The organism is Nitrospirillum bahiense, assembly GCF_007828025.1.
Classification (GTDB): domain Bacteria; phylum Pseudomonadota; class Alphaproteobacteria; order Azospirillales; family Azospirillaceae; genus Nitrospirillum; species Nitrospirillum amazonense.
In genome coordinates this window covers 1-56,508 of the sequence record NZ_VITO01000029.1, presented here as the reverse complement: position 1 = coordinate 56,508, position 56,508 = coordinate 1, and the positions used below count along the sequence as shown (strand labels likewise).

The following is a 56,508-nucleotide window of genomic DNA, read 5'->3' as shown; positions in this document are numbered from 1 at the left end:
CCCCAACATGGCCTGCGACGGCGTCTACACCCCCGATGGCGGCGCCCCGGTGGCGGTGCGCGTCGTGTGGGCGCAGCCGGACAGGGATTTCTCATCCTCCAACGGCGGCGGCGTCACGGCGCGGGCCACAATCGCCCGCATCCGTACGTCCGAGCTGCCCGCCGCCGCCCGGGGCGCCGCCCTGGTGGTCGATGGCGTCCCCTACCAGGTGGACAAGCCGACGCAGCCTGGAAAGCGGCGCCGTGAATGGCATCTGGAGCTGTCGCCGCTGTGAGCGCGCCTGATGTCCCCAGCTGCCGCGAACAGCTAATCCGCTACGTCTTGGGCACGCTGCTGCCCCGTGTCCGCCCCCGCAATATGGCGGACACCCTCGCCCTCTACCGCGCCCGCGCCACCACCATCCTGGAAGCGGAGATGGAGATACAGGGCCAGCCCCTGGAAAACGCCGCCGCCCTGAACCTGGTGGTGCTGAAGGGGCCGCCGGGCAGTGACGACACGTTCGGCGTCCGCCGCAATTTCCTGGTGCTGGCGGTGCTGGGCACCGTGCGCCGCACCGGCAAGACCGCAGATGCCGACATTGACGCCGCCTTGGCGGACCTTGGCCCCGCCATACAGCAGGAATTCGAGGCGGACCCCACCCTGGGCGGCCTGGCCGTGTGGGTGGAGGAAACCGAGGTGGACCAGGACCCGCCCATCACCGGCGCCGCCCGCGTGGCCGAGGTCTTTGTGACCGTCCAAATCGAGTACTGGACCGTGCCGGGCGACCAGTACGCGTTCTTCTACGCCGTCCCGGCCCCCTGAACCGGAGCAATCCCCCATGACCACCGACCAGCCCGCCGTCCTCGCGACGGCCCGGGACGCCGCGACCTATTACCTGAGCGGCGACGGCTATTCCCTGACCCCGCCGGATGGTGCCCCCGAGGCCGCCGAAGCGCCCGCGAACGCCGTTCGCGCCCCCGATCCCGACCCCACCCCCACCGAAACGCCCCCGCCGGCCGATGCCCCGGCCCCGGACAGCACTGAGGAGTAAGCCGCCATGGCCGGTACCCCCACGATCATCCGTTCGCGCAACGCCTGTTTCCTGGCCAAGGCGCAGCCCACGCCCCTGACCGACGCCCTGCCGGTGCCCGCGACGGACGCGGTGTTGGGCGAGAACATCGCCATCAGCTACAACCCCAACATCATCCAGACGAACGAGTACACGGGCTCGCTGGACAGCGCGGATGACATCGTGGGCGGCATGACCGCGCAGGTCACCATTGACGTCTGGCTGAAAGGGTCCGGCACCGCCGGCACCCCGCCGGAATGGGGCAAGCTGCACAAGGCCTGCATGCATTCGGAGGTGATCACCAACGCCGCCATCGGCGCGCCCACGGCCGTCACCGCCGGCACCACCACCAGCGTCACCCTGGGGGCGCCGTTCAGCAACACGGCGCAGATCTACCGCGGCATGCCGCTGCAAATCTCCGGCACCCCCGCCAACCTGAACACCTTCATCAGCGACTACACCGGCGGCGTCGCCACATTGACCGACACTCAGTCGGTCGCCCTGACCACCTCCGCACTGGCCACCATCCCGGCCAACGTCCTGTACCTCCCCACCAGCGGGGCGCAGGCGCCCCTGACGATCTACGTCTACATTGACGGCCTGTTGTGGATATTCACCGACTGCGTCGGCACCGTGAAATACGACTTCACCAGCGGCGGGGCGGTGAAGATGAGCTACACCTTCAACGGCCTGTTCAAGAGCAAGACGGCCGCCGCCCTGCCGTCGTCGTCCAGCCTGGTCTATCAGACCACCAGCAAGCCCATCTGGATCGCCCGTGCCGGCGGCGCCTTCCTGTTGGGCGGCAACCTGATCAGCGGCAAGCAAATGACGCTGGATTGGGGCGCTTCTGCCAACTTCCCCGACGATCCGAACGGCCAGGAAGGCTACGGCGCCCCGCTCGTCACCGCCCGCCGCGTCACAGGCCAGCTGAGCGTCAACGAAACCCTCATCGCCAGCCGCGACCTGATGAGCGACTTCCGCAGCGGCACCAAGCGGGTGATACATGCCCGCGCAGGCACCGTGGCGGGCAATCGCTGGGCTATGACGATCCCGTCGGCGCAGTTCCAGAACGACACGCCCGGTAACAGCAACAATATCCAGACGGCCCAAAACCCCTTCAAGGCCACCGGCATCGACGGCGGCTGCGCCCTCTGCCTGTGGTGATCCTGTTCAGTGCCGGCTCGGCCCCCGCCCGGCCGGCCTGATCGGCGGGCGGCGTTTATCGGGAGCGCCGCCCGCCACCCTCCGCCATCCCGATGCCCCATCCCGACAATCCCGAGGACACGCCATGTCGCTACGCGTTCGCGCCGCCGGCCCCCTGCCGGCCTCCGCCGCCATCCCCTTCCGCTGGTGCCCCGACCAGGTCCGCTTGGACCAGGCCAAGGCGCAGTTGAGCCTGCGGGAAAAGGAACTGGAAACCCTGACCGCGCCCCAGGATGCCCGCAGCGCGGATGACCCCGGCCCCAGCAAGAAAGAGCGCGACGCCGCCAAGGCGGCCATTACCGCCGCTGAACAGGCCGTGGCCGACGCCCGCACCCTGGTGGACACGCTGGAGGCCAAGTTGCCCAGCGCCCCCGCCTACCTCATCCGCGTGGGTACGGTGCGGGAGCGGCCGCTGTACCGCAAGCGCCTGGCGCAGGATAACGCCCTGGCCCCGCCGGATGCCGACTTCGCCGCCGCCCTGCGCCACGTGGTGGACACCGTCATTCTGGCGGCGGATCGCCCGGCCTGGCATGAACTGTTGGCGCGCGTGTCCGACCCCGCCGCCGCGCCCCATGATGACGCGCCGGACATCGAAAAAGCCCGGTGGCAGGAAGATCTGAACAGCCTTGCGGACCTGCGCGCCCTGGCCACGGACCACAGCGACCGCTACCGCCGCCTGGTGGCGCAGAAGGAATATTCGAACGGCGTCTGGCCCGTGATCGCCGCCCGCATGTTCCTGGTGGGCGTGGAAAACCAGCCGGAAGTCCCCTTCACCCTGGATGACAATGGCGAGGTGTCGGACGCCACCCTGCGCGCCCTGGGGGACATGGTCGTGGGCATCGGTATCCAGGCCTTCGCCCTGCTGCACCTGGACAAGGTGGCGGAAAAAAACTGACCTTGGCCGTCACCGTGGCGGAAGACCCCCAGGCCTATGACTGTGGAGAACTTCCGCCCGATGGCGGCCCGGGATGGATCATCGATGGGGAGGTCTACCCCACCAACCCCAAGCACCAGGTGCCCGATGAACTTTGGGACATGGTGCGCATCTGGCGGGCCTGCCGCCCCCGGCCAGGCCGCATCTGCGGCATGGCGGCGGGGATCATCCCCACCGCTACCCACCTGCCCGAAGCCGGCGGCGTCATGGACCAGGCCGCCATCATGATGGACGCCCTGGACGTGATGGACCGCGCTTGGTGGGGATTGCAGAAAGAAGAATGAACGGCGGTATGGGGCATGTTCAGCGCCCGGTGGCCTCGCGGCTGCCGGGCGCTACTGCATTTAGGGCATCGCTACTGAAATGGGGGCAACCTCTTGACTGCGGGGGCACCTTCAGGCACTGTTCAGGCACAGTTCGAGACAAGCGCCCGGGGCCGAAAGGTGTCCGGGCGTTGTCATGTGTGGGGTCAGGTCTTGGGCGGGATGTAGTCCCTGTTTTCCTTATGACCGCATGCGGGATTGTCGCATTCCATCTCCCTCACTTGGCGTCCGGCGAAGTGAAAGGTGGGGTGTGGCCTCACCGCCTTCACCTTCAAGCCTCCGCTTTCACACACAGGGCATGGGATGGGCGCCGGCCGGGCCTTTAGATCTGCCTCAAGCGCCGCCACTCGCTCCTGCAGGGACTTGATCTCCTTCGGAATGGCTATGAGCTGTTTCCAGATTGGGATCTGGTCGAGGATTTTGACGATATCTGTGACGGAGATGATCATGCCCCACCCTCAAGGTTGTCACATTGAAACGAAAGACAACCTCGTATCAGCAATCCAGCCGGTTTACGAGAGTGCGACGGTGCAGTTCTGCCGTGGCATCGATGGCGCCTTCTGCATATTGGCGACGAAGGGCGATACAGAAATCAGGCTGTTGCTAAGCGGCGACGATTTCCGTTCCTTGATGGCGCAGGGCGTGGCCCTAGCGTCCGCCTGACCGCCGTTTTCAGCCTGGTGGTAGAGATCCTGTTAGTTTCTCTCTCCATCCGCGCTTCAAATAGGCTTTTGGTATTTCGTCGCCGAAACAATATGGCGTTATCGCCCACCAGAACAGTATTACGATAGCACCGGCTCCGATCTTTTCCGTCGTTCCGATGATATAAAGGGCGAAGAATATCACGGATACCGATGTGATTAGACACAAGAGTGCAGCTATCCAGGCTCTTTTATAGGCTAAATACATCGGACCTAGTAGAAATATTAACACTGCGTCCTTTTGGTCTACCGTCTCTGAATATCCATTCCCGGATGGGTGCTCGAAGGTTCGCACGGGTTTCCTCCCATATCAGCCCGTTCACTTAGCAACTCCTGCGGGTATCGAGTCAACAGGGTCGCCCTCTGGCGGCCTTTTTTGTTGCAGAAATGGAGGGCCGCGCATGATCACGGCCACGGTGGACGGTACGCTGTCCGACGCCATCACCCCCCAAGTCGAAAGCCTTGCTGCGCGTGCGCGAACGGCCGTTCGCGACGTCGCCACGGCGTTGCAAGCCGATTTGCGCGGCCAGGTGCAGGCGGCGGGCCTGGGTGAGGGGCTGACCAAGGCCTGGCGCCTGAACCTGTACGGTATGCGTCGCAGCGACAAGCCGGCGGGCTTCGTCTATTCCAAGGCCACAAACCTACATGCCGCGTTCACCCAATCCGGCATCGTCACCGCGCGTAATGCCCAATGGCTGGCCATACCCCTGCCCGCTGCGCTTGATCGCGGGTTTCAGCTGAGCCCCAGCCGTCGCGGCGGCAAGACAGGGCCGCTGCCCGCCAAGTGGTCCAATATCGACCGTGCGGAAGACAAGTTCAGCGACCTGACGTTCATCCCCCTGAACGGCGGGGCCCGCGCCCTGCTGGTTGCCAATGCCGACAGCGCCGGCCGGCGCGTCCGTAACGGCGGCCGGGCGTCACAGTCCATTCCCCTGTTCCTATTGGTCCGCAAGACGCGGTTCCGCGCCCGCCTGGACTTCGACGGTGCGGTTTCCCGCGCCCGCGACGCCCTGGGGGCCGCCGTCGTCGCTGCGGTGGAGGGCGAATAATGGCAGCGTCATCCACCGCCCGCACCATCTCTGTCCGTCTTTCCCTCGATGACCTGGACAAAGTCAAGGCCGGCCTGAAAGGCCTGGGGGATGATGCCGAAGGCGCCTTCAACCGCGTGACGGCGGCGGCGGATGGCACCGGCCGCTCTACTGCGACCCTGGTCGCGCGCCTGGATCCCGCCGTCAAGGCCACCACACAGCTATCGGATGCCGCCGGCAAGCTGGCGGCGGCTGAGGCGTACCTGACGCAGCAGATGGCCAAGGGTGGTGAGGCGGCGGACAAGGCCGCAGCCAGCCTGAAGTTGGTCCAGGCGGCATCGGCGCAGGTTACGGATATCCAGGGCAAGCTGACGGCTGGCACCGTCAGCGGCGCCGCCGCGTCCGCGCAGTTGCAGAAAGTGATGTCCGGTCATACCGACCTGTTGGACAAGAACACGGCCGCCACCAAGCTGAACTTCACCCAGCTGGAAATCCTGCGAAGCGGCGTGGTCAACACGGTGCAGTCCATCGCCGCCGGCTTGCCAGTCGGGCAGACCCTGCTGACGCAGACGGTACAGACGGCGCCGGCACTGGCGGGAATGGGCACGGCGGCCCTGGCGGCGGCGGCCCCGTTCGCCATCTTGGCCGCCGGCATTGGCGTGCTGGTTGTCGCGCACGTCCAGGCCAACGCGGAACTGAAGGAGACCAACCGCGTCCTGACCCTGGCGGGTGGCGCGGCCGGTGTCACGTCGTCGCAGTTCTATGACTTGGCGGACCAAGCGGCCAAGGCGGGTGGCATCACGCGGGCGTCAGCTTTGGCGTTGCAGCAGAGCTATGCCGCAACCGGCAAGATCGGCGGCGACATGCTGTCGAAACTGGCGGGCGAAACCAAGGCGTGGGCCACCCTGACGGCCCAAAGCACGGATGAGGCGGCCGGTGAGCTGGCCCGGTATTTCAGTGACCCAAGCGCGGCGGCGCAGCAGCTGGCGAAGTCCCTGAACCTGCTCAGCCTGCAACAGGTTCAGACGATCCAGAGCATGGACCGGACGGGCAACAGCGCGGGCGCGCAGGTTGCCCTGTTCAACGCCATCAAGGATCGGGCGGACCAGGCCAAGGACAGCCTGGGCTATTTCGGCAATGCCCTGAACAACATCGCTGATATCTGGGAACGCCTTAAACGGGTGGGCGCCCCCGATGCCTTGCCGCCGGTTCAGCGCCTGGCGGCAGTGACGGCTGAATACGATGCCGTGCTGAAACAGTTGCGTGCGGACCAGGACAAGGCCGCCAACGACGACGACTACGTCAGTGCCGTGGCGGCGGATCAGCAAAAGCTGACGGCCCTGGCGCGGCAAGCGGAGGATCTGCGCCGCAGCATCGCCAGCCAGGCCAACCAGGAGGTGATCAACGGCAATAAAGCCGCCGCCAATGACCTGGGCGTCAAGGTCGCGCCCGTCATCAACGCCCTGCCCACGGAACAGGTCAAGGCGCTGCGGGATGAGGTGTCCCTGCTGGACAAGGCCGTGGCGGCTGGGGTCATCACCGATGATCAGAGGGCGCAGGCGCTACAGGCCGTCTCGGCGCAAATCCAGGGGCTGGAGCCCGTCTACCAGAAATGGACGGATCAGCAGCGAATTGAACAGCAGGTGCTGGCGGCAGACCCTGCCCTGCGCGACCAGGTGCGCGCCAAGCTGGAAGCGCAACTGGCGGCCAAGACGCAGAACGCATCGGCGGATGAGAAGAACGCCATGGCGGCCGGCGCCGAACAGGCGGTGGTGCGCACGCGCAATGACGCCTATCAGCAGGGTGTGGACGCCCTGACAAAGTCCACCGCCGCCACCCTGAAGGTTGCCGATGCCTATGGCATCTCCGCCGAAGCGGGCTTGCGCGAAGCGGAAGTGGCCAAGGTCCAGGACCAGGCCCGCACGAACCTGACCATCCGCGCCAACCAACAGGCGGTGGTGGAACGCAACCTTGCCGCGGCGTCCGCCGCCTCCTATGCCGCGCTGGTGCAGCAGGTCCAGCAACTGGATGTCACGACGCAGCAGCAGGATGCGCTGGCGGCGGCCTCCGCGCTCGGCACCAAGGCGCTGTCGGACCAGACCATTGCCAACCAGGCGGCGGTGATGGTGCAGAAGGCGCTGAACGACGCCAAGGCCGCCCACATCACCCTGACGCAGCAGGATATTGAGGTTAAGCGGCAGGAAATCGAGGCTGACCTGAAACAACAGGCGCTGGATCAGCAGCGCGTCCAGGCCGATGCCTCCTTGCGCTCCGCCAACGACAACAACGCCTACCTGCGGGTGGAAATCGATACCTTGGGGCAGGACGCGGCGGCCCGTGCCGTGGTGCTGGCCCGCATGAAGGAAGAGTTGGAGCTGCGGGAGCAACAGCCCGGCCTGTTCGCCTCGCAGAATGCCGAGGATCAGCAACGCATCCGCAATCTGATCGACGCCGCCGGGTATACGGCGCAGTTGACGGCGGAGAACGAACGCCTGGGGCAGGCCTACCAGGATCTGTCCGGCCTTGGCGACACGACGTTCGACGCCATCATCCAGAAAGTGGTCCAGGCGGGTGACGCCACCACGTCGTGGAAAGACGTGCTGCACGGCGTGGTCGCGGAAATCGAGACCATGGGCCTGAAAATGGCCCTGATCAATCCGTTGAAGAACGCGGCGTTTGGCACCAATCTGCCCACCCTGGATGATCTATCGAAGGTGACCGGTAGCGCGTCCAGTTCCGGCGGGTTGGGTCAGGGGCTTCTGTCGTTTCTGGGGATCAGCGGCGGCGCAAACGACAACCAGCAATCGGCCTTTGATGCCGTTCTGAACAAATACAGCAGCGCCGGCTCCGATGCAGCGGGCTCTGGTTCCATCCTGGCGGGCCTCAGCCCATTCCTGGGGGTGGCAGGGCAGGCGATCGGCTTGGCGGGTCTGGGTTCCGCTGGCGGTAGCCTAATTGGGTCGATAACGGGCGGCAACCAGTCGGGGGCGTCCATTGGCGGCTTGGTTGGGGCCTTGGGCGGATTGGCGCTGGGGGCTGGCCCTGTTGGGTTGGTTGCCGACGTCGCGCTTGGCGGCCTGTTCGGCAGCCTCTTCCCCGAGGACAAGCAATACCCGTGGGCGCAGGCGTCTTCCGTTGGCGGTAAGCAGGACGCCATCAGCAGCCTGGATGGCCAGGGCACCAGCGAATTCGGCAAGGCGCTTACCGCCGCCATGTCCAGCCTGAACGGCCTGGCCACCAGCCTGGGGATTGACCCCAGCAGCCTGCCGTTGGGCGGCTTCGGCTACAACACGGCCGGCCGGCCCGGGGATAACCTCCCCGACGGGTATTACTCGTTCATCGGTGCCGGCGGGTTCGGCGCCACGGACGCCAAGGCGGCGGGCAGCGCGGATGAAGCGGTATTCGACTTCATCAAGCGGTCGCTCCAGGCTGTCAGCGGCACGCTGGACGCGGATGTGCGTACCGCCCTGGCGAACAGCGGCGCGTCCACTGTCCAGGACCTGCAAAGCGACTTGGCCTTCGCCAAGGGCTTCAAGGACAGCGTCGCCGCCTACACCAAGGGCCTGACCAGCCAGACGGATGCCCAAACGGCGGCCAAGACGTCGATGGAAAGCACCATCGCGTCGCTGCTGGACTTCCGCAAACAGACGGCGGCCCTGGGGCTGGACACCGCCGCGGCAACGGCCGGCACCAACGCCTATATCCGCTCCATCCTCGGCATTACAGCCGCCGCGCCCGTGCTGGACGACGCGCAGCAGAAGGTGGCGGCGATCAACGGTGCCGTCGCCGCCGTCATCCCCAATTTGGGCGATTTCGGCCTGACCCTGGATGAGGTGAACAAGGCCGCATCCGCCGCCAAGGCGCAGCTGCTGTCCGGCACGCTGGACCAGGTCACCGCCCTATGGCTGCAAGCGGGCGATGCGGCGGAACAGGCGGCCTATCAGGCGCAGCAGCTGCTGGCGCAACAGGCGCAGTACATCACCGACGTCCAGGCGGAGGGCGGCGGCCAGGATGCCGTGGACCAGGTAAACCGGACGTTCAACCGCCTGATCCAGAACGTGGTGAACCAGACGGGCCTGACCGGCGCCGCCTTCACCGAATTCCTGACGTACTTCCCCCAGCTGACGGGCCAGCTGAAAGAGGCGTCCGCCGCCACCACCGATGCCACGGACGCGACCGTGGCCGCCGCCAAGGCGCAGGCCCTGGCGCAGGGCAAATCCGCCTACCTGGATGCCCTGGGCATCACGCCCACGGGCGTCCAGGCCCTGACGGCGGCGCTGTCGGGGTCCAGCGGGCTGGATGCCATCATCACCGCCGTGGCGGGCGATATCGATGCCCTGAACGCCGCCGCCAGCACCGGCGCCGATGCCACCAGTACGTTCAGTGACGCGTTCAACGCGATGACGGGGCTGTTGAACGCCGGCAAGATCAGCGCGTCGGACTATACGTCCGCGCTCGGCGTCGTCACCAACGCCTACAAATCCTCGGCCTCCGCCGCCAGCCAGGCCGCGTCGCAGCTTTACAGCGCGGGCGCCAATATCCAGGCCTATATCGATAAGACCAAGAGCGGCGGCGTCGCCAGCTACCTGTCGCCCACGGACCAGCTGGCCAATGCCAAGTCCGCCTATCAGACGCAGTTGGGCCTTGCCCAGGGCGGCAACAGTACGGCGCTGGGGAACATCACCCAATACGCCGATACCTACATCCAGGACCTGGTCAAGACAATGGGCAGTGGCACGGACACCACGGCCACCATCAACGCCGTCCTGGCCCAGCTATCGGCCCTGCCGGCGACCAAGAGCTACAATGACCAAAGCCTGGCCCTGCTGGGCCAGATCGCGGCCAACACCAACGACGCCGCGGCCTACCTGGCGGCGGCGGACGCCAATGGCGACAAGCAAATCACCTGGGCTGAATTCCAGTCCTGGGGCACCGCCAACAACAGCCAGTTGCTGGCCATCGGCCGGCTGCTGAACCTCCCGGGTGGCGGTGACCTGGCGTCGATTTTCAAGGCCATCGATACCAACGGCGACGGGATCATTTCAGCCTCGGAACAGGCGCGCATCTCCCTGCTGTCGGCGCTGCAAGCCCTGCCCAGCCCCACGGCGCTGCAAGTCGGCAACGCCCTGGCGCCGTTCTTCAGCAGCCTGGATGCCAACACCGACGGACTGCTGTCCAAGGACGAATTCATGGCGGGCCTGCAGGGCAAGGCGGACAACGCCACCCTGGCCAGTTGGTTCAGTCAGCTGGACGCCAACGGCGACGGCGTCATCAATTCGCTGGAGGTGACGCGCGCCCAACTGCTGACCAGCCTGCAGAACATCGCCGCCCCCACCGGTGCCCAGGTGGCGCAGCAGCTGGGGCCCTATTTCAGTACGCTGACGGCCAGCACCAATGGCCTGCTGACGCGCGACGTGTTCAGCCAGGTGCTGGCGGGCAAGGCGGACAACGCCACCTTGGGCGCCTGGTTCGCGCAGTTGGACGCCAACGGCGACGGCCTGCTCAGTGCCCTTGAGGGCGCCAGGGGCGCCATCGTGGCGGGCTTGGCTGGCATCGCCACCCCCACGGCGCAACAGGTCGGGGGTGCCCTGGCGCCCTACTTCGGCGCCCTGACCGCCAGCACCAACGGCCTGCTGAGCCGCGACGTGTTCAACCAGGTGCTGTCTGGCAAGGCGTCGGACAGCACCCTGGACAAGTGGTTCAAGGAACTGGACACCAACGGCGATGGACAGCTTTCGAAACTGGAAACCCTGAACACATCGACCAAGAGCGTCGATAGCAGTGTTGGCGATCTGAGTGGCAGCAGCAGCAACGGCAACACGCTGGGGGACATGATCACTCAGGTGTACCGGGGCAACGTTGACAGGTTGAACATCTACAGCCTGATCCGGCCCATCCTGGACGATCTCAACCGCTGGTCGCTGAAAATCACCTACAACACCGCCGGTGCCAGTGAGGCGCTGGGGGGTGCCCATGCCTATGCCGGCGGCACGGACTACCACCCCGGCGGGTGGGCCATCGTGGGTGAGCGCGGTCCGGAAATTGCGTGGATGCCCACCGGCACCAAGGTGTGGCCCAACGGGGTGGCGCCTAGCGTTTCCAGCATCGGCGCCGCTGGTGGCGGCACGGCCGGGATCGAGGCCCGTCTTGACCGGGTGGTCGCGGCCTTGGAACGGCTGGTGGACCAGACGGGCCAGGGCAACGACGACAACACCCGCGCCCTGTCCGCTGTGGCGGGTGAGGTCCGGGCCGTCGCGAACGCCGTTCGCAGCCCCGGCGGAGTGGCCCGCATGGCCACCATCGGGCGGGGGTGAGCCATGCCCTACCTGTTGGAGGTCCAGCCCTATGACCCAGCCATCGGGGGCACTCGCACGCTGTATTTCAGCGACACGGGCTTCGTAACCGAACCGGGGGATGCGCCCGCGAACACGTACTATCGCCGCTTCCTGGACATTCCCCTGGCGGAAAGTCGCAGCCTGGGCACCGGCACGTCCATTGGCGGCTATTCCACCCCCGCCAGCGGCACCATCACCCTGGCCAATGACAATGGGCAGCTGGACGGCCTGGCGGCCTACAGCTGGGAAGGCCGCCCCTATCGCCTGCTGTGGAGCACCAAGGCCAAGCCGGCCCTGGCGGATTTCACACAGCTGCGCGCCGGGGTCATTGACCAGGTAGTGGTGGGCAATGACTGCCAGATACAGACGCTGGACCGGTCCGCCCTGTTCGACGTCTCCGCCCTGCCCTACACGTTCGCCGGAACGGGCGGGGTGGAGGGTACGGCGGATATGAAGGGGCGGTACAAGCCCCGCTGTTTGGGCCAGCCGCCGCAGTTCACCCCCATCCTGGTGGATGCCGCCAACCTGACCTATCTGATCGACCCTGACGGCTATTCGTCCGTGTTCGACCTGCGCGACGGCGGCAAGCCGCTGCCGTCCAGCAAAGGCGACTTCGCCACCTATGCCGCGCTGATCGCGGCGGACCTGACGGGGTACGACTACGCGACCTGCAAGGCGCTGGGGCTGGTCCGCCTGCGTGTGGCCACGTCCAGCGACTTCACCCTGTCCTGCAAGGGCGTCGCCCCCGGCGGCACCTGGATCAGCAGCTTTGCCGACTTGGTGAAGTTCCTCCTGACCACCTCCGCCGGCCTCACCACGGCGGACCTGGACTTGGCCAGATTCGCTGCCTTCAACACCCTGCAACCGGCACCCCTGGAGTATTGGGCGGACGGCGGCAGCCAGGTCACGGTCCGGTCCATCATTGATGAGCTGGCGGACACGGTGGGGGCGTTCTGGGGCTTCGGCCTGAACAATCTGATGCAGTTGGGGCGGTATGACCCACCGAAGACGGTGGCGGATTACAGCTTTACCGAGCGGCAGATTGTGGAGCTGACGCCCCAGCCCGCGGCGCGGCGCCTGCGCAACATCCGGCTGAGCTATGAGCATCACTATACCCGCCTGACCACGGCCACGCTGATCGCGGCGGCGACCCCGGCGGCGGACCAGCCCCGGCTGCTGGCGGACATGCTGTGGACCGACCCGAAAACCAACGCGTCTGTCGCCGCCGCCTGCCTCCTGTACTACGACGCGGACGTGCAGACGCATTTCGTCAACAAGACGGATGCGGAGGCGGAGCGGGACCGCCGGTCCGCCCTCTACGGCAACGCCGCCATGCCCTTCACCGTCACCGTGCCCCTGACGCAGGGGCTGGACGTGGGCTGCACCGTCCGCCTCACCAGTCCTCGCTACATGCTGTCGGGCGGCCGCAACTTCACCGTCATCACCGTGGACGGCGGCGGCAATGACGAAACCATGAAACTGACGGTAAGGGGCTGATCTTGGGCAACGCTGTCCTGCTGCTGAACGACCTGTCCCGGGTCGGAACCCTGACCAGTGCCGGCACGGCGACGTCTGTCGAGGGTGGCGGCCTGTCGGTGCAAAACCTGCTGACGCAGGACCCGACGGAAATCGCCCGCTTCACCGGCATCGGCGGGTCCGCCTATGTGCGCCTGAAATGGGACCTTTTGGCCCTGCAGGCCGTCAGTTGCCTCGCCATCATCAACCATACCGCCACCACGGCCGGCACCTACCAAGTCGGCATGAGCAACAACGTGGACCTGTCATCACCCGTCCTGGTGCCGGTGCAAGCCAAGTTCTGGCTGCCCACCGTGCCCTGGGGGTCGCGTCCCTGGGGTGCGTTCCCCTGGGATGGCGTGGACAAGACAGCCTATCCCACCATGCCCATCACGTTCCTGCTGTTCGATGCGCCGGTGTTCGGCCGGTACCTGTGGGTAGACGTCATGGACCCGACCAATCCGGCCGGCTATTGGCAGGCCGGCCGCGTCATGTTCGGCGCCGCCTATCGGCCCACCGTCAATTTCGCCTACGGCAACGGCATACGGATCATCGACCCGTCGCAGGACCGGACGACCCGGGCCAGTGCCCGCCAGGTGGACGTCCGCCCCCGCTATCGCGAGCTGACGCTGCCGATGCAGTACCAGACGCAAGAGGCCGCGATGGGCGTCTATCACGACTTCATGATGCGGGGCATCGGGCAAGAGGTGTTCGTGGTGATGGACCCGGACGCCCCACCATGGGTGCTGGCCCGTCAGATGTTCTATTGCGCGCTGTCCAGCATGCCGGGCGATGGCGTCGCCAATACCAGCTTCAAGCGCTGGACCTGGTCCCCAACATTCCGGGAGTTGATCTGATGCCCGTTTTCAACGGCCGCACCTATACCGCCGCCATGTTCAGCGGCGCCGATGGCTACCAGTACGCCGCGCTGTGGGACCAGTTCTTTTCCGACGTCCTCGTTGAAATCGGCAATAGCGCCCCCAGCCTGGTGATGCAGGCGGTCAACGCCCTGGTGGCCACCGTCCAGGCCTACGCCGCGCAGGCCCTGGCGGCGCAACAGGCGGCCGTGGCGGTCAGCGGGCTATCCAACCTCAACAGCTTCCAAGGGCTGCTGCAAAGCGGCGCGCCGTTGGCGGTGTTCGATTACGACACCACCCGCGACTGGGATGAGGGCGCGTGGCGCAAGCGCTGCACCTGGCAGAGCTGGGTATCCGAGGCCGCGAGTACCACGCGGGGTAGTCGTTCTGACCATCCCGCCCACATTCGCATGGTCGCAGTGTCCGGCTTCGTCGCCCTGTTCGATTGTGACCAGGCGACACCATCCATGTGGATGGTGTTCAACTTTGGCGGGGCGGCGCTGGGCAGCTACAACATGGCGCAGGCGCCCCAGGCCATTTTCGCCCGGGATGGCAAGCTGTGGATCGCTGCGGGTGGCTATGGGGTGATCGAAATTGATTTCGTCGCCGACACGGCCATCCTGACCAATGCCACCGTCTCGGTACGGTACAACGGCGGCATCGCCGCGCGAAACGCGGGGGCCGGGTTCGGCGGCGCGACAGGCCGCGCCGTGCTGACCAACACGGTTGCGAGTGCGGTTGCCGCCACGGTGTTTCCTGGCTCCCCAATCGACCGCGCCACCGGCCTGCCCCGCCCAACCGTGGCGGTGGGGACGGGCTTTTACCTGGACATCATCCATCCGTCTGGGGCGGTCACCTATCCATCAACCTCGGCTGCTGTCACCTCGGTGGCATTCGACGCGGACGGTTTTCTGCACGCCTGTGACGGTACCACGGTGCGGGTCTACCACCCCGCGACGCTGGCGGTCACCGGGTTCTCGCCCATTCGGTCGGAAACCGCCAGCGGCACCCCCGCGCTGCTTGGCGCCCCGACTGGTGTCAATGGTCATGCGGCCCGGTCTGCCATCGGCTTGACGCTGCGGGCACCGGACCCGATCAATCCAGCCGCGGGCATGGTCGCCTACATTACGGCCAGCGGGAACCCGGGCGCCGGTGGCGGCGCGTTCAACACGGGGTGGATGCCGGGGGACTGCCGCCTGGCCATCGCATCGACCAACACCGGGAGTGTGTCGGCGGCGAATATCGCCAACTGGTCTGGCGGCGCCACCACCGGATGGAGCACGACGGACGGCAATCTGACGCTGTCAACGTCCGGGTCGGATCTGCAAATCGCGGAAACGGCCTCCACCACTTCCGCCAGCAAGGCCATCTATCAGCTGAGCGGCTGCGTCGTGGGGCTGGTTTACCTGCTGGTTATCAACATGCGGCGCGGCACCGTTGCGACGATCATGCGTTTTGACGTCACGGATAACGGCCAGACGGTCCAGTTGGCTAATGGTTCGACGTCCAGCACCTCCGCATCAACGATAGTGGTTCAGTTCCGCGCCACCGACACGTCGCCCAAGGTGCGCATAAATTTCGACAGCCCCTATACCGCCGGCCAGACGGGGTTCGTCACCAGCCTGTCGGTTGATCTGGCCGAGCCGGACCGCAGCGCCTATGCCGCCGGCATGCGGATCTTTGGGCAGCAGACGCGCGCCCTAATCGCGCCCGGCTCGGACGTGACCTATACCGGGTATATCTACGGCGGCTATGATGAACGGCCCGGCGATCTTTCGGTTGGTACCGGGGACGTCTGTTTCATTCAGCCGGTTATCACCTTCCAAACCGCGCCATCCTCACGATCGACATTGCTGGATCTGTCGGCCCCCAGCGGAACCGGTGCGTATATTCGCTTGGAAATCAATTCCTCCGGTATCCCACAATTTGCTGTATCGGACGGTACCAACAGCGCGGTGGCGGTGGACACAGCCCCCCTGCGGAACAGTGCCGTCACCCATTTTATGGGGCTGAAACGCGGGGCCACCCTGGAGCTGTGGCGCGATGGCGTTCGCGTCGCCACGGCCAATGCGGCGGCTGTCGGGTCCCTCAGCAACAGCGCGGCAGTGGTGCGCCGCGCTGCCCGCGCTAACGAGACCGGCAATTTGGATGGCGGCCATATAGGTCTGGTAAACCTGACCCGGGCTTCCGACTATGCGCCCACGCCGGAGCAAATCGCCAAGATCGTCGCGCATGACCTGAAACGCATGCGCGGCGCATCGGGCATTCTGCCCGGCACGCTATCCGCCGTCCAGGCGCTGTCCCATGACCCGGACACTGACACCGTCTACGCCAGCAAGGGGGATGGCACCGCTCTCCTGCAGGATGGGATTGTCACGGGCTGGCTGTCGGCACTCTCCGGCAGCACCAGCAACAACCACATCGCCGTATCGGCGCGTCAGGGCGGCTACGTCATCGCCACGGCCAACCAGGCGGTCGCCAGCCAGCCGGCCATCACCTTCCGCGACGCCATCCTGGATAACCGCGACAAGGTGGCGCCCATCGATCCCAACCGCATTGTCTTCCCCGCTATGGCCACCACCGACGCCACGCCCACGGTGATCGCCCGGTTGCCCATGGCGGAGGGGGATGAGGTGCAACTGATGGTGGATGTGGAGGCGGTGGAGTATGGCGCTGCCCCCACCGAACGCATGGGCTATCAGCGCCGCGCCCGCGTCTATCGCCTGCCCAACGGCAACGTCACGGTGGCCTCCGTCCAGACGCTGGGCACCGACTATGAGAGCGCCACCACCACCTGTGACGTCACCGTGGTGGCCGATACCACGTCGCAGACGGTGTGCGTCCAGGCGACGGGCGTGGCGGCGAAGCGGCTGGCCTGGTCCACTCTCATCCACATCAACCGCGCGGGCGCCACCCGCTACGCCGCCTGAAGGAGGGCGCGACGATGATCCGTGCAAGCGACATGATCGACGCCTACCGGGGCGGCAGGCTGCTGTACTGCTGGACCCTGGTGGACGGACACCCCCGGTGCGTCTGCGCCCCGCTGGACGTTGCAGGGGCCACCCACGCGGACCTGGCCCGCCACCTGGCCCTGAACGCCGCGGCGCGGGCCCTGGCGACGGCGGCAGAGGCCTATGAGGCGGCGGCGTTCCTGAGCGGTGCACCCTGCCCCACAGCCACCCTGCCGATAGGGCAGGATGGTGACCCGGTGCCCAATCCTGCCTACGCGGCGTGGGCGAACGCGGGCGCCCTGGTGGCGGGGGCATCGCAAGAATTGCTGAGCCTTGTGGCCACGCGGGCCGGTACCCTGCCCGTGGACGGGTTGGGCGCCCCGGTGGGCGCGTTCGTGTTCGACCCGCCGGACCCGCCGGCATTCGCCCCCGGCACGGAAACGGCGGATTGGGATGGGACCGCCTGGACCGTCCGGCCGGTGACGGCGGATGAGGCCTCGGCCTGGGCTGCCCTGATGGCGGTGAAATACCCGCGCCGCATGTCCGCCAGTGACCTGGTGGTGCGGCTGCTGACGCCGGCCGAATGGATGGCCATCGTGGCGGATGCCCACCCCACGGCCGGCGGCCCGGCCCTGGGCAACCTGCTGGTGGGGGCGGGTACCCAATACGTGGACCTGGACAGCGCCCGCACCGCCGGGCAGCTGCAGGATTGGGTGGACCGGGGGTTGATCACAGCCGACCGCATGGCCTGGATCCTGACCGGCATGCCGCCGGCCGCCTGACCGCAAAAAACGGGGTGCGAACGCCGTTCGCGACGACAACCGCCCGCCCTTTCGGCGGGCTTTTTCATGCCTGAAGATTGGGGGTTTTGAATGATGGGCAATTGGGTACGTGAGGCCGTGGCCGGCCTCAAGCTGGACGTGGCCGTAGTGGCGGGGGGCCTCACGGCGCAGTGGTGGACCGTCGATTTCGAGACGGCGACCAACGGCATTATCCATGCGGGCGCCGCCTGCCTGGTGGTGGTCCGCGTTGCCTTGGGCATCCAAGCCTTGATCCGCAATCGTCGCCGTCGCCGCCCATGACCGCCCCCGTCATCCACACCACCACCGACGCCGCCGGCATCCGCCGCGTGGTGGAGGGCACGCTGTGCCGCCTGGAATGGGTCCGCCTGGTCGATGCCGACCGGGTGGAGCTGTGGGCCGGCGGCAAGCTCCTGCTGATCCTGACCGTCTCCGGCGCCTGCGAGGCCTACGCGGCCCTGGGGCGCGTCCTGTCCCAACCCCATCATGAAAGGTGAAACGATGATGACCCTGGATACCAAAGCCCTGGCGGATGACCTGCGCCGGGACGAGGGCACGCGCCTGAAGCCCTACACGGACACGGTGGGCAAGCTGTCCATCGGCGTGGGCCGCAACCTGACGGACGTGGGGATCACTCAGGAAGAGGCGGACACCATGCTGGCGGGGGACATCGCCCGCACCATGGCGGCGCTGGACCAGGGCATCCCCTGGTGGCGCAATCTGCCGGCCGGGGTTCAGCGGGCCGTGGCCAACATGGGCTTCAACATGGGTGTGCCCACCCTGCTGACGTTCCGGACCACGCTGGGGCACCTGCAGGCCGGGCGCTTTGCCCAGGCGGCGGACGCGGCCCTGGCCTCGAAATGGGCCAGCCAGGTGGGCGCCCGCGCCACCCGCATCGCCGCGCTGATCCGCGCCGGCTGATCGGCCCTCACACCACCTGACCGCAATCCGGGGCGCCTTGGGCGCCCTTTTTCATGGGGGTAACCATGGCATTCGGCATTGATGACGCGATCACCGCCGCGTCCAGCCTGATCAAGGATGGCATCGACAAGATCTGGCCCAATCCATCGGATGAGGCGGCGGCCAAGGTGGCGCTGATGAAGGCGCAGGCGGATGCCGCGATTGCCCAGCTGGACGCGGCCAACCGCGCGGCCAACGCGGAAGCGGCATCGTCCGACCCGTGGACCAGTCGCGCCCGGCCGTCCTTCCTGTACCTCATGTATTTGATGGTGCTGATCAGCGTGCCCATGGGCGTCCTGTCGGCATTCGCTCCCGACGTGGCGGCGCGCGTGACGGTGGGGATGAAGGCTTTCCTGGCCTCGATCCCCACCGACCTGTGGAACGTATTCCTGGGCTGCTTCGCCGTCTACAGCGGCGGCCGGACCTGGGAAAAGGTCAGAGGGGTGGCGAAATGACCCTGACCGACCCCCTGATTTCCCGCATCGCTGCCGGCCTGGTGGCCACCGGCGGCTATCTGACCGCGCTGGCCCACCGGCTGTGCGCACCCAAGGCCGCCGCCCCATCCCAACCCGCTGAAAGGAACGTCATCATGATCGATCCCACCCCGCCGGCCGTGCCGGCATCCCCCGCGCCCACCGCTGATCCCGTCGCCTATGCCGACGGTGGCGCGGTTGCCTCGGGCGTAGCCCTTGTGGGCGAGCAGGGCCCCGAACTGATCGCGCCGCTGCCGCTGGCCAGCACCCCCACCTCGCCCACCCTGGGTGACCTGGCGGCGCAGCTGCGCGCCGCGACGGAGGAATTCCGCGACGCCCGTAGCGCCGCGGCGCAGGCCCGCCTAGCTCTGACGGCGGCCGAGGAAGGCAAGGCCGACGCCTTGGCCACCCTGACGGCGGCGCAGGACGCCTTTGGCAAGGCCTCCGCCGCCCTGATGGGCGACGCGTCCGGCGCCCTGGCGCTGGACGCCGCCCCGGTGGAGGGCTGAACCATGGAAAGGTTTACGGGCAAATATGCGGTTGGCCGGTTGCAGTATCAGGACCCTTGGTGGGTGGTCGCCGGCACGCTCGGGGCGGCCGTCGTCGTGCTGATCCTGGGGGCCTTGGCTATCGGGTAGGCCCCCTCCCCCTTCATTCCCCTGATCCAAAGGCGGCGGATCCCACCCCGGGGCCGCCGCCTTTGTTTTTGGCGCCTTCAGTCCGCGTCTCGCTTCAAAATCCCGGGCGACGCGAACTGGCTGCCATAGGGGCAGTCGCTGGCTGCCTGGACATTCCCCCACTTGCGCGTGAACTCAAAGCTGCGCACCAGGTCTTGCGCCATGGCGTCGGCCATAGGCATGTAGTCTGGGGCCGCCAGCGTGAAAGGTGGCGTCTTCGGCGGGGGTAGCTTATCGACGTGATGGAGAAGCGCCATAGCGATGGATCTGGCAAGCTCGTACATCTGGGGGCTCCCGGCTGGTTTGTCCATGAACGAAAACAGAACATCGCATGCAGAGTCAATGGCCCTTGCGTGGCGGACCCAGCTTGGGCGACCAGCCGAACTGGTGTAGCCTCCCCAGTAAGGGAGGCACCGCATGTGCAATCACTACAGGGCTGACGTCAAAAAGCTGGGCCTCGAAATCGAGGTCTACGGCTATGAGGAAATCAACGACTTGCCCCGGGACATCTACCCGGATCGGCTGGGGCCGGTGATCGTCCGCCGCGACGATGGCGCCCTGGCATGGCAGCCGATGCGTTGGGGTTTCCCGCCGCCGCCCAACGCTCCAAACCCCCGGCCCGTCACCAACATACGCAACCTGGCGTCGCCCTACTGGCGAACCTGGCTAAAGCCTGAAGCGCGGTGCCTGGTGCCGTTCACCGCCTTTGCGGAATACGACACCAGCACCAAGCCGGCGGTAGAAAAGTGGTTCGAAGTGACCGACGGCCGGCCGGCTGCCTTCGCCGGCATCTGGCGCCGCTGGACCGGCGCCCGGGGCACAAAGGCCAACCCCATCGAAGGGGAGCATCAGCTGTACGGGTTCCTGACGTGCGAACCCAACGGGATCGTGGCGCCGATACACCCCAAGGCCATGCCTGTGATCCTGATCGGCGCCGAAGCGCAACGCGCATGGCTGGACGCGCCAGCCTCAGCCGTCCCCACCATCGCGCAGCCCCTTCCGGACGCGGACCTGGCGGTGACGGACTGAGGCTTACATTCGGGGCGAATTAAAAGGGCTGATCAAGGGGTACCCTGGTCCCGTCTAACAGGATAGCCTCGACCGCCGTATAGGCGCCATGACCGCAGGGCGACGCCGCGTCTTCGGCTTCGCCTCCGGCGCGCTGAAATTCCCAGCGCCGATTACAGTCACAACCGAAGTTCCCGTCGGTCCACCAGTAGACGGAATGCTCCCCCCAATCGATATCATCCAGCAGACACAGGCGGGTTTCACCAGTCTGGTTTTCCCGCATTACGACGGTATAGGGCATGGCTTCACCTTGTGGTCTGGTCCTCGTCGTCGGCGCCGATGTCATCAACCGCCCCCGACTTGAAAACATCCTGATATTTTATGTACGTAGACCTGGGGATGCCGGTCTTCTTGCACGCATCAACAACGGTCATGCCGGCAGCCCGTGCGGCCTGGAATTCAGCAATCTTCTCAGTCGAGTAAAGTGCGGAAAATGGCTTCCGTCCGAACTTCTTGCCCTGCGCCTTGGCGATGGCCTGTCCCGCACGCGTCCGTTCCGCGATCTGGTCGCTCTCGAACTGCGCCAAGGCGGAGAAGATATTGAAGATCAGCGCTCCAGTCGCCGTGCGCATATTTTCGGTATTGATTTCACTCTGGGTTACGGAGCGGAAGTTAACACCTCGCTCATGTAGGCGGTCTACAGTCTTGATCAGTTCGGACGTGTTGCGACCAAGGCGGTCAAGTTTCCACACCAACAGTGTGCCACCGGCCCGGCACGCCTTAAGTGCAAGCATCAACTTTGGGCGTTTCGCAGTCCTGCCGCTCTCCACCTCAACGAAGATCAATTCATCCGGCACCCCGGCGCGCTTCAGGGCCTCCACCTGTAGGTCCGCGTTCTGTTCGTCTGTCGAAACGCGGGCGTAGCCAACCAGGCGGGGCGGAACATCGGGCAACGGTCACCTTCTGAAGCGGCAAATCCCTTTGTGGTCGGACATTATAGTCATCCCGGAAGGGGTGGCAAGCCGATGACGCCAGGGTCTGTGACCAAGCGAATGCCCCTGGACCGCAGGTATTCTTCGACGCGGTCCATGCTCGACCGCTTCGGGTCGCCTGTGCCGCGCTCGATGTCGACAAGCGTCTTCCGCGAGATGCCGGCAGCCGCCGCAAGCTCGTCCTGGCTCAAACCCAGCAGCGCACGCGCCGCAATGACCTGCTGTCCCCTCATGGGCGCAAAGTGCACGGCGGGGTCCGGATTTGCAAGCCCGCTACACAAATTGTTTATTGCATTGCTCATACGCTCATGATACACAATTTGTGTAGCAGGGCAATCTTGTTGAGTAGCAAGGCGGCCTTTATGACCAGAGAAAGGGCCAATCCATGGGCGATACGGTTTGCATCTATCACGGGAATTGCGCTGACGGTTTCGGCGCTGCGTGGGCTGTTCGTAAGGCGTTAGGGGATGGGTGTGAATACATCCCGGCCCTCTATGGCGCTCCGGCGCCTGACGTGACGGCCAAGCACGTCATCCTGGTGGACTTCAGTTTCAAGCGACCAGTCTTGATGGAGATGGCAAAGGTCGCCCTTTCTATTCTGGTACTGGACCATCACAAGACCGCAGCGGAAGACCTTGCCGGCTTCATGCCACCAGAGGTCGTGTGTGGCGGTTATCATGGAATGCGCGATCTCGCGTTCCATATGCGTGATGAGGTCTGGCCCATTCGCGCTATTTTCGACATGGAGCGTTCCGGCGCGATGATCGCCTGGGACTATTTCCATCCCGGAGAAACGGCGCCGAAGCTCATCCAGCACATCCAGGATCGCGACCTGTGGCGATTTGCGCTGCCCCACACTCGAGAGATCCAGGCCGCCGTCTTTTCCTATCCCTATAACTTTGAAGTCTGGGACGGCTTGGTGGAGCAGGCGGAATTTCGGCCCGAGTTCTTGGCCGCCGAAGGCATGGCGATCGAGCGCAAGCACTTCAAGGACATTGATGAGCTGCTGAAAGTCAGTCGGCGCACCATGCGGATCGGTGGAGAATTGGTGCCTGTCGCCAACCTGCCATACACTCTGGCGTCCGACGCCGCGAACCAGCTGGCCGATGGCTGGCCCTTCGCCGCAACCTATTCTGACGGCGGCGACAAGCGGGTGTTCAGCCTTAGGTCACGGCCTGGGGGCGCTGACGTGTCGGTGATCGCGAAGGCCTACGGAGGTGGCGGTCATCGGAACGCCGCTGGCTTCCAGATGCCTATCGGCTGGGAAGGCGATGACATGACATCAGTCATTGATGCGGCTGACGCCGTCTACAACTGTTGGGCCGGTGGTGAGCCGGTGGATACCGAAATGCTCGATCTCGGGGTCGCCCTCGGGAAAACGATCAGCGTCCCCTAACCCAGGACCACAAGAGGAGCGGCGGAGTGACTGACGCCTTGGCCATCATCGCAGCGGCCTGCGACTACATGCGTGAAACCGGCTTCTCTCACACACCGCGCATCGTCAACGAGGCCGATTTCGACCTGTCGAATTTCGACCGTCAAGACAGCAGCGTCGCCGGTGCTTCGGTCGAGTACGTCGACCAGCGCGGCCCCGGAATGGCGGGAGATGATTTCCACGGAACGGTGGTGTGGCCCATCGGGGATGGAAAGCTCTTCGTCCTGGAATTCAACACCTGACACAGAAGGAGCGCCCGGAGATGTCCGACACGCTGGTGATCAGTTTCGACCCGCAAGGAACACCGTCCGGCCTTATGGGCGAATTTCCGTCCAGCCGCGCCTACATGGAGGGTCTGGGCTACACCTATCGGGAGATGCCGCGGGCGGAAGCCGAAGCCCTCTACTACCCCGATCCGGAACCGACGACGTGCAGCGTCTGTGGCGCCGCCCCGTTCACCCTCGTGCATTGCGACCAGGATGACGGCGCCTGGTGCACCGACTGCTTTGACGGTACGCCCTGCGGAAAGGGGCATCACGGTGAGGGCTGTCCCACGATGGTGCATGGCATCAACTCGCCGGCCGATCCGGCCTGAACACAGAAGGAGCGCGCCATGGATCATACGCCCTGTTCACGATGCGGCGGCGCGGGGACAATCCGCGTGGTTCGTGTTCCCGAGATGTGCGGCAACCCGCCTGTCTATGGCAGTCATGACTGCCCCTGTTGCGAGGGCGCGGATATGACCATCAGCGACTTCATCGCCTACTGTGAGACGCATTCCGAAACGCCGCGGTGTGGCTTTGTGCCGGCTCACATTGGCAGGCTCATGACGCTTGCGGGGGAGCCTGCGCGTGCGGAGGCCTGGTTCCGCATGCCGCCATCCGTCGTCAGCGTGCCAGCTGAAGAAATTCGCGACCTGGTGGGGAAGGCTCGGGCCCGCATCGCCTGCATTCGACGGTCCGGGTTTTCCCTCGTCCCGGCACCATGAGGCCCGCAGAAGGAGCGTCCCTGTCCCTAAAGGCGGTGGGACCTTTTGCCGTGAAATCGCTTGTAGCGCAGTGGAAAATTTGCGGGTCCCACCACCATCCAACCAATTGATTAGATTGACTTATTCCAGTCCCCTAGGGGACGCCATACTTCCAGCGTTTAGGCTGGATTTTGCGGGACAGTTACGGGACAGTTTACCTCGCGCAGCACTGCGAGGAGCCCGCCCGCCATGGCCACCATCATCCCCAGAGAGAATCGCGAAGGCCAGGTCATCGGCTACCAGGCCAAGGTCCGCCGCGTCGGCCACAAGCCCGTCTCCAAGACCTTCGAGAAGAAGAAGGACGCCGAACGCTGGGCATCGAGGTCGAGGCGTGCTACCGCCACCCCCGACAACCTCCGCGTCGTTTGGCTATAGGCACCTGCAACGCTGAAGTCGCGGGCCAGCGCCAGGCTGGCGCCACCCTATTTCCGGTTCTTTTTGACGATGGCCGCCGTGGTCGTCTCGACGTTGCGAGGCTTGGGCGTCGGCATCTGCTGGATGCGGCGGACGTTGCGGCCGTGGCCCTTCGCCTCCGTCACCAAGGCGCCATCCCGCATCACAAAGCGGCCGCGAACCAAGGTGTGCACCGGCGCCCCTTTGGCCGCGTGGCCGTGGAAGGGTGTGCTTGAGCCCTTGGACTTCAGCTTGGCCGAATCCACCTGGGTCTCCCGCTCCATGTCGATGATCACCAAGTCGGCATCCGATCCCGGCAGCAGGGCGCCCTTGCGCGGGTAGAGGCCAAAGGCCTTGGCCGGGGCGAGCGAGGTCATGCGCACATAATCGGTCAGCGACAGGCGGCCGGCACCCACTTGCGTCAGCATCAGCGGCATCTGCGTCTGCACGCCAGTGAAACCACAATCCGTCGTCCAGATGTCGTCGCGATGCTTTTCCTCATGTGAATGGGGGGCGTGGTCGGTCGCGATCATGTCGATGGTGCCGTCCTGCACCGCGCGCCACAGCTGGTCCTGATGGGTCTTCTCCCGAACCGGCGGGTTCACGCGGATCAGCGACTTCTTCTCGGTGTAGGCGCGCTCATCCAGCAGCAGGTAATGCGGGCAAGTTTCCGCCGTGATGTCCACGCCGCGCGCCTTGGCCTCCCGCAGGGGGCGCAATTCGTCGCCTGAGGAGACGTGCAGGATGTGGATGCGGGCGCCGGTCCATTCCGCCAGGATGGCGGCGCGGGACACGGCCTCCGTCGCCACCACCGGCGGCCGGGCGTCCAGGTGGGCCAGCGGATCACAGCGGCCGGCCTCCCGCAGCTTCTTGGATCGGCGCGCCATGATGGAGGCGTTTTCGGCATGCAGGGCGATGCGGTAGCCGTGCTTGGCCACGATCTCGAAGCCCTCCAGGATGGCGCCGGTGGGCGGCGACGGCAGGTTGCCGAAGGTGTTGCCCATGAAGCACTTGAACCCGGCCACGCCGCCCTCGATCAAGGCCTCCAACTCCGTAAGGTTGTCTTCCCCCAACAGGCCATAAATGCCAAAGTCAACATAGGCTTGCTCGGCAGACTTCAATTTCAGGTTCAACGCCTCCACCGTGCCGGTAGGCGGATTGGTGTTGGGCATCTCGAACACGGTGGTGACGCCGCCCATGGCGGCGCTGGCCGTCCCCGTCTCCCACGTCTCCTTGTGGGTATAGCCAGGGTCGCGGAAATGCACATGGGCGTCGATGGCGCCGGGCAGGATGTATTTGCCCCGGGCGTCCACCACCTCCGCCGCCTCAGGCATGGACTCAGCGGCGCCGATGGACAGGATGGCGCCGTCCTTGATGGCGATGGAGGCCTGGAACTGGGCGCTGTCGGTGACCAGGGTGGCGCCGTTGATGACGATGTCTGCCTTCATGATGCTTTTCCCGCAAGAATGCCTAAATCGGATGCCAAATTGGATCGAGGGGTCAGAGGGCGGCCCAGCCGCCGTCGACCGGCAGGTCGACACCGGTGATCTGCTTGGAGACGTCGGACGCCAGGAACAGGCAGGCGGCGGCCACGTCCCGGGCAGTGCTGATGCGGCGCAGCGCGTACTCGGCCGCGTGCTCGGCGATCACCTCCTCCTCCGTCAGACCGCGGGCCTTGGCCACGGCGGGCATCACCTTGGTGCGGAAGCGCGGACCGTCCACCATGCCGGGCGCGACGATGTTGACGTTGATGTTATGCGGCCCCGCCTCGATGGCGGTGGATTTGGTGATGCCGCGCAGGCCCCACTTGGAAGCCGAATAAGCCATGCGGCCGGCGCGGCCGCGCAAGCCGAAGGTGCCGCCGACATTGACGATCTTGCCATAGCGGCGCGCGATCATGCCCGGCAGCACGGCGCGCATGGTGTTGAAACAGCCGGTCATGTTCAGACGCACGATCTCGTCAAAGGCCTCCGACGTGGTGTCCCATGCCGTGGTTCCCACCGGGCCAGTGCCGCCCGCCACGTTGACCAGCACGTCCACCTGGCCGAATGCTTCGACCGTTGCCGAAACGGCGGCCTCACACTGCGCTGCGTCCAGCACATCGCACGACAGCACCAGCGCGCGCACGCCCAACCCTTCTATTTTTGCCGCCAGTTCGTTCAGCGGCGCCATATCTCTCCCTAAAATTGCAATATCCGCACCCTCTTCCGCAAAACAAAGGCAAATCTCCGGGCCCATTCCCTTGCCAGCACCGGTGACAAGAATCTTCTTTCCTGCAAGGAACAGATCCATTTCTTTTCCTCTATATTGCTTCAGGCAACTATGGATATTTGGACAGATTTAGATCAATCTGGAATGCAAGGTCGGATGGTTAGCGCCCCACCCCGTTGACATTAAAGATATGCCGTTGCCACAGTTGTGCTAAAGCTGGGGTGGGGCGTAGCCAAAAACGAACAGGGACCCGTCATGGCTCTGCGTAATCAGCGAATTTGGATCTACATAAACGAGGTCGCCCGCATCGGATCGGTACGCCAGGCGGCGGAACGCCTGAACGTCACCCCGTCCGCCTTGCTGCGACGTATCCAGGATGTGGAACACGACCTGGGCGCCCCCATCTTCGAACGCCATTCCTCCGGCGTCCGCCTGACCGCGGCCGGTGAGGTGCTGATCCGCTGGATCCGCTCGCAATCGGCGGACCTGCGCCGGGTCTATTCGGAGATCGAGGAACTGTCCGGCCTGCAGCGGGGCGAGGTGCGGCTGGCCTGCAGCCAGGCGGTGGCGCGCGGCTTCGTGCTGCGGCAGGTCGCCGCCTTCCGCAAGAAGCACCCCAACGTGCGCTTCAAGATCACGGTCACCGACCATTCCACGGCCATGCGGCAGCTGACCGCGTTCGACATCGACCTGGTACTGATCTTCCGCCCGCTACGTCACCCGGAACTGCACCCGATCATGTCGATCGGCCAGGGCCTGGTCGCCATCATGAGCGCCGACCATCCGCTGGCGGCCAAGGACATCCTGCGCCTGCGCGAGTGCGCGGAGTATGAAACCGCCATGCCGGAATCATCGTTCGGCGGGCGTGAGATCATCGAGAACCGCCTGGCGGCCAGCTCGGCCAAGCTGTCCATCGGCGTGGAGTCCAACAGCTTCGACCTGCTGGGCGACCTGGTGGCGGTGTCCAACCTGATCGCCTTCCAGATCGACATCGGCGCCGACCTGTGGCGCAACGACCCGCGCTACGCCGTGCGCCGCATCAGCGACCTGGACCGCACCTATGGGCCGCTGGTCCTGGGCCAGCTGAAGGGGCGCCCCCTACCCCTGGCCGCCGCCAAGTTCGCCGAGCAGATGGCCCGGGAACTCAACGACTGCCGGTCGCTGCCCACGCTGGGCGACTATTACCCGGAGGAGGAGCAGGTGCCCTTCGAGGGTCAGCCGACGCCGCTTCCGTAAAGGCGGGCGGCCGCTTCGGCGGAGACGAAGCCCTCCTCCACATCGCGCGCCACCAGGTCCGCGGCGCGCGATGTGGCCGTCCCCAGGCCGGCGCCGCCGGGAATGTCCAGCACCAGCCGGTCGCCGGCCGGGATTTGCTGAAGGCCCTTGGCCTGCATCGCCTTGCCCGACGCCAGGCGTACCGACCCTTGCGAACCGTCTCCGCCGCCATCCCGGCCCTGGGCGGGATGGTCCACACGCTCGAACATAGCCAGCACCTCGAAGGCGCTGCCATCGCGCATGGCCACCTCCACCCGCTGGCCCAGGCCGCCGCGCCGTTCGCCGATGCCGCCGCTGTCCGTCAGCAGCTCCTTGCGCCAGATGACGATGGGGGCGCTGTTCTCGGTGATCTCCACCGGCATGGCGCGCACACCGCTGGGGAAGGCGGTGCCGGACAGGCCGTCCTGGCTGGGACGCGCGCCCGAACCGCCGCTATTGAAGAAGATGGCGTCGAAGCTCTCACCGGCCTGGGGCTCGCCCGCCGGCTGGCGGCCACGCAACTGCACGCTCCACAGGCAGGAACTGCCCTCCGCCGGCACCCGGTCCGGGATGGCCTGAGACAGGCAGCCGAACACCAGGTCGGGCAGCATCTGGCCGATGACGTGGCGGGCGGCCACCGGCCAGGGCCGCTGGACATTGACGATGCTGCCCTCCGGCGCCACCACCTCGAACGGCAGCAGGGCGCCGTAGTTGTTCGGCACCTCCGGCGAGATGACGCAGCGCAGGCCGAAGATGGTATAGGCCCGGCAATAGTTGAGCACCACGTTGATGCCGCGCGGCACGCAGGCGTCGGTGCCCTCGTAATCCACCAGGATACGCTCACCCTCGATGGTCAGGCGGGCGCGCAGGGTGATGGGATGGCCATAGCCGTCGATGGTCAGGCTGCTGGTCCAGCTGCCCTGGGGCAGCCTGGCGATCTCCGCCCGCGTGGCGGCCAACGAGCGATCGACGATGTAGTCGGCGACACCGGCCAAGTCGTCCAGCCGGAATTCCGCCAGCATGGCGCTGAGCCGCCGCGCCGCTGACTCGTTGCTGGAGATGTAGGACAGCACATCGCCCCGCACCTGCAGCGGCGTGCGCACGTTCAGGCATAGGATGTCCAGCAGATCCTGGTTCAGCACGCCCCGGCTGGCCAGCTTCATCAGCGGGATCTGCAACCCCTCCTCGAAAACCGACCGGCCGTCCGGCCCCTGGCCCAGGCCGCCGATGTCCACCTGGTGGCAGCAGACGCCGAACAACCCGACGATGCGCCCCTGGTGGAAGGCCGGCGACAGCACGGTGACGTCATGCAGGTGGCCGGCCGTCAGCCAGGGGTCGTTGGTGATGAAGTGATCCCCCTCCGCCATCGTCGGCACGGGGAACTTGGCCAGAAAATGCCGCACGCCGGCCGCCATGGAGTTCACATGGCCGGGGGTGCCGGTCACGGCCTCCGCGATCAACCGGCCTTCCAGGTCGAACAGGGCGGCCGACAGGTCGCCGGCGTCGCGCACGGTGGTGGAAAAGGCCGTGCGCATCAGGGTCTGGGCCTGTTCCTCCACGATGGAGATCAGGCGGGTCCAGATCACCTGGGTGCGCAGTTCATTCAACGCTGCCGTCATGGCGGTTAACCTTCCTCACGCCGGGTCAGGATGAGATAGCCGTTGGCGTCCATCCAGGCATCGAAACGGGGGGAGACCACCGTGGTGGTCTCACGCTCGGTGATCAGCGCCGGCCCCCGGACCCGGTCGCCCGGCCGCAGGACCTCGCGCCGCACCAGGGCGAAGGGCAGCGCAGCACCGCTGTCGGGGTCGATCACCGGCCGCCGCTCCGTGACCTCCAGGTCGCGGGTGGCCGTGACCACCGCCGTATCCTTGGGCTTCCAGGCGGGCGATCCCACGGTGACACGCCAGGTCAGCGCCTCGATGGGCAGGTCCAGGGTCACGCCGCCGTACTGGGTGCGGTAGGCCGTTTCGAACGCCGCACGCAGCAGGTCCACATCCTCGGGCACCAGGGTGCGGGCCGGGATCTCGAACGGGATCTCATAGCCCTGGCCCTTGTAGCGGGCCAGGCAGGTGCGCCGTTCCACCTGGGCCGCCCCTGGGGCGCCCGCCTCCACCAGGGCCCGCGCCTCGGCCGTCATGCCGTCCAGCAGGCTGTTGAGCCGGTCGAGGTCCAGCTGGTCCAGCCGCAGGGTCAGGCTGCGCGCCATCTCATAGGACACCGGCGCCCGCAGGAAGCCGATGGCGGAGCCGACACCGGCACCCGACGGGATGATGACCTCACGAATGCCCAGCTTCTCGGCGAAGCGCGCGGCATGCAGGGGGGCGGCGCCCCCGAAGGCGATCAGGCTGCGGTCGTCCAGGGTCATGCCCTGTTCCACGGCGTGAACACGGGCCGCACTGGCCATGGTTTCGTCCACGATCTCGCTGACGCCGATGGCCAGCGTCTCCGCCTTGCCGTCCCAGATGCCCAAGGCCGCCAGGGCGTCGTGGGAGGCGCCGGCGTTCAGCGTGACCTTGCCGCCGGCGAAGCGCGACGGGTCGATGCGGCCCAGGGTGATGTCGGCGTCCGTCACGGTGGGGCGGGTGCCGCCCCGGCCATAGGCCGCCGGCCCGGGCTCGGAACCGGCGCTGTGCGGGCCCACCGCCAAGCGGCCGGCATTGTCGACCGAGGCGATGGAGCCGCCGCCGGCGCCGATCTCCACCATCTCCACCACCGGGATGCGCAGCGGCAGGCCGCTGCCCTTGCGGAAGCGGTGGGCGCGGCCGACCTCGAACACCTGCGAGGTTTGGGGCATGCCGTCGTTGATCAGGCAGATCTTGGCGGTGGTGCCGCCAACGTCCAGGGCCACCACCTGGCCCACGCCCCGCTCCGCCGCCACCGACGCCGCGAAGATGGCGCCGCCGGCGGGTCCGCTTTCCACCAGCCGCACGGGATAGCGGGCGGCGGCGTCCACGGTGGTCAGGCCGCCGGACGACAGCATCAGGTACAGCGGGCAGCCGAAGCCCATGGCCTTCAGCTTCTCATCCAGGCGATGCAGATAGGCGTCCACCAGCGGCTGGACGTACGCGTTGGCGACGGTAGTGGAGAAGCGCTCATACTCCCGCATCTCGGGCGAGACCTCCGACGACAGCGACAGGCTGACGCCCGGCATCTCCGCCGCCAGGATCTCCGCCGCCCGACGCTCATGGCTGTCGTTGGCGTAGCTGTGCAGGAAGGCGATGGCCACGCTGCGGATGCCCTGCTCCCGCCACTCGGCCGCTGCGGCGCGCACAGCATCGCCGTCCAGCGGCACCAGCACCTGACCGCGCGCGTCCATACGCTCCGCCACGCCCACGCGCAGCCGGCGCGGCACCAGGGGCTGGGGCTTTTCCATGCCGATGTCGTACTGGTCGAAGCGGCTTTCGCTGCCCAGGGCCAGGACATCGCGGAAACCGTCGGTGGTCAGCAAGGCGGTCGGCACGCCCCGCCGTTCGATCAGGGCGTTGGTCGCCAGCGTGGTGCCGTGCACCACCAGCGACACCTCGGCGGGCGCCACGCCCGCCTCGTCCAGCAGCAGGCGCACGCCGTCCAGCAAGGCACGCTCCGGCGCGTCGTAGGTGGTCAGCAGCTTGGTGGAATGCCGGCGGTCGCCCACCTCCAGCACGATGTCGGTGAAGGTGCCGCCAATGTCGGCGCCGATACGCGCGCCCTTGGGCGCGGATGGGCCGCGGTCAGTTGTAGATGTCATGGGGATTCTTGGACAGCGTGGAATAGAAGCGGGCCAGATGGTCGGCAACGCGCACGGGCTTGTACTTCGGCTCAGCACTCGCCAGCAGCTCGGGCAGCGGGGCCACGACGACCTCGCGATCGGGGTTGGCGAAGTAGGGCACGGAGAAGCGGCGGGCGCCGTCGCGATTGCGCACGCGGTGATAGTTGGACAAGAAGCGGCCGTTGGACCACCACATCATCATGTCGCCGACATTGATGGTGAAGGCACCCCGCACCGGCGGCGCCTGGATCCACACGCCGTCGCGGCGCTTCACCTCCAGCCCGCCGACATCCTGCTGCGCCAGGACGGTGAACGGCCCTTCGTCCGTGTGGGCCACCATGTTGGACACCTCGTCGTGCGCGTCCATAGGTAGCTGTGGGTAATAGTTCATGCTCAGCTGCGAGGCCGGCTGGTGGAAGCAATCGTCGAAGCGGTCCTCCGCCACGCCCAGGCCCAGAGCGAAGGCGCGCAGCAGCTCACGGGAGAAGGTCAGCATGGCGGCCAGGTAGTCCTCGCTGGCCTGCTTGAAGGCCGGCATGTCGTCGGGCCAGCGGTTGGGCTTGTCGAAAATGTCGGCGTGCTGCATATCGCGCGGGTTGGCCGGCCATTCGTGCTGCAGGCGATATTGCTCGAACATGCGGGTGTTTCGCGACAGGGGCTGGGCCTCCGGCGCGGGAATCCAGCCGCGATACCAGTCCGGCGTCGCCATGGCTGTGCGGCGGTCCGCCTTGTCGCGGGAGAAGAAGGCGTCGGCCTGGCCAAAGATGCCGTCCACCGTCGCCTGCGGCACACCATGACCCGCCAGGTAAAAGAAGCCGATCTCCTCACAGGCGTGCGCGATCTCGGCGGCCACCCGGCGGCGCGCGGCCGCGTCACCCGACAGAAAGGGCGCGAAATCGATTAAAGGTAATTCAGCCAGGGAAATGGCGCTGGCGGCGGCAATATCGTCCGCGCTGCGTTCGCTTCTGCTCATTTCAACCTCCGAGACTATTCTTTGAGCCCACCCCATCAGGCGGCCCAGTGCTCAGGACGGACGGCCCGTTGCGATGATGATTACGGCAACACGGCAAGGCAATGCGGTGCTTTTTCCTGACGGCGCCGTGGCCGAATGATCACTGTTGCAGTATCCCGCCAGCGCAATAGTTGGCTTGGCCCGCGGAATACCAATCAATCTTCCGGTGGAATCTCTACCCGCAGACCGTCATGGTCCGGCGTCAGCGTGATCTGGCAGGACAGCCGCGACGTGTCGCGGCGATGCGCGGACAGGGCCAGCAGCGCGTCCTCCTCTTCCGTCGCCGTCGATGCCGGCTCGACATAGACATGACAGGTGGCGCAGGAACAGCAGCCGCCGCACATGGCCAGCACTTCGTCAAAGCCGTGGTCGCGCAGGCCCTCCATCAGGGTCATGCCCGTGTCCATCTCGACGGCGCGGTCGCTGCCGTCCCGGCTGACAACGGTGATGATCGGCATGGATGTCCCTATCCCCCAGGAAAAATGAAGCCAGGCAAGACCAGGCAAGAAACGAAACCGGTCACGCGGCGGCCAGGTCCTTCAGCGGAACGCTGACGTCGGCCACGGCGGCCGGGTCACAGCGGGCGCCACCCTCCACCAGGGCGCGGCCCTGGGTGTAGTCGCGGATGGCGTTGACGCAATCCAGCGCCACCACCCGGCCGGCGCGGAAATAGACGATGGCAAAGCTGCGTGCCGCCGGGTCGCCCCGCAGCACCGCCGCGTCATGGCCGGCCGACAGGCCCACGGTCTGCAGCTTCAGGTCATATTGGTTGGACCAGAACCATGGCACCGCGTGATAGGGCTCGGCCGCCCCGGTCAGCGCCTTGGCCACGGTGATCGCCATGTCATTGGCGTTCTGCACCGATTCCAGGCGGATGCGCCGGCCATCGGCATAGGCGTTGGCGTGCAGGGCGCAATCGCCGATGGCGCGGATATCGGGCAGCGAGGTTCGGCAGAACGCGTCGACCGCGACACCGTCGCCACCCTCGGCCCCCGCCGCCAACAGAGGCTCCACCGCCGGGGTGATACCGATGCCCGCCACCACCATCTGCGCCGGGATCAGGGCGCCATCCGCCAGCCGCACGCCGGTCACCCGCCGCCCGTCGCCAACGATATCCTTCACCTGGGCGCCCAGACGCAGGTCCACGCCCCGCGCACGGTGTTCATCCTCATAGAAGCGGGACAGTGCGTCCCCCGCCACACGGGCCAGCACGCGGTCCGCCTGTTCCAGCAGGACGACGGGCTTGCCCGCCGCGCGCAGCACCGCCGCCGCCTCCAGCCCGACATAGCCGCCGCCGATCACCACCACCCGCTCCACCGCCGGCAGCTCCGCCCGCAGGGCATCGGCGTCGGCGCGGGTGCGCACGGTGTGCACGCCGGCCAGATCGCCGCCCGCACAGGCCAGGCGCCGGGCCTGGCCGCCGGCCGCCCAGACCAGCTGGCCATAGCCGAAGACCTCGCCCCCGGCCGTGGTCACGGTATGGGCCTCCGCGTCCACCGCCACCACCCGCCGCCCCGGCAGCAGGGTAACGCCGCGCGCCTGCCAAAAGGCGGCGGGCCGGATCAGGATGCGCTCGAACGGCTTGGCGCCGGACAGGTAGTCCTTGGTCAAGGGCGGGCGTTCGTAGGGCAACTCCGGCTCATCCCCGATCAGGGCGATGCCGCCGGTGTAACCCCGCTGGCGCAGCATAATGGCCACCTGGGCACCACCGTGCCCCGCGCCGACGATCAGGACGTCGTGCTGCATGTTACCCTATCCGCCAAACGGCCTTGTGACGCCGCCGGCCGGGTCTGGCGGGCGGTCCTGTTGATGATTACGGCAACACAAGAGGCCGGGGCGGTGCTTTTTTCTACAGACGCCGTGGCCAAATGATCACTTTTTCCCGACCCTGCCGACGCATTAGTGATTCTATGGAACAAAAGGATTTCAGGTCGGACCATGGAACGGGCACTGACGGGCGCATTGGCGGGCAAAGCCGCACTGGTGACGGGGGGAACGCGGGGGCTGGGCCTGATGCTGGCGCGCACCCTGGCGGATGCCGGCTGCGCCGTCGCCGTGATCGGCCGCGACCCGCAGGCGGGGGCGGTGGCCTTCGATCATTTGCAGGCCCGCGGCGGCCCGGTCTGTGCGCTCAGCGCCGACGTCACCGACGAACAGGCGATGAAGGCCGCCGCCGCCGAGGCCGAAGCGCGCCTGGGCCCGCTGGACATCACCGTCTGCGCCGCGGGCGTCAGTTCCCCCCGCGCGCCCATCTGGACCAATTCCGCCGACACGTACCGTCACTGCTTCGACACCAATGTGCTGGGCGTGTTGAACAGCCTGACGGCCACCCTGCCCGGCATGGTGGCGCGCGGCGGCGGCAAGGTCATCGTCATCGGCGGCACCTATGGCCACAAGGGGGTGGCCGGCTTCTCCGTCTACGCCGCCTCGAAATGGGCGCTGCGCGGGCTGGTGCGGTCCGCCGCGCTGGACGCGGCACCGCATGGCGTCACGGTCAACATGATCTCGCCCGGCGGGGTGGACGGCGAACGGCTGCGCCGGCTGTTCCGCCAGTCGGCGGAGGCCAATGGCGAGCCCGAGGACGCGCCGCTGAAGCGCTTCACCGCCGGCACGGCGCTGGGGCGGCTGGTGGGCGAGGATGACGTCGCCGCCGCCATGCTGCACCTGCTGGGCCCGGGCGGGCGGATGATGACGGGCCAGGACATCGTGGTCGATGCCGGTATGGTCGTTTAAGTCATGGTCGTTTGGGGCATGGTGATTTAAGGAGAGCTTGAGATATGAGCGATTTGAGCGGCTTTCGGCGCGAAACGCAGATCCTGCACGCGGGCCGTGACCCGAAGGCCAATCACGGCGTCGTGAACCCACCCGTCTATCATTGCTCCACCGTTCTGTTCGACAGCGTGGAAGCACTGCTGGAAACCCGCAAGGACCGGGCCTCGGGCGCCTATGTCGGCTTCACCTACGGCCGTGAGGGCACGGAAACCACCCGCGCCTTCGAGGACGCCGTGACCCTACTGGAGGGCGGCTACCGCGCCGTCACCACCTCCTGCGGGCTGGGGGCCATCTGCGCTTCGCTCACCGCCTTCCTGTCGGCGGGCGACCACCTGCTGATCGTGGACAGCCTGTACGGTCCGGCGCGGGCCTTCTGTGAAGATTTCCTGCGCAAATTCGGCGTGGAGATCACCTATTACCGCCCGACCATCGGTGCCGGGATCGAGGCGCTGTTCCAGCCCAACACCAAGGTCGTCTATCTGGAGTCCCCCGGCTCACTGACCTTCGAGATGACGGACGTGCCGGCGATCACCAAGCTGTGCCGGGCGCGGGGCATCAAGACCATCATGGACAACACCTGGGCCTCGCCCGTGTGCTTCCGGCCGCTGGAACATGGCGTCGACGTCTCGGTCAACGCCGCCACCAAATACATCTCCGGCCATTCCGACCTGATGCTGGGCATCGCCGTCTGTACGGAGGAAGCCTTCATCCCGGTGAAGAAGACGGCCTCGGGCTCCGGCTATTGCGGCGGGCCGGACGACGTCTACATGGCCCTGCGCGGCCTGCGCACCCTGGCGCTGCGCATGAAGCGGCACCAGGAATCGGCCCTGCGCGTGGCCCTGTGGCTGCAGCAGCGCCCGGAGGTGGCGCGGGTGATGTACCCGGCCCTGCCCGACGACCCCGGCCATGCCATCTGGAAGCGCGACTACGACGGCGCGTCGGGCCTGTTCGGCGTGGTGCTGAACGCCTGCACGGACGCGCAGTTCGCCGCCATGCTGGACCATATGGACCTGTTCAAGCTGGGCTACAGCTGGGGTGGGTATGAAAGCCTGGTGGTGCCGACCTACCCGTCCGACCTGCGCTCCGCCGTGACGTGGGAGGCGGCGGGCCCTTCGCTGCGCCTGCATGTCGGCCTGGAGGATCCGGAGGACCTGATCGCCGACCTGGAACGGGGCTTCGCCCGCCTGGCCGCCGCCCGCTGACCCCAAGCCCCCGCTGACCCGAGCCTAGGAAAGTTCCCATGACCCTCATCGACATCACCGCCGGCGGCTTCCGCTTCACCGCCCGGCTGGAAGAAGAACTGGCGCCCGCCACCTGCGCCCGCTTCCTGGCCATGCAGCCCTATGACGAGAAGTTGATCCACGTGCGGTGGAGCGGTGAGGGCTGCTGGATCCCCATGGGCGACACGCCCTATGACCTGCCGTGGGAGAACGCCACCCGCCATCCCGCCCCCGGGCAGTTCATTTTCTATCCCGGCGGCTACAGCGAAACCGAGATCCTGCTGGCCTACGGCGGCGTCGCCTTCGCCAGCAAGCTGGGCCCGCTGGCCGGCAACCACTTCCTGACCATCATCGAGGGCCAAGAGCAGTTGCCGGCCCTGGGCCGCAAGGTCCTGTGGGAAGGGGCGCAACCCATCAGCTTCCGGCCCCGCGCATGAGCGCCCCCTCCGCGCACCCCTTCCTCGACGGCCAGCCCAAGGCCCTGCTCATCGGCGGCCGCTGGCAGGCGACGGACGCGGACTTCGAGACGCGCAACCCCGCCAACGGCCAGGTGCTGGCCACCGTCGCGCGCGGCACGGCGCGGGAGGTCGACGCCGCCGTCACCGCCGCCCGCACGGCGTTCGAGGATGGCGCCTGGCCCCGCTTCTCCCCCGCCGACCGGCAGCGCCTGCTGCTGCGCCTGGCGGACCTGCTGGAACGGGACGCGGAAGATTTCGCCCGCATCGACACCCTGGAAATGGGCTCGCCCATCCGGCACACGCGGGGCAGCGTGGCCCTGCTGGTCGACCTGCTGCGCTATTACGCCGGCATGGCGCGGGGGATCGAAGGGCTGACGGCCCAGACCTCCGACCCCGACATGTTCGCCTGCACCCTGCGGGAGCCCGTGGGCGTCTGCGGCGCCATCATCCCGTGGAACGGGCCACTGTGGGCCTCGATCCTCAAGCTTGGCCCCGTGCTGGCCACCGGCTGCACCCTGGTGCTGAAGCCGGCGGAGGACGCCTCCCTCGCCCCGCTGATGCTGGCCCGCCTGGCGGAGGAGGCTGGCGTACCGCCCGGCGTCTTCAACGTCGTCACCGGTTTCGGGGCTGAGGCGGGCGCCGCCCTGGCGGCCCATCCGGGCATCGACAAGCTGGCCTTCACCGGATCGGACGCTACCGGGCGCGCCATCGCCGCCGCCGCGGGCGCCAACCTGACGAAGCTGTCGCTGGAGCTGGGCGGCAAGTCACCCAACATCATCTTCGCCGACGCCGACCTGGACGCGGCCGCCCGCACCGCCGTCATCGCCGCCTTCGCCAATTCCGGCCAGGTATGCAGCGCCGGCACCCGCCTGTTCGTGGAGCAGTCCGTGCACCGGGAGTTCGCCGAGCGGGTGGCGCGGATCGCCCAGACCTTGCGCATCGGCGACGGCATGGATCCGGACACCGACCTGGGGCCCTTGGTCAGCGCCCGCCAGCTGGGCCGCGTCTGCGAGCATATGGACGACGCCCGGGCCGCCGGCGCCACGGCCATCAGCGGCGGCGGCCGCCTGACCGGCGCCGGCTATGACCAAGGATTCTTCTTCCCGCCCACCGTGCTGGTGGACGCGCGGGACGACATGCGCGCGGTGCGGGAGGAGATTTTCGGCCCCATCCTGGCCACCCTGCCCTTCACCACCGAGGATGAGGTCGTCACCCGGGCCAACGCCACCCCCTTCGGCCTGGGTGCGGGGGTGTGGACGCGCGACGTGGGCCGGGCCCATCGCCTGGGCCGGCGCCTGCGCGCCGGATCGGTCTGGGTCAACTGCTACAACGCCATCGACCCGGCCATGCCGTCCGGCGGCATGAAGGCCAGCGGCTACGGCCGCGAATATGGCCGTGCCCACCTGGATGAGCATCTGGAGACGAAAAGCCTGTGGATCAGCTCTCGCTGATCCCCTCAGCGCCGGGACCTACAGCCATTTGGCCACAGTGGGCTTCCGGAACACTTGCAGCTGGTCGATCAGGCCATCGGCATCCGGGGCCAGGGCGATGCCGGCGCGATGCTCCGGCGGCAGGAAGCGCTGGGCAATCATGGTGTCGACGAAGGCCATGAAGGCGTCGAAATAGCCGCCGACGTTCAGCAGGCCCACCGGCTTGTCGATGTCGCCCAGCTGGTTCAGGGTCCAGGCCTCCATGAATTCCTCGGTGGTGCCGATGCCGCCCGGCAGGGCGATGCAGGCGTCGGCCAGGGTCAGCATCCGTTCTTTGCGCGCCCGCATGCCGTCCACGATCTCATGCAGGCTGAGCGTGGGGTGCAGATGGTCCTTTTCGAACAGGCGGCGGGTGATGACGCCGTGGACACGCCCGCCCTCCGCCAGGGCGGCATCGGCCAGGATGCCCATCAGGCCCTTGTGCGTGCCGCCATAGACGATGCCGATGCCCCGGCGCGCCAGCGTGGCGCCCAGCTGCGCGGCGGCGTCCTTGAACGCGTCGCCCAGCCCGGTGTTCGACCCACAGAAAATCGCAATATTCTTCAGCGTGCGCGTGGCGGCGGCAGGCGTTTCTACACTCATGTCGTGAGGCATCCCTAGTGGAACGGACAGTCAAAGCATAGGTCATGGCGGGGGCCTATACAACGCGACGGCCGGTTTGTTTCGGCACCGCCCTGCCGCCGTTTAGGCAACGGGACCGGTGTGCCCCCGGGTGCATACTATGGAAAACCACGCGGGCGTACCAAGCCGTCCGCGAATTACTGGCACGGGTCCCGCTTTCAACCGAACACGCAACTGGCCGCGCGCGGGCACGAACCTGCACGTGGCGACGCATAGGCCCGCCTGGCACCAAGGAAGAGCAGGAGCAACCGCATGACTCCCGAACAGAACGCGCTGATCACCCGGTCGGGCCCCGACACGTCGCTGAGCAAGCTGCTGCGCCGCTATTGGCAGCCCATCGCCCTGGTGGAGGAGCTGGAGGGCGCCCGTCCCGCCAAGGCGGTGCGCGTGCTGGGCCAGGACATGGTGCTGTTCCGCGATGAGGCCGGGCGCCTGGGCCTGCTGGACCGCGACTGTCCCCACCGCAACGCCGACCTGGCCTTCGGCCGGCTGGAGGGTGGCGGCCTGCGCTGCCTGTTCCACGGCTGGCTGTTCGACGTGAACGGCAACTGCATCGAAACCCCGGGTGAGCCGGCTGGCAGCAAGCTGTGCACCCGCATCCACCAGCGCGCCTATCCGGTGGTGGAGAAGAGCGGCATGGTCTTCGGCTATATGGGCGACGGTGATGCGCCGGCCTTCCCCAACCTGGACTGCTTCATCGCCCCGGACAGCCACGTCTTCGCCTTCAAGGGCTATCTGGACTGCAACTGGCTGCAGGCGCTGGAGGTCGGCATCGACCCGGCGCACGCCAGCTTCCTGCACCGCTTCTTCGAGGATGAGGACGCCGCCGGCAGCTATGGCCGCCAGTTCCGCGCCCAGTCCGCCGACAGCGACATGACCATGACCCAGGTGCTGCGGGAGTATGAGAACCCCGACATCAGCGTGGAGAAGACGGACATCGGCCTGCGCCTGACCTCGCTGCGCGCGCTGAACACCGGCGACACCCATGTGCGCGTCACCAACCTGCTGTTCCCCCAGGCCTTCGTCATCCCCCTGTCGGAGACGATGACCATCACCCAGTGGCATGTGCCCATCGACGATGTCAGCTGCTATTGGTACGCCGCCTTCACCGGCTTCGCCGAGCCCGTGAACAAGGAAGAGATGCGCCGCCAGCGCCTGCAACTCTACACCCTGCCCGACTACAAGCCGCGCCTGGGCCGCCACAACGACTACGGCTATGACGTGGTGGAACAGCGCAGCCGCACCTACACTGGCATGGGTGAGGATATCAACGTCCACGACCAGTGGGCGGTGGAAAGCCAGGGCCGCATCCAGGATCGCACGCGCGAGCACCTGGGCACGACCGACAAGGCCATCGTCGCCTACCGCATGATGCTGATGAGCCAGATGCGCAAGTCCGACCAGGGTGAGGCGCCTCTGCTGGTGCTGGACGCGGCCGCCGCGGCCGGCGTCACCGGCCCCGCCACGGTGGACGGTGTCGCCAAGGCGGGCGAGGACATCCAGGCCTATTGGCAGCGCACCGACGCCCGCCGCCGGGAGCAGGCGCCGTGGACCGCGCCCGTGAAGGCCAGCGCCTGATGCCGGCCTTCATCGAACGCCACGGCCTGTGGACGGACGACCAGCGGCGCCAGGCGGATGAGGTGCTGGCCCGGCTCAAGGGGGAGGACGTGCGCCAGGTGCGCCTGTCCTTCCCCGACATGCACGGACTGCTGCGGGGCAAGACGCTGCTGCCCGGTGCCGTGCCGGGGGCCTTGCGCCACGGCTGCGCCATCACCTCCACCCTGTTGCTGAAGGACACCGCCCACCGCACGGTGGTGCCGGTGTTCACCGCCGGGGCCGGCATCGGCAACGCCGACCTGCAGGGCGGCGGCGACGTGGTCATGGTGCCCGACCCCGCCACCTTCCGGCACCTGCCCTGGGCGCCGGGCACCGCCTGGATGATATGCGACCTCTACCACGCCGATGGCCGCCCGGTGGCCCTGTCCACCCGGCGGATCGCGCAGGCGGCGACGGCGCGGCTGGCCGATCTCGGCTTCGACTATGTCAGCGGGCTGGAGGTGGAATTCCATCTGACCCGGCTGGTGGATCCCAAGCTGGCGCCGGCCGATTCCGGGCAGCCGGGCACGCCGCCGGAGGTCACCCTGCTGCACCAGGGCTACGCCTACCTGACCGAGCAGCGCTTCGACCAGATCGAGCCGGTGCTGGACATCCTGCGGCGCGACTGCCTGGCCCTGGGCCTGCCGCTGCATTCGCTGGAACTGGAGTTCGGGCCCAGCCAATGCGAGTTCGTGTTCAGCCCCGGCGACGGCATCCAGCCGGCCGACGACATGATCCTGTTCCGCAACGCGGTGAAACAGATCGCCCGGCGCCACGGCTACCACGCCAGCTTCATGTGCCGGCCGCAGTTGCCCAACGCCATGTCCAGCGGCTGGCACCTGCACCAGTCCCTGCGCGACCGCAGGACCGGCGCCAACGCGTTCGCGGCGGCGGATGGCGCGCCCAGGCTGTCCCGCATCGGCCGGCTTTTCCTGGCCGGCCTGCTGCGGGGTGCCGCAGCGGCCACGCCCTTCAGCACCCCCACCATCAACGGGTACAAGCGCTACCGCGCCAACAGCCTGGCGCCCGACCGGGTGGCCTGGGGGGAGGATAACCGGGGCGCCCTGCTGCGCGTGCTGGCCCGGGGGGAGCCGGGGGCCACCCGCATCGAGAACCGCATCGGCGAGCCGGCGGCCAACCCCTACCTCTACCTGTCCTCCCAGATACTGACCGGCCTGGCCGGCATCGAGGCCGGGGAGGAACCGCCCCCCGCCGTCGACAGCCCCTATATGGCCGAGGCCGAGGCCCTGCCCACCAGCCTGGAATCGGCCCTGGTGTTGCTGGACCGCAGCGACATCCTGCGTCAAGGCTTTGGCGACGGCTTCGTCGATCACTTCCTCATGATCAAGCGCGCCGAGGTCGCCCGCTACAACAGCACAGTGACCGACTGGGAACACCGCGAATATTTTGACTTGTACTGAAGGCGCTCCAAAGTGAAACGCCCCGGTCGGCTGATCGGGGCGTTTTCTTTGCTGGCGCCTCACTTTTCCTAGGCGGCGTGGACAAATTCGCCAGCTAAAGGAGCGCGCTCAGCGATCCTCCACAGGAACAGACTTCCATTCCTCGAAGCTCGCGTAGATTTGGGTGTCCGGCCAACGGGGATTTGCCTCTGCGCGCCAAGTGAGGTGCACTTGGGCAAACCGTCCGTCGCGCAGCAAGAATAGCACGTCGTCCCGGCGCCATCTTCGGCCGACAGCAGCAGCTTCGATGCCGTGTATTATATGGGACGAGCATAGTTCACGCCGAAGCTCGTCCTCCAAGCCTTTGCGCTCGCTCATGCTGTCGATTGCCGACCAGTCGCCATCCCATTCGTATGCTTCCGTCATGCTTCGAGCTTATCCAACAATGCGAAGTTCGCAACGTATCGTGTTCACGATTGACGCCCGGCGTCCTGATTGATTCAAGGCTGCTTTTTGGAGGCAGGCTTGAGCAGGGGCGATCTCACCGAAGCGGAATGGCGCGTTCTGAAAGACTTACTTCCGATCGAAGCTGAGAACCGTGGTCGAGGCAGACCGCCTGAACAGAACCGTTCAATCATCAACGACATCCTCTGGCGGCTTCGGTGCGGCGCTCCGTGGCGCGACGTGCCGCCCAAATATGGCAGCTGGAACACCATCTATCGGCGGTTCCGGCGATGGAGTGAAGCCGGGGTCTGGGAGGCTGTAGCGGTCACGCTGGCCGAAATCATGGCAGACAGCGGCCACTACAGCATCGACAGCACCCCAGTCCGTGCCCGCGTCTCAGCAGCGGGCGGAAAAGGGGGACTCATCGACGCGCTCTTGGCCGCTCGCGGGGCGGGTTCCCCAGTAAGCTTCACTGCCTGGCTGACGCCCTCGGCCGACCGCTCGCCTTCCATCTGACGGTCGGCGAGGCGGCAGATTGTAAGGCATACGATGCTTTGATCGGCCTACCCGAGCGCGCGCCTAACGCCTTGCTGACCGATAAGGGTTACGATGCAGACGCCATCCGTGCCGATCTTGCCAAACGGAAGATCGAGGCCGTCATCCCGGGCCGATCAAACCGACGCGTGAAAATCGAGCACGACCGTGCACTCTACAAGCAGCGAAACCGCATCGAGCGCATGTTCGGACAGCTCAAGATCAACCGCGCCGTCGCCACACGCTACGACCAACTGGCCAACAGCTTCCTTGGCATGGCCCATCTTGCCACCGCTAGATACTGGCTCAAATTTGTCCCCGCGGCCTAGGATGCGACTGCATTCGCCGGGGCGAATACCGAAGGGCGAAGCGAGGAAGCCAAGGCGGCGGATGCCGCCGCCCGGCGCCTGAGGGCGAAACTAAAGCGTCGCCCCGCCGTCGATGACCATTTCCTGGCCGGTGATGTTGCGCCCACCTGGGCCCACCAGGTACAGGACCATGGCGACGATGTCCGACGGTTCGCTTGGACGGCCAAGCGGGATGCCCATGTCGGCGACGTAGCGGGTCAGCGCCTCATCCTCGCTGACGCCGTCCTGTTCCGCCCGGGCGCGCCAGGCGGCCTTCATGCGGGGCACGGCCACGGGACCGGGCGCGATATAGTTCACGGTGACGCCATCGGGTCCCGCCTCCAGCGCGGCGCTGCGCGACAGGCCGCGCAGGCCCCATTTGGAGGCGCTGTAGCTGGACCGGCCGGCGCGGCCGCGCATGCCGTGGTTTCCGCCGATGTTGACGACACGCCCGCCCTTGGCCGCCCGCATGACGGGCAGCAGGCGCGACAGCACGATGAAGGGCGCGCGCAGGTTGGTGGCGATGACGTTGTCGAAATCCGCCACGCTGAATTCCCCGATGGGCGGGGACAGCGGCCCGGTGGTACCGGCGGCGTTGACCACCACGTCCACCCTGCCGCCCGTCCATTCCAGGAAGCGAGTCAGCGCCTGGTCCAGGGCGTCGGCTTCGCGCACGTCCACCGTCAGGACCAGGGCGTCGCCCCCCTGCCCGCGCAGTTGACCGGCCAGTTCCTCCAGCGCTTCGGTCCGGCGGCCGGTAATGGCGACGTCATAGCCGGCGGCGCCCAGCGCCAGGGCGATCTCGCTGCCGGTGCCGGCGCTGGCGCCCGTGACCAAGGCCACGGGCCGTTCACGCATCGTGCCTTGGGGGGCCACTTACATCGCCTCCGCGAAATAGCGGCGGTTGGATTCCGCCTGGATCTTGTAGATGGAGCTGCCGGCGCGCGACGGGAACGGCAGCTTCACGTGGTTCTGCTCGAACCGCACCTCGCTAGTCGGCGGGCCGGCGACGATGCGGCTGTCGTACTCCTCCCAATCCAGCTTGTAGAACAGGGGGAAGGCGTCGGTGGCGGCGTATTCGTAGAATAGGATGCGGCGCGACCTGCCGGAACGGTTGACGCTGGAGCCATGCAGGGTCATCGGGTGGTGGAAGCTGACGGTGCCCGGCGGGCCGGCCAGCAGGGCGGCCTTGTCCAGCGCGACCTGGCTGACATCCACGGCACCGGCGAAATAGCCTTCCTCGTCATGGTGGTCCAGCAGCGGCCCCTTGTGGCTGCCGGGGATGACCTGCATGGCGCCGTTCTCGGCCGAGGCGCCGTCCAGCATGATGGAGGCGACACAGGTGGACATGTTGGTGTGGGGGGCGAAGGCCCAGTCCTGATGCCATTCCAAGGCGGCGCCGCCGTTGGCCGCCTTCATGTTCATCTTGGTATGGTTCAGGCGGATGTTGGGCCCGAGCAGCCGGTTCAGCACATCGACGATCTTGGGATGGCCGGCCAGGCGGGCATAAAAGGGATCGATGCGGTTGGGCTTCTTGATGCGCTGGATGGTGCGCTTGCCATTGGCGTCCTGGTCGAAATCGAACCAGGCGTCGTCGGCGATGCTGTCGGCCGCGCGCGCCTCGATCCGGGCGGTCAGTTCCAGCAGTTCATCCAGCACGGGACCGGCCAGCAGGCCCGGCACGACGGCGTAGCCGTGAGTGTCGTAATGAGAGACGATTTCGTCGACGTTCATCCTCAATCTTCCTTCGGCAAAGGCAGGTCGGTGACGACCATGTGCGCCTTGTAGTGCGTGATGCAGAGCGGCAGGCGGGCGGCGCGGGCGGCGATCTGCCCGGTGGCGCCGCAGGCCCAGAAAACGGGAACCTCGTCGGGGTTGAGCCGGGTCAGGCCATGGCCGCCATAGCTCTGTTCCAAATCCTCAATGCCCAGATCGCTGGGCAAGCCCAAGGACACCGGCGCGCCGTGGAAGGCGGGGTAGCGGGCCGACAGGATGGTGGCCTTGATGGCGTCGGCCGGGCGCAGGGCCCGCATGGACACCACCAGCTTGCCGGCGAACGGGCCGACGGGCGTGGTGTCGCGGCCGGTCACATACATGGCCGAGACGTTGCCCTCATCCAGGTGGCGCAGGCGCACGCCGTGACGCTGCAGCAGCGCCTCGAAGGAAAAGGAACAGCCGAGGACGAAAGCCACCAGGTCATCGCGCCAGGCGCCGCTGGCGTCGACCGGCGTATCCACCAGTTCCCCATCACGGAAGATCATATAGCCGCCGGTGTCCCGGGCAATGTCCATGTCCTGGGCCAGGGACGGGATGGCCCGTTCCCCCGGCGCGCTGCGGCCCAGCAGGGGCAGCGCCTGGGCATTGGCGCGGCAGTAGGCCTCGAACGCGTCGGCATATTCCGCCGGCACGGCCACCAGGTTGCCTTGCACCACGGTGCGCGCCACCAGGTTGGTGAAGCCGGTGAAGCGGCGTTCCCGTATGGCCCGGCGCACGGCCACCGGGTCGGCGGGGTCGAACGCACCGGCCACGCCGGCCATCGCGTCAGGATGTGACATCAAGCTCATGGCGTCGATCATATCCAGCGAGGGTGTTGCCGGGAGTTGCTATTTTTTGCCCCGGCCGTTGCCGAAGCGGACCTGGGCTTATGCGGTGGCCAGAGTATGGGTGGTGCAACACCATCACCATCGGGACAAGACCATGGCGCGCATCCTGATCATCGGCAGTTCGGCCGGCCTGGGGCGGACGGTGGCGCAAGGATGCCGGGGCGACGGCGACTGGGTCGCCATGGCGGATGGCGCCACCGACACCACCGGCCCCTGGGACCTTTACATTCCCGTAAATCCGGCGGATCCGGAAGCCCCCGCCCGCGCCATGGAAGCCATCCGGGCGGGCCAGGGGGCGCTGGACGCCGTGGTGGTCGCCGCCTCGCTGGTGCAAGCCGCCCCGGTGGGCCAGTGGACGGCGGCGATGTGGGATGAGGCGGCGGCCGTCAACCTGCGCCTGCCCTTCCTGGCGGCGCAGGCGGCCCTGAATCTACTGGGCGCCTCCCCCAATGCCAGCATCATCCTCATCTCCTCCACCGCCTCGCTGCGCGGGCAACCCCTCACCCATGCCTATCAAGCGACCAAGGCGGGGCTGGCCGGGCTGGTCCGCAGCCTGGCGGCCGAGCTGGGCCCCAAGGGCATCCGGGTCAATGGGACCTTGGTCGGCTGGGTGGACACGCCGCAGACCCGGGCCTTCTGGTCGGCACGGGAAGACGCCGACGCGGGGCGCCAGGCGGTGGACGGCCGCATCCCCCTGCGCCGCCATGGCCGGGCGGAGGAAGCGGCGGCCCTGGTCCGCTATCTTATCTCGCCCGCCGCGTCCTACATCTCCGGGGCGATGATCCCGGTGGACGGCGGCGACACGGCGGTTTGAATTCAAGAGGCGGAAACGGCCGGCGCCGCCGACCGGCGCTGCGCCCCCACCACACCCGGCAACGCCACCAGGGCCACCACCAAGCCGGCCAAGGCGATGGCGACATAGGCGCCCCAAACCGATGACGCGAAGTAGAGGGTGGGCGTGAGGAACGAGGCCAGGGAGACGAACTGGTTGACGGTACCGGCCATCGTGCCACCGCCCAGCGCCTGGCCGGCGACCACCGGCATGGCGGCCATACACACGCCGGACAAGGCACCGAACGTGAACAGCCAGCCCATCAGCCCCGCCACCGCCAGCACCAGCGGACTGCCGGGGAAGAACAGCAGGAACTGCGCCACCATGCCCACGCCCACCATGATGGTGAACAGGGTGCGGGGCGGAAAATCGCGGGCCAGCAGGGTGCCGGTCACGGTGCCGCCCAGCAGGACGGCCGCGATCTTCGCCACCGCGACGATGCTGGCGGACGCCGCCAGGGATACGCCGTGCACCTTGGCAAGGTAGGTGGCGGCCACCAGGCTGGTGCCATAGGAGATCATGCTGGGCAGGGCGGCGCTGACCGCCAGTTGCAGCACGTCCCGGCGTCGCAAGGCGGCGAACAGGCGGCCGACCTGTTCCCGGACGGGCACGCCGTCGGCCTTGCGCGGCGGCACCTGGGGCAGGAACACAGTGCCGACGCAACACAGCAGCATGAACGCGCCGTGCAGCGCCGGCGCCACCCGCCAGTCGGCCGCGGTGGTGAACGGCGCCGCCACCAGCAAGCCCAGGGAGAAGCCGACGGGGGCGTAGGTGGACCACAGCGCCATGGCCCTGGTGCGAATGGCGCCGTCCAGGCCACCCATCAGCATGGCGGCACCGCCGTTCAGCACCCCGACATAGCCGACGCCGGCCAGCAACACGCCGACATCCAGCAGCCAGACGTCCCGGGCCAGGAAGACCACGGCGTCGGCCAGGGCCAGCACCGGCGCGGCCAACACCAGTGTCCGACGCGGCCCGATGCGGTCGACGATGCCGCCGCCCACCATGGCCATGACGGCCGCCGGCAGGGAGAACAGGGCGATGGTCAGGCCGATGGCGGCGGCCGGGGCCTGCAGGTCGGCGGTGATGCGGACCGTCAGCGGCGACAGGATGCCGACCAGCGACATGGCGCCCAGCCCGATGCCGTACACCACCAGGATGGCCAGCCATCCGCCCCGCTTTACCGCCGTCGCCATCATCGTGCCGCTTTCCCACGTGGGTCCTAAGACGCCAACTGTGAGGCGCCGGCGCGTCCCAAGCAAGCCGGGTACGGGATTAGCACCGGGCCGTTCACAAAAACCGCACCACGGCCGCGTTGTCGCCCGGGCAACGGGCCATGGTAGAAACGGACACGGGGGAAATGGAGGCGGGGCCCTAGGCTGTGGACCATCCATCACCACGACAAAAGATCGGACAGCGTATGGTCAGGATTTCCAAGCGCGCGCTTCTGTACTTTTCCCTGGCGCTGCTGTCGGGAACGGCCTTGGCGCGGGCCGCAACGCTTAGCGCGCCCGACATCGATGGCGACGGCGGCGTTTCGGCCTTTTACCGCTGGGGCGCGGCGATCACCCGGCCGGGCCTGCCCTTGCGGGAGGAGACGTTCCCGGCAGCCCTGTCGCGACCCAAGATGGCCGGGACGGCGCTGCGCATCCTTTACACCGCCACCAGCGGCGTCGGACGCGGCTTGGTGCCCGTGTCCGGCATCGTCTACCTTCCCGCCGGTGCGCCGCCCCCGGGTGGCTGGCCCATCCTGGCCTGGGCCCACGGCACCACCGGTTTCGCCGACGTCTGCGCCCCCTCCTGGCGAGGCCAGCCGGCGCGGGACGTGGCCTATCTGCAGCGCTGGATGGAGGCCGGCTTCGCCGTGGTCGCCACCGACTATGAAGGGTTGGGGACCAAGGGCGTCCACCCCTATCTGCTGTGGAAGTCCGAGGGCCGGTCCATCCTGGACGCCGTGCGTGCGGCCCTGAAGGCCAAGCCGGGCGTGCTGCGCAACCAGGTGGTCATCGCCGGGCAGTCCCAGGGCTCCGGCGCCGCCCTGGGGGCCACCTACCTGGCGCCCGACTACGCGCCGGACCTGCACGTCCTGGGCACCGTCGCCACCGGCCTGGTGGTCACCTTCGCCGGCCCCCAGGGCGATGGCTATGTGAAGAAGCCGGAGCAGTACACCGACCCGCGCCAGATGGATCCGGGCTTCGCCATGCTGCGCATCGGCGGCATCGACCGCGCCCTGCATCCGGAGCTGGACCCCGCCGATTTCGTCACGGCCAAGGGCCGGCCCCTGCTGGATGCCGCGCGCACCTCCTGCCTGCATGACCTGTTCACCCTGTCCAAGGAAAAGGGCCTGACGGGGGAAGAGGTCTTCGTCCCCGACCTGAAGCCGCTGGACGCGGATATGGAGCCCAACTTCGTCCTGCCGGTCGCGAAGATGACCGTGCCCATCTTCGCCGGCACCGGCCTGGCCGACGGCATGGCCGGCACCGCCGGGCAGTACAACGCCGTCAAGGCCATGTGCGACGCCGGCACCACTGTGCAATGGCATGTCTATCCCGGCCTCAGCCACAACGGCGCCGTCAACGGTTCCCTGGCTGACAGCCTGCCATTTGTCCAGGCCCTGCTGAAGGGTGAAGCACCCAAGGGCAACTGCGCGGGCATCACCCCGCCGGGGCCGGTGCAGGCGCCGACGCCCGGTATCCCCTTCAACGATTGAAGAGGTCCCCGGGAACAAGAAGGGCGGCGGCATCATCACGATGCCGCCGCCCCAGTTTCAAGCCTACGGGAAACCTCAGGGGAACACAGGATCAAACCGGCGACGTGAGGACTTCCCCGCGCCGCCGCAGGATGACGCCGCTGATCGACCATGATCAGCGGCGTCACACATCAGTAGCGGTACTGCGCCGTCAGACCGATGGTGCGGGGGCGATAGCCCTGATCGTAGTACAGCGTGCCGCCGACGCCGTCGTGATTGCGCGCCAGCACATCGGTGGAATTGGTGACGTTGTCGACGAACAGCGACAGGTCCAGGCCGGAGAACCGCGCGCCGGCCCGCAGGGACAGATAGTTGGTGGCCCCCAGGGCGTAGAGGCCGGCATCATAGCCGTAGGTGCCCTGGATGTTCTGCTGGATGTTCTTGCTGGCGAAGCTGTAGTCGGCACGCAGATAGCCGACGACGTTCTCGTTGACCGGGATTTCCCCTTCGCCATAGACGTGGCCAGACCACAGCGGCCCACCGATGCGCTGGCCGGCCGCCTTCAGCAGCAGGTTGTTGCCGCCATAGATGTTCTCATCGTAGGTGATGTGGGTATAGCCCAGCTCCGTGCCGAAGGTCAGGCCGTGCATGGGCCGGATGGCGGCGGACAGCTCCGCGCCCTTGCCGGTGGCCTCACCCAGGTTGGAAATGTAGGAGAAGCTGCAGGTCGGCAGGCGGATGGACTGCTGGATGTTCTTCCACTTCAGCAGGTAGCCGCTGGCGTCCAGGCTCACCATGCCGCCGAACAGCTTGTTCTTGCTGCCACCCTCATAGGACCAGAGGTTGTCGGATTCATACCCGGTGGGGCTGGAGGTCAGGCCCAGAGTCTTCAGATCGCTGGCGCAGAATTCGCTGGCAACCGCCGCTTGGGCACCGCCGGGACGGAAGCCTTCGGTGGCGGAGGCGTACAGCATGTGGTCTGTATCCAGCTGGTAGGACACGCCGACCTTCGGCGTCCAGGCGCCCTCGTTCTGGCCCACCGTCTTGACGGTGCGGACGCCGCCGTTGGTGGGACCGTCCTTGGTGTCGGTGAAGTCAAACTCATCCAAGGTGTAGCGCACCGCCAGGGTGACCTTCAGGTCCTCCATCGGCTTGATGTCGATGGCGCCATAGCCTGCGTACTGGTGGTCATTGGCGGAAACCAGGTTCACGTAGCTGTAGCGGTTGTCGTACTGCTTATAGCCGTTGACCAGCACCCCGGGAAAACGGCCCGAGCCTGTGTAGTTGGTGAAGTACTGCCGGGTGCGCGAGTAATAGGCGCCCACCGTCCAGTCCACATACTTGTTGTCATAAGACTGCGCCCGCAGTTCCTGAGTCAGGTTGCGTTGGTTCAGCGTCAGGTAATCGGCCGTGTTGGATAGGGTCTTGTTGGAATAGGTACCGAAGGGGTTGCCTGACCGCAGGAAGGAGAAATAGGTGCCGTAATCCAGCGTCTGGTCCTGCTGACGCTCGAAATAGGAGGTGTTGGAGATGATGTCGATGTTGTCCCACCGGTACTTCATCGCCAGGGCCGGCATGGTGAAGCGGTCGCGGGTCGGTTCCAGATTGGCGACACCGGTCTTGTAGTCGGCATCCCCGGTGTTGCCGTAGCCCTCCCAGTAGTCATTGCGGGCGTTGGACTTTTCCAGCTGGTAATAGATGCTGGGCGTGATCGTCAGGTCCTCGATCGGTCGCCAGGAGGCGGCCAAGCGGGCTTCCCGCGTGTCGCTGAAGTTGACGTCCTTGTCGATGACGGTGTTGGTGCCCTGCTTCACCTGGTCGATATAGCCGCCGCTATGCTGGTACCAGGCGCTGGCACGCACCGCCAGGGTGTCGGAAATCGGCCCGCCGACGGCAGAGCCAGCCTCATAGCTGGCGGCGCCGTTGTAGGTGGAGGCCACCTCCGCCCGGGAGTAGATCTCGAGCTTGTCGAAGCTGGGCTGGGGCGTGATGAAGCGCACGGCGCCGCCTTCCGCGCTGGCGCCGAACAAGGTGCCTTGCGGCCCGCGCAGCACCTCCACCCGCTCCAGATCGAACACCTTGGGATAAGGGTTGCCGCCGTAGTAGCCGACGTTGCGGATCTGGATGGGCGTATCGTCAATATAGATGGCGGTGGTGGCGGAGCCGACGTCCGACGACAAGCCGCGGATGTAGATGTTGGTGCCGTTGTTCGCCGTGACGCCCGCCGACGGTGCGAAGCGAAGGGCGGGCGTCACCCGGGCGATGTCGTCGATCTTGCGGATGCCCTCCTGGTCCATCTGGTCCTGGCTCAGGGACGCGACGGACAGCGGAACCTTGCTGATGCTTTCACCGCGACGCTGCGCGGTCACGATGATCTCGGTGAGCCCGTCCGCATCCGACGCCGGCTGAGCCTGGGCCCAAGCCGCCGTGGCGCCAACGACAAGGCCGGCCGGGGCAGCTGACAGAACAAGAAAGGCCAGGCCGGCGCGACGGGCCGGCAAGCGGCGGGTACGTGGATGACGTTCAGACATAAAGAGTCCCCCTTACCTGAAACATTAGTGCCCCCTGCTATTTGTTATGTCGCTTGTGATCCGCGTACCTTGCGGCATGGGACCCTGGACGCGACTGCGGTTATTTCAGCATCCGGCCACCAGGACCGTGATTTTCGCCAGTTCCACTATCGCCCGTTGGCTGTTGGCTGGCGCCGCATGTTCCGACAGCCCTCATCGTCCGGGGAAAACGCGGCCAAGGCCATTGCAAGAACGGAACAGTCCCGTTGCTAAATCCGTGCGACGGCATGCCGTTGTCGGGGGCGCACACCGGCGCTGCGGAACCGGCAACTGAAGGGAGGCCTGTTTCCGATACCCTCTTTTCCCCGTCGCCCTATCATGGTGGGCTGCAGCCGAAAACCGTCGGAGCGAGCATGTCGGATCAGACCACGCTGGCCGTGCGGGCCGGGCACCTTATTCCCTCAGCCGACCAAGCCCCCGCCGGCCCGCATGAGGTGGTCATCGCGGACGGCAAGGTCGTCAGCGTCCGCTCCGTGGACCGTGACCAGCTGACGCCCGATGAGGCCCGCCTGTTGCTGATGCCGGCCCTGGCCAACGCCCATGACCATGGCCGTGGCCTCGGTCCCCTGGCCTTTGGCGCGACGGACCAGCCCCTGGAGACCTGGCTGCCCGACCTCGCCCGCCAGCCGCCGCTGGACTTCTACCAGTGCGCCGCCATCGCCCTTTCCCGCATGGCGGAATCCGGTATCGGCGCCGTCAATCACTGCCACAACACGCAAAGCAGCCAGACCTTGCTGGCCGAAGCCGAGGCGGTGTCGCGGGCGGCGCGGAACGTGGGCATCCGGGTGGCCTTCTGTTGGCCCTTCTTCGATGCCAATCCTTTCGTTTACGGGGACCTGGAGCCCCTGGCGGCGCACATGGACGCGGCGGAATTCCAGGCGTTGAAGGACCGGGAGGCCAGCATGCGCGACTGCGCCACCAACCTGGCCCTGATGGATCAGGCACGCGCCTTCGAGCATGCGCTGTTCACCCTGCAGTATCATCCCGTCGGGCCGCAATGGGTCCAGCCCGCAACGCTGACGGCGATCGCCCGCGCGTCGATGGAGGATGGCCGGCGGGTGCATATGCACTTGCTGGAAACACGCCACCAGCGGGCCTGGGCGGACCAGCGCTACCCGGACGGCATCCTCCGCCATTTCGACGCCATTGGCTTGCTTTCCCCGCGCCTGACGGTGGCACACGGCGTCTGGCTCCGCCCGGATGAGTGCGCCCTGCTGGCTGACCGGGGGGTCACAGTGGTTGTCAACACCTCGTCCAACCTGCGCCTGCGGTCGGGCGTGCCGCCCACGGGCCTGTTGGCGCAAGCCGGTACGCCCCTTGCCTTCGGGCTGGACGGAATGAGCCTCGATGATGACGAGGATATGCTGCGGGAAATGCGCCTCGCTTATCATTTGGCGGGCGCGACGGCGGTCGACGGTGGGGCGCTGTCGCCAGCGGATGTATTGAAAGGCGCCTGGGAAACGGGGCGCCATACAATCCTCGGCGACGACGGTGGCGGCCGAATTGTGGAGGGCGCCCCTGCCGATATCATGGGCGTCGATTATGCCACCATTGCCCACGATGCCATGCCATCCAGGTCCGACATCCTTTCCCTGTTGATAGGCCGCGCGCAAAAACGCCACGTGCGGCTACTTATTGTCGGTGGCCATGCTGTTGTTAACCGGATAAACGTCCCGACGCCATACCAAGACGCATCCATTCCTTATCGCAACAGACTAATTGCCACCGACCAGGCCATCACGGAATTAAACATCAAAAAAATAGAAAAATATCAGTCATTATTGAGATCATATTATGGAATTAGAAAAACTCCTTATTGAAAGTGAATTTATGAGCAATATTGTAAAATTTTCCACGATCAAAACCTGACATGAGGCAGGTGATGTGAGGCTTATTTTGACTATATCCCCGTCTTATTTCTCAGAATTCCCGTGATTTCCTCCGCTTATTTCAATAGATTCAGATGATTTCTGTGCCGATCGACATATAATCTGCACGTCCCCTTCCTTCTGAATTCCTTTGCCGTCTATATGACTTGCCCAATTTTCGACTGCGGCCTACTTCAGTGCCAATTCGCAGATGATGGGCGTGACGGTAGCCAGAGCGCGTCTTTACTCAGAAGTCGAAGGTGGCGCGCAGAACCCCGGCATGGCTCTGGTAATCGCGGCGCAGCTCACCGGAATATTCCAGCCGCAGTTTGAAGCCATCGCCCTGGTCCAGGGTGGCCCCCACGCCGATGCCCAGGCCGTCGGCGGCGGTGCGGCCGATGCTGCTGACGAAACTGGTGCCGGCCAGGACGCTGGTGGTGGCGATCGGGCCGTTCAGATAGTCGTGCACCCAGGCCAGACGCAGGTCCGGCAGCAGCCGGCCCAGCCCGGTGTCCATCTTACCCGACAGTTTGGCGCCCAGCTCCTGCGTCAGGTTGTCCACCTTCAGGGCGCCCACCGCCATGTTGGCCACACCGGCGTCATGCTCGTCATAGGCATGGTTGGTCAGGCGCACCGCCCGCACGCTGGCCTGCGGCGTCAGGGTGAAGCTGGACGAGACCGGCAGGTCGTAGCCCACCGTCACCTTGCCCAGATACTGCTCCCCGCCATAGTTGGCGTTGGCGCGGGCGCCCAGGAAGCCGATCCAGCGGCGCTGATCATAATGGTTGTAGCCGAAGCTGGCCTGGCCTTCGACCGACAGCCGCTGGTCCGCCCAATCCGGGCGCCAGACGCTGTAGGCCGTCAGCTGGTAGCTGGCCGCCTTGGTCTGGCTGCCGGCGGCGGTGCCCTCGCCGTTGACCGAACCGTTCAGCCAGCTGAAGGCCAGGCCCGCCATCACCGTGTCATCGGCGTACCAGTCGGCGCCGACGACCAGGCCGGCGGTGGTGCCGCTATAGCCCGCAGCGTCCGCGTTGTTGCCGCGCAGCACGCCGCCGCCCAGGATCTCGCCCCACACCGCCCCCTGCTGGCCGTCGGAGCCGGCGGCCGCCCCCTTCCCGTTTACATCCCCCATTGGGCCATCCATATGGGCCGCCGCATGCTGCTGATGCTGGCTGATGGCGTTGGTGGAGGGTGTCACGGAGAAGGTGTTGATCTGCGGCGTCAGCTGGCTGGGCGACAGCTGGGTCACCGCCAACTGCTGGGCTTCGCCCGACAGCTTGGACAGGCGGGTCAGCACCGCCGTCTGGAAGGCCTGGGCCGATGCGCCGTCGCTGTTGGCGATCACGTCCAGCGCCCGGCCGGTGCCCACCCCCGGGCCGCCCGCCGCCAGGCCCACCGCCGTGTACTGGGTGCTGGGCGTGGCCGGGCCGGTGGGACCCGTGGGGCCGGTGGTTCCGCCGCTGCCGCTGCTGAGCGTCAGGACCAGGTCCGTGGCGCCGTTGGCGGTGATGGTGGAACTGGTGACCGTGTAGCCGGCGGCCGTCAGGGTCAGGTTGCTGGTCGTCAGCGTGGAGCCGGCCGACGCGATGGTGTAGCTGCCCGCCGACAGCTGGCCGCCATTGACCGCCGTCAGGGTCACCGACCCGCCCGTCAGGCTGGCGCTGCCGCTGATCACCAGGGTGCCGTAGCTGGTGGTGGACGACACGCCGACCACCAGGGCTCCACCCGTCTGGCTGTAGCTGCCCGTGATGTTCACGGCGCTGGTCACCAGCAAGGTGGCCCCGCTGTTGAACACCGTGTGGCTGCCGACGGTGATGCGGTCGTTCAGCATCATGACGCCGCGCACGAAGCGCAGATCGGACCGGGTGTTGGTGACGGTGCCGCCGGTAAACACGCCCGGGGCCGCATCCGTGCCGCCCGTAATCGCCAGGTCGTTGGCCGACAGGTTGGTGATGTTGCCGCTGACCGTGCCGCTGTTGGCCAGGGTCCCCAGCGTGCCCGTGGCCGCGATGTACAGCGCCGTGGCGCCGCCCGCCGTGTTGGCCAGCGTGCCGGTGTTGTTCAGCGTATCCAGGCTGGCGCCGATATAATCGTTGCCCGCCGCCGCCAGCAGGTTGCTGCCGCTGGTCACGGCCGTGGCACTGAGGCCGGTGATGCCGCTGGTGACCGTGGCGCC

At 66.7% G+C, this 56,508-nt stretch carries 53 protein-coding genes and 1 pseudogene (1 of these 54 only partly in view); 35 read left to right on the top strand and 19 right to left on the bottom strand.

The window, feature by feature from the left end; genetic code table 11:
• From FBZ88_RS27555 to FBZ88_RS27530, 6 genes are all read left to right on the top strand, one after another.
• A protein-coding gene (locus FBZ88_RS27555) for a head-tail joining protein (protein WP_145620198.1) crosses the window boundary here: on the top strand, positions 1-274 show its 3' portion. 44 nt of this gene lie to the left of the window's left edge; 274 of the gene's 318 nt are visible here — the last part of the coding sequence; the start codon falls outside the window, past its left edge; the stop codon is at positions 272-274.
• Positions 271-801, top strand: a complete 531-nt coding sequence (locus tag FBZ88_RS27550) for a hypothetical protein (protein ID WP_145620197.1) — start codon at positions 271-273, stop codon at positions 799-801. Before FBZ88_RS27555 ends, FBZ88_RS27550 begins: the two co-directional genes overlap by 4 nt.
• Before the next feature lie 16 nt (positions 802-817).
• Positions 818-1,030: a hypothetical protein gene (locus FBZ88_RS27545; protein WP_145620196.1), complete on the top strand. Its 213-nt coding sequence runs from the start codon at positions 818-820 to the stop codon at positions 1,028-1,030.
• Positions 1,031-1,036: 6 nt separating this feature from the next.
• On the top strand, positions 1,037-2,212 hold the full coding sequence (locus tag FBZ88_RS27540) for a phage tail tube protein (protein ID WP_145620195.1): 1,176 nt from the start codon (positions 1,037-1,039) through the stop codon (positions 2,210-2,212).
• Positions 2,213-2,336: 124 nt separating this feature from the next.
• Positions 2,337-3,146 carry a hypothetical protein gene (locus FBZ88_RS27535; RefSeq protein ID WP_145620194.1) on the top strand — a complete coding sequence of 270 codons (810 nt, stop codon included), beginning with the start codon at positions 2,337-2,339 and terminating at the stop codon, positions 3,144-3,146.
• A 2-nt stretch (positions 3,147-3,148) separates the two neighbouring features.
• Entirely contained in the window at positions 3,149-3,469 is a 321-nt protein-coding gene (locus tag FBZ88_RS27530) for a hypothetical protein (protein ID WP_145620193.1), read from the top strand.
• 185 nt (positions 3,470-3,654) lie between these two features.
• Here the strand turns inward: FBZ88_RS27530 and FBZ88_RS27525 are convergent, their stop codons facing one another.
• Entirely contained in the window at positions 3,655-3,957 is a 303-nt protein-coding gene (locus FBZ88_RS27525) for a hypothetical protein (RefSeq protein ID WP_145620192.1), read from the bottom strand.
• Here FBZ88_RS27525 and FBZ88_RS27520 point away from each other — a divergent pair.
• The 13 genes from FBZ88_RS27520 (at position 3,950) to FBZ88_RS31435 (ending at position 19,766) form a co-directional block, all read left to right on the top strand.
• Positions 3,950-4,171 carry a hypothetical protein gene (locus FBZ88_RS27520; RefSeq protein WP_145620191.1) on the top strand — a complete coding sequence of 74 codons (222 nt, stop codon included), beginning with the start codon at positions 3,950-3,952 and terminating at the stop codon, positions 4,169-4,171. The genes FBZ88_RS27525 and FBZ88_RS27520 overlap by 8 nt on opposite strands.
• A gap of 439 nt (positions 4,172-4,610) precedes the next feature.
• A complete protein-coding gene (locus tag FBZ88_RS27515) occupies positions 4,611-5,258 on the top strand; it encodes a DUF6441 family protein (RefSeq protein WP_145620190.1) in 648 nt (215 codons plus the stop codon).
• Positions 5,258-11,551 carry a phage tail length tape measure family protein gene (locus FBZ88_RS27510; RefSeq protein WP_145620189.1) on the top strand — a complete coding sequence of 2,098 codons (6,294 nt, stop codon included), beginning with the start codon at positions 5,258-5,260 and terminating at the stop codon, positions 11,549-11,551. Before FBZ88_RS27515 ends, FBZ88_RS27510 begins: the two co-directional genes overlap by 1 nt.
• Positions 11,552-11,554: 3 nt before the next feature.
• Complete coding sequence (locus FBZ88_RS27505; RefSeq protein WP_145620188.1) at positions 11,555-13,069, top strand: hypothetical protein; 1,515 nt, start codon at positions 11,555-11,557, stop codon at positions 13,067-13,069.
• 2 nt (positions 13,070-13,071) lie between these two features.
• Positions 13,072-13,944, top strand: a complete 873-nt coding sequence (locus FBZ88_RS27500; RefSeq protein ID WP_145620187.1) for a hypothetical protein — start codon at positions 13,072-13,074, stop codon at positions 13,942-13,944.
• Complete coding sequence (locus FBZ88_RS27495; RefSeq protein ID WP_145620186.1) at positions 13,944-16,874, top strand: hypothetical protein; 2,931 nt, start codon at positions 13,944-13,946, stop codon at positions 16,872-16,874. The genes FBZ88_RS27500 and FBZ88_RS27495 overlap by 1 nt, the downstream gene beginning before the upstream one ends.
• Positions 16,875-16,888: 14 nt before the next feature.
• Positions 16,889-17,677, top strand: a complete 789-nt coding sequence (locus tag FBZ88_RS27490; RefSeq protein WP_145620185.1) for a hypothetical protein — start codon at positions 16,889-16,891, stop codon at positions 17,675-17,677.
• A 90-nt stretch (positions 17,678-17,767) separates the two neighbouring features.
• Positions 17,768-17,977, top strand: a complete 210-nt coding sequence (locus tag FBZ88_RS27485; protein WP_145620184.1) for a hypothetical protein — start codon at positions 17,768-17,770, stop codon at positions 17,975-17,977.
• A complete protein-coding gene (locus tag FBZ88_RS27480; RefSeq protein ID WP_145620183.1) occupies positions 17,974-18,192 on the top strand; it encodes a hypothetical protein in 219 nt (72 codons plus the stop codon). Before FBZ88_RS27485 ends, FBZ88_RS27480 begins: the two co-directional genes overlap by 4 nt.
• Positions 18,193-18,196: 4 nt before the next feature.
• The gene (locus FBZ88_RS27475; protein WP_145620182.1) at positions 18,197-18,616 is read left to right on the top strand and encodes a glycoside hydrolase family protein; all 420 of its coding nucleotides are present in this window, start codon (positions 18,197-18,199) and stop codon (positions 18,614-18,616) included.
• Between the two features lie 65 nt (positions 18,617-18,681).
• On the top strand, positions 18,682-19,110 hold the full coding sequence (locus FBZ88_RS27470) for a 3TM-type holin (RefSeq protein ID WP_145620181.1): 429 nt from the start codon (positions 18,682-18,684) through the stop codon (positions 19,108-19,110).
• A complete protein-coding gene (locus tag FBZ88_RS27465) occupies positions 19,107-19,637 on the top strand; it encodes a hypothetical protein (RefSeq protein WP_145620180.1) in 531 nt (176 codons plus the stop codon). The genes FBZ88_RS27470 and FBZ88_RS27465 overlap by 4 nt, the downstream gene beginning before the upstream one ends.
• A 3-nt stretch (positions 19,638-19,640) precedes the next feature.
• Positions 19,641-19,766 (top strand): hypothetical protein, encoded by a 126-nt coding sequence (locus tag FBZ88_RS31435; RefSeq protein WP_281290163.1) that lies wholly within the window; start codon positions 19,641-19,643, stop codon positions 19,764-19,766.
• A gap of 77 nt (positions 19,767-19,843) precedes the next feature.
• Here the strand turns inward: FBZ88_RS31435 and FBZ88_RS27460 are convergent, their stop codons facing one another.
• Complete coding sequence (locus tag FBZ88_RS27460) at positions 19,844-20,089, bottom strand: hypothetical protein (RefSeq protein ID WP_145620179.1); 246 nt, start codon at positions 20,087-20,089, stop codon at positions 19,844-19,846.
• Positions 20,090-20,222: 133 nt separating this feature from the next.
• Between FBZ88_RS27460 and FBZ88_RS27455 the strand changes: the two genes are divergently transcribed.
• A complete protein-coding gene (locus FBZ88_RS27455; protein ID WP_145620178.1) occupies positions 20,223-20,834 on the top strand; it encodes an SOS response-associated peptidase in 612 nt (203 codons plus the stop codon).
• Positions 20,835-20,853: 19 nt separating this feature from the next.
• On the opposite strand, the gene FBZ88_RS27450 is transcribed toward FBZ88_RS27455, so the two are convergent.
• From FBZ88_RS27450 to FBZ88_RS27440, 3 genes are read right to left on the bottom strand one after another with little or no spacing between them, the layout of a single operon-like run.
• Positions 20,854-21,114, bottom strand: a complete 261-nt coding sequence (locus tag FBZ88_RS27450; protein ID WP_145620177.1) for a hypothetical protein — start codon at positions 21,112-21,114, stop codon at positions 20,854-20,856.
• Positions 21,115-21,118: 4 nt separating this feature from the next.
• Complete coding sequence (locus tag FBZ88_RS27445) at positions 21,119-21,766, bottom strand: recombinase family protein (protein ID WP_145620176.1); 648 nt, start codon at positions 21,764-21,766, stop codon at positions 21,119-21,121.
• Between the two features lie 47 nt (positions 21,767-21,813).
• Entirely contained in the window at positions 21,814-22,038 is a 225-nt protein-coding gene (locus FBZ88_RS27440) for a helix-turn-helix transcriptional regulator (RefSeq protein WP_145620229.1), read from the bottom strand.
• Between the two features lie 152 nt (positions 22,039-22,190).
• On the opposite strand from FBZ88_RS27440, the gene FBZ88_RS27435 reads away from it, so the two are divergent.
• From FBZ88_RS27435 to FBZ88_RS27420, 4 genes are all read left to right on the top strand, one after another.
• Entirely contained in the window at positions 22,191-23,201 is a 1,011-nt protein-coding gene (locus FBZ88_RS27435) for a DHHA1 domain-containing protein (protein WP_186464624.1), read from the top strand.
• Between the two features lie 26 nt (positions 23,202-23,227).
• On the top strand, positions 23,228-23,482 hold the full coding sequence (locus FBZ88_RS27430; RefSeq protein ID WP_145620175.1) for a hypothetical protein: 255 nt from the start codon (positions 23,228-23,230) through the stop codon (positions 23,480-23,482).
• Positions 23,483-23,502: 20 nt separating this feature from the next.
• Entirely contained in the window at positions 23,503-23,835 is a 333-nt protein-coding gene (locus FBZ88_RS27425) for a hypothetical protein (RefSeq protein WP_145620174.1), read from the top strand.
• A gap of 621 nt (positions 23,836-24,456) precedes the next feature.
• A complete protein-coding gene (locus FBZ88_RS27420) occupies positions 24,457-24,642 on the top strand; it encodes a hypothetical protein (RefSeq protein ID WP_145620173.1) in 186 nt (61 codons plus the stop codon).
• A 47-nt stretch (positions 24,643-24,689) separates the two neighbouring features.
• On the opposite strand, the gene allB is transcribed toward FBZ88_RS27420, so the two are convergent.
• Together allB and FBZ88_RS27410 are read right to left on the bottom strand one after the other, a co-directional pair.
• Positions 24,690-26,108 carry an allantoinase AllB gene (allB, locus tag FBZ88_RS27415; RefSeq protein ID WP_145620172.1) on the bottom strand — a complete coding sequence of 473 codons (1,419 nt, stop codon included), beginning with the start codon at positions 26,106-26,108 and terminating at the stop codon, positions 24,690-24,692.
• Between the two features lie 52 nt (positions 26,109-26,160).
• On the bottom strand, positions 26,161-26,952 hold the full coding sequence (locus tag FBZ88_RS27410; protein ID WP_004273962.1) for an SDR family NAD(P)-dependent oxidoreductase: 792 nt from the start codon (positions 26,950-26,952) through the stop codon (positions 26,161-26,163).
• A 174-nt stretch (positions 26,953-27,126) separates the two neighbouring features.
• Between FBZ88_RS27410 and FBZ88_RS27405 the strand changes: the two genes are divergently transcribed.
• Positions 27,127-28,107 carry a LysR family transcriptional regulator gene (locus tag FBZ88_RS27405; RefSeq protein WP_088874460.1) on the top strand — a complete coding sequence of 327 codons (981 nt, stop codon included), beginning with the start codon at positions 27,127-27,129 and terminating at the stop codon, positions 28,105-28,107.
• Here the strand turns inward: FBZ88_RS27405 and FBZ88_RS27400 are convergent.
• From FBZ88_RS27400 to FBZ88_RS27380, 5 genes are all read right to left on the bottom strand, one after another.
• The gene (locus tag FBZ88_RS27400) at positions 28,086-29,744 is read right to left on the bottom strand and encodes a hydantoinase B/oxoprolinase family protein (protein ID WP_145620171.1); all 1,659 of its coding nucleotides are present in this window, start codon (positions 29,742-29,744) and stop codon (positions 28,086-28,088) included. The genes FBZ88_RS27405 and FBZ88_RS27400 overlap by 22 nt on opposite strands.
• Positions 29,745-29,749: 5 nt before the next feature.
• A complete protein-coding gene (locus FBZ88_RS27395; protein WP_145620170.1) occupies positions 29,750-31,855 on the bottom strand; it encodes a hydantoinase/oxoprolinase family protein in 2,106 nt (701 codons plus the stop codon).
• Positions 31,839-32,849 carry an isopenicillin N synthase family dioxygenase gene (locus FBZ88_RS27390; RefSeq protein WP_088874457.1) on the bottom strand — a complete coding sequence of 337 codons (1,011 nt, stop codon included), beginning with the start codon at positions 32,847-32,849 and terminating at the stop codon, positions 31,839-31,841. Before FBZ88_RS27390 ends, FBZ88_RS27395 begins: the two co-directional genes overlap by 17 nt.
• A gap of 194 nt (positions 32,850-33,043) precedes the next feature.
• The gene (locus tag FBZ88_RS27385; RefSeq protein ID WP_145620169.1) at positions 33,044-33,346 is read right to left on the bottom strand and encodes a 2Fe-2S iron-sulfur cluster-binding protein; all 303 of its coding nucleotides are present in this window, start codon (positions 33,344-33,346) and stop codon (positions 33,044-33,046) included.
• A 61-nt stretch (positions 33,347-33,407) separates the two neighbouring features.
• Positions 33,408-34,634, bottom strand: coding sequence for an NAD(P)/FAD-dependent oxidoreductase (locus FBZ88_RS27380; RefSeq protein WP_145620168.1), 1,227 nt, complete (start codon positions 34,632-34,634; stop codon positions 33,408-33,410).
• Between the two features lie 192 nt (positions 34,635-34,826).
• On the opposite strand from FBZ88_RS27380, the gene FBZ88_RS27375 reads away from it, so the two are divergent.
• From FBZ88_RS27375 to FBZ88_RS27360, 4 genes are read left to right on the top strand one after another with little or no spacing between them, the layout of a single operon-like run.
• The gene (locus tag FBZ88_RS27375) at positions 34,827-35,621 is read left to right on the top strand and encodes an SDR family NAD(P)-dependent oxidoreductase (RefSeq protein WP_145620167.1); all 795 of its coding nucleotides are present in this window, start codon (positions 34,827-34,829) and stop codon (positions 35,619-35,621) included.
• Positions 35,622-35,665: 44 nt separating this feature from the next.
• Complete coding sequence (metC, locus tag FBZ88_RS27370; RefSeq protein WP_145620166.1) at positions 35,666-36,862, top strand: cystathionine beta-lyase; 1,197 nt, start codon at positions 35,666-35,668, stop codon at positions 36,860-36,862.
• A gap of 38 nt (positions 36,863-36,900) precedes the next feature.
• Positions 36,901-37,317, top strand: coding sequence for a DUF3830 family protein (locus tag FBZ88_RS27365; RefSeq protein WP_145620165.1), 417 nt, complete (start codon positions 36,901-36,903; stop codon positions 37,315-37,317).
• Complete coding sequence (locus FBZ88_RS27360) at positions 37,314-38,789, top strand: aldehyde dehydrogenase family protein (protein WP_145620164.1); 1,476 nt, start codon at positions 37,314-37,316, stop codon at positions 38,787-38,789. The genes FBZ88_RS27365 and FBZ88_RS27360 overlap by 4 nt, the downstream gene beginning before the upstream one ends.
• An 18-nt stretch (positions 38,790-38,807) precedes the next feature.
• Here FBZ88_RS27360 and FBZ88_RS27355 read toward each other — a convergent pair whose 3' ends face one another.
• On the bottom strand, positions 38,808-39,410 hold the full coding sequence (locus FBZ88_RS27355; protein WP_211102823.1) for an LOG family protein: 603 nt from the start codon (positions 39,408-39,410) through the stop codon (positions 38,808-38,810).
• A gap of 291 nt (positions 39,411-39,701) precedes the next feature.
• Here FBZ88_RS27355 and FBZ88_RS27350 point away from each other — a divergent pair, with 291 nt between their 5' ends.
• The 3 genes and pseudogenes from FBZ88_RS27350 to FBZ88_RS31165 form a co-directional block, all read left to right on the top strand.
• Positions 39,702-41,027 carry an aromatic ring-hydroxylating dioxygenase subunit alpha gene (locus FBZ88_RS27350; RefSeq protein ID WP_145620162.1) on the top strand — a complete coding sequence of 442 codons (1,326 nt, stop codon included), beginning with the start codon at positions 39,702-39,704 and terminating at the stop codon, positions 41,025-41,027.
• The gene (locus tag FBZ88_RS27345; protein ID WP_211102822.1) at positions 40,997-42,466 is read left to right on the top strand and encodes a glutamine synthetase family protein; all 1,470 of its coding nucleotides are present in this window, start codon (positions 40,997-40,999) and stop codon (positions 42,464-42,466) included. Before FBZ88_RS27350 ends, FBZ88_RS27345 begins: the two co-directional genes overlap by 31 nt.
• Positions 42,467-42,997: 531 nt before the next feature.
• A pseudogene (locus FBZ88_RS31165) lies at positions 42,998-43,752 on the top strand (IS5 family transposase); the annotation flags it as partial.
• A gap of 90 nt (positions 43,753-43,842) precedes the next feature.
• Here the strand turns inward: FBZ88_RS31165 and FBZ88_RS27335 are convergent.
• From FBZ88_RS27335 to FBZ88_RS27325, 3 genes are read right to left on the bottom strand one after another with little or no spacing between them, the layout of a single operon-like run.
• On the bottom strand, positions 43,843-44,646 hold the full coding sequence (locus FBZ88_RS27335; RefSeq protein ID WP_145620161.1) for an SDR family NAD(P)-dependent oxidoreductase: 804 nt from the start codon (positions 44,644-44,646) through the stop codon (positions 43,843-43,845).
• Positions 44,647-45,504, bottom strand: a complete 858-nt coding sequence (locus tag FBZ88_RS27330; protein WP_145620160.1) for a phytanoyl-CoA dioxygenase family protein — start codon at positions 45,502-45,504, stop codon at positions 44,647-44,649.
• 2 nt (positions 45,505-45,506) lie between these two features.
• Positions 45,507-46,334, bottom strand: coding sequence for a D-glutamate cyclase family protein (locus tag FBZ88_RS27325; protein ID WP_211102819.1), 828 nt, complete (start codon positions 46,332-46,334; stop codon positions 45,507-45,509).
• A gap of 133 nt (positions 46,335-46,467) precedes the next feature.
• Here FBZ88_RS27325 and FBZ88_RS27320 point away from each other — a divergent pair, with 133 nt between their 5' ends.
• The gene (locus FBZ88_RS27320; protein ID WP_186464623.1) at positions 46,468-47,187 is read left to right on the top strand and encodes an SDR family NAD(P)-dependent oxidoreductase; all 720 of its coding nucleotides are present in this window, start codon (positions 46,468-46,470) and stop codon (positions 47,185-47,187) included.
• 2 nt (positions 47,188-47,189) lie between these two features.
• Here FBZ88_RS27320 and FBZ88_RS27315 read toward each other — a convergent pair whose 3' ends face one another.
• The gene (locus FBZ88_RS27315) at positions 47,190-48,404 is read right to left on the bottom strand and encodes an MFS transporter (protein ID WP_186464622.1); all 1,215 of its coding nucleotides are present in this window, start codon (positions 48,402-48,404) and stop codon (positions 47,190-47,192) included.
• Positions 48,405-48,625: 221 nt separating this feature from the next.
• Here FBZ88_RS27315 and FBZ88_RS27310 point away from each other — a divergent pair, with 221 nt between their 5' ends.
• Entirely contained in the window at positions 48,626-49,915 is a 1,290-nt protein-coding gene (locus tag FBZ88_RS27310; protein WP_145620157.1) for a lipase family protein, read from the top strand.
• A gap of 170 nt (positions 49,916-50,085) precedes the next feature.
• Here the strand turns inward: FBZ88_RS27310 and FBZ88_RS27305 are convergent, their stop codons facing one another.
• The gene (locus tag FBZ88_RS27305; protein WP_145620156.1) at positions 50,086-52,425 is read right to left on the bottom strand and encodes a TonB-dependent receptor; all 2,340 of its coding nucleotides are present in this window, start codon (positions 52,423-52,425) and stop codon (positions 50,086-50,088) included.
• 392 nt (positions 52,426-52,817) lie between these two features.
• Between FBZ88_RS27305 and FBZ88_RS27300 the strand changes: the two genes are divergently transcribed.
• Positions 52,818-54,284 (top strand): amidohydrolase family protein, encoded by a 1,467-nt coding sequence (locus FBZ88_RS27300; protein ID WP_246138890.1) that lies wholly within the window; start codon positions 52,818-52,820, stop codon positions 54,282-54,284.
• 295 nt (positions 54,285-54,579) lie between these two features.
• Here the strand turns inward: FBZ88_RS27300 and FBZ88_RS31160 are convergent.
• Positions 54,580-56,508 (bottom strand): autotransporter outer membrane beta-barrel domain-containing protein (locus tag FBZ88_RS31160; protein WP_246138889.1); only part of this gene is annotated, 1,929 nt, incomplete at its 5' end.

Bases quoted from the DNA above. Each gene is read 5' to 3' on its own strand.
- FBZ88_RS27545 (WP_145620196.1), top strand. From the start codon at position 818: ATGACCACCGACCAGCCCGCCGTCCTCGCGACGGCCCGGGACGCCGCG.
- FBZ88_RS27540 (WP_145620195.1), top strand. From the start codon at position 1,037: ATGGCCGGTACCCCCACGATCATCCGTTCGCGCAACGCCTGTTTCCTG.
- FBZ88_RS27535 (WP_145620194.1), top strand. From the start codon at position 2,337: ATGTCGCTACGCGTTCGCGCCGCCGGCCCCCTGCCGGCCTCCGCCGCC.
- FBZ88_RS27520 (WP_145620191.1), top strand. From the start codon at position 3,950: ATGATCATGCCCCACCCTCAAGGTTGTCACATTGAAACGAAAGACAAC.
- FBZ88_RS27525 (WP_145620192.1), bottom strand. From the start codon at position 3,957: ATGATCATCTCCGTCACAGATATCGTCAAAATCCTCGACCAGATCCCA.
- FBZ88_RS27515 (WP_145620190.1), top strand. From the start codon at position 4,611: ATGATCACGGCCACGGTGGACGGTACGCTGTCCGACGCCATCACCCCC.
- FBZ88_RS27510 (WP_145620189.1), top strand. From the start codon at position 5,258: ATGGCAGCGTCATCCACCGCCCGCACCATCTCTGTCCGTCTTTCCCTC.
- FBZ88_RS27505 (WP_145620188.1), top strand. From the start codon at position 11,555: ATGCCCTACCTGTTGGAGGTCCAGCCCTATGACCCAGCCATCGGGGGC.
- FBZ88_RS27495 (WP_145620186.1), top strand. From the start codon at position 13,944: ATGCCCGTTTTCAACGGCCGCACCTATACCGCCGCCATGTTCAGCGGC.
- FBZ88_RS27490 (WP_145620185.1), top strand. From the start codon at position 16,889: ATGATCCGTGCAAGCGACATGATCGACGCCTACCGGGGCGGCAGGCTG.
- FBZ88_RS27485 (WP_145620184.1), top strand. From the start codon at position 17,768: ATGATGGGCAATTGGGTACGTGAGGCCGTGGCCGGCCTCAAGCTGGAC.
- FBZ88_RS27480 (WP_145620183.1), top strand. From the start codon at position 17,974: ATGACCGCCCCCGTCATCCACACCACCACCGACGCCGCCGGCATCCGC.
- FBZ88_RS27475 (WP_145620182.1), top strand. From the start codon at position 18,197: ATGATGACCCTGGATACCAAAGCCCTGGCGGATGACCTGCGCCGGGAC.
- FBZ88_RS27470 (WP_145620181.1), top strand. From the start codon at position 18,682: ATGGCATTCGGCATTGATGACGCGATCACCGCCGCGTCCAGCCTGATC.
- FBZ88_RS27465 (WP_145620180.1), top strand. From the start codon at position 19,107: ATGACCCTGACCGACCCCCTGATTTCCCGCATCGCTGCCGGCCTGGTG.
- FBZ88_RS31435 (WP_281290163.1), top strand. From the start codon at position 19,641: ATGGAAAGGTTTACGGGCAAATATGCGGTTGGCCGGTTGCAGTATCAG.
- FBZ88_RS27460 (WP_145620179.1), bottom strand. From the start codon at position 20,089: ATGTACGAGCTTGCCAGATCCATCGCTATGGCGCTTCTCCATCACGTC.
- FBZ88_RS27455 (WP_145620178.1), top strand. From the start codon at position 20,223: ATGTGCAATCACTACAGGGCTGACGTCAAAAAGCTGGGCCTCGAAATC.
- FBZ88_RS27450 (WP_145620177.1), bottom strand. From the start codon at position 21,114: ATGCCCTATACCGTCGTAATGCGGGAAAACCAGACTGGTGAAACCCGC.
- FBZ88_RS27440 (WP_145620229.1), bottom strand. From the start codon at position 22,038: ATGAGGGGACAGCAGGTCATTGCGGCGCGTGCGCTGCTGGGTTTGAGC.
- FBZ88_RS27435 (WP_186464624.1), top strand. From the start codon at position 22,191: ATGGGCGATACGGTTTGCATCTATCACGGGAATTGCGCTGACGGTTTC.
- FBZ88_RS27425 (WP_145620174.1), top strand. From the start codon at position 23,503: ATGTCCGACACGCTGGTGATCAGTTTCGACCCGCAAGGAACACCGTCC.
- FBZ88_RS27420 (WP_145620173.1), top strand. From the start codon at position 24,457: ATGGCCACCATCATCCCCAGAGAGAATCGCGAAGGCCAGGTCATCGGC.
- allB (WP_145620172.1), bottom strand. From the start codon at position 26,108: ATGAAGGCAGACATCGTCATCAACGGCGCCACCCTGGTCACCGACAGC.
- FBZ88_RS27410 (WP_004273962.1), bottom strand. From the start codon at position 26,952: ATGGATCTGTTCCTTGCAGGAAAGAAGATTCTTGTCACCGGTGCTGGC.
- FBZ88_RS27405 (WP_088874460.1), top strand. From the start codon at position 27,127: ATGGCTCTGCGTAATCAGCGAATTTGGATCTACATAAACGAGGTCGCC.
- FBZ88_RS27400 (WP_145620171.1), bottom strand. From the start codon at position 29,744: ATGACGGCAGCGTTGAATGAACTGCGCACCCAGGTGATCTGGACCCGC.
- FBZ88_RS27395 (WP_145620170.1), bottom strand. From the start codon at position 31,855: ATGACATCTACAACTGACCGCGGCCCATCCGCGCCCAAGGGCGCGCGT.
- FBZ88_RS27390 (WP_088874457.1), bottom strand. From the start codon at position 32,849: ATGAGCAGAAGCGAACGCAGCGCGGACGATATTGCCGCCGCCAGCGCC.
- FBZ88_RS27385 (WP_145620169.1), bottom strand. From the start codon at position 33,346: ATGCCGATCATCACCGTTGTCAGCCGGGACGGCAGCGACCGCGCCGTC.
- FBZ88_RS27380 (WP_145620168.1), bottom strand. From the start codon at position 34,634: ATGCAGCACGACGTCCTGATCGTCGGCGCGGGGCACGGTGGTGCCCAG.
- FBZ88_RS27375 (WP_145620167.1), top strand. From the start codon at position 34,827: ATGGAACGGGCACTGACGGGCGCATTGGCGGGCAAAGCCGCACTGGTG.
- metC (WP_145620166.1), top strand. From the start codon at position 35,666: ATGAGCGATTTGAGCGGCTTTCGGCGCGAAACGCAGATCCTGCACGCG.
- FBZ88_RS27365 (WP_145620165.1), top strand. From the start codon at position 36,901: ATGACCCTCATCGACATCACCGCCGGCGGCTTCCGCTTCACCGCCCGG.
- FBZ88_RS27360 (WP_145620164.1), top strand. From the start codon at position 37,314: ATGAGCGCCCCCTCCGCGCACCCCTTCCTCGACGGCCAGCCCAAGGCC.
- FBZ88_RS27355 (WP_211102823.1), bottom strand. From the start codon at position 39,410: ATGAGTGTAGAAACGCCTGCCGCCGCCACGCGCACGCTGAAGAATATT.
- FBZ88_RS27350 (WP_145620162.1), top strand. From the start codon at position 39,702: ATGACTCCCGAACAGAACGCGCTGATCACCCGGTCGGGCCCCGACACG.
- FBZ88_RS27330 (WP_145620160.1), bottom strand. From the start codon at position 45,504: ATGAACGTCGACGAAATCGTCTCTCATTACGACACTCACGGCTACGCC.
- FBZ88_RS27325 (WP_211102819.1), bottom strand. From the start codon at position 46,334: ATGAGCTTGATGTCACATCCTGACGCGATGGCCGGCGTGGCCGGTGCG.
- FBZ88_RS27320 (WP_186464623.1), top strand. From the start codon at position 46,468: ATGGCGCGCATCCTGATCATCGGCAGTTCGGCCGGCCTGGGGCGGACG.
- FBZ88_RS27315 (WP_186464622.1), bottom strand. From the start codon at position 48,404: ATGATGGCGACGGCGGTAAAGCGGGGCGGATGGCTGGCCATCCTGGTG.
- FBZ88_RS27310 (WP_145620157.1), top strand. From the start codon at position 48,626: ATGGTCAGGATTTCCAAGCGCGCGCTTCTGTACTTTTCCCTGGCGCTG.
- FBZ88_RS27305 (WP_145620156.1), bottom strand. From the start codon at position 52,425: ATGTCTGAACGTCATCCACGTACCCGCCGCTTGCCGGCCCGTCGCGCC.
- FBZ88_RS27300 (WP_246138890.1), top strand. From the start codon at position 52,818: ATGTCGGATCAGACCACGCTGGCCGTGCGGGCCGGGCACCTTATTCCC.